The sequence below is a fragment of the Grylomicrobium aquisgranense genome (assembly GCF_033971865.1).
GTDB lineage: Bacteria > Bacillota_I > Bacilli_A > Erysipelotrichales > Erysipelotrichaceae > Bulleidia > Bulleidia massiliensis.
In genome coordinates this window covers 1-57671 of sequence record NZ_JALBUR010000007.1, presented here as the reverse complement: position 1 = coordinate 57671, position 57671 = coordinate 1, and the positions used below count along the sequence as shown (strand labels likewise).

49 protein-coding genes and 1 other annotated feature (1 of these 50 running past the window's edge) are annotated in these 57671 nt (G+C 48.8%); of the genes, 45 read left to right on the top strand and 4 right to left on the bottom strand.

All coding sequences use genetic code 11. The features are described 5' to 3' along the window. From MOZ60_RS04335 to MOZ60_RS04200, 28 genes are all read left to right on the top strand, one after another. Nucleotides 1–1140 carry the 3' portion of an NAD(+) synthase gene (locus MOZ60_RS04335; protein ID WP_370595781.1) on the top strand. The gene continues 810 nt to the left of window position 1, outside the view, so the window shows 1140 of its 1950 coding nt (coding positions 811–1950); its start codon lies beyond the left edge, outside the window; its stop codon occupies nt 1138–1140. 9 nt (nt 1141–1149) lie between these two features. Further along, nucleotides 1150–1566, top strand: a complete 417-nt coding sequence (locus MOZ60_RS04330; RefSeq protein WP_370595780.1) for a hypothetical protein — start codon at nt 1150–1152, stop codon at nt 1564–1566. Nucleotides 1567–1632: 66 nt separating this feature from the next. Beyond that, nucleotides 1633–1833 (top strand): hypothetical protein, encoded by a 201-nt coding sequence (locus tag MOZ60_RS04325; RefSeq protein WP_370595779.1) that lies wholly within the window; start codon nt 1633–1635, stop codon nt 1831–1833. 24 nt (nt 1834–1857) lie between these two features. Next, a complete protein-coding gene (locus tag MOZ60_RS04320; RefSeq protein WP_370595778.1) occupies nt 1858–2058 on the top strand; it encodes a family 1 glycosylhydrolase in 201 nt (66 codons plus the stop codon). A 175-nt stretch (nt 2059–2233) separates the two neighbouring features. Then, nucleotides 2234–3895: a diphosphate--fructose-6-phosphate 1-phosphotransferase gene (locus MOZ60_RS04315; RefSeq protein ID WP_370595777.1), complete on the top strand. Its 1662-nt coding sequence runs from the start codon at nt 2234–2236 to the stop codon at nt 3893–3895. Between the two features lie 90 nt (nt 3896–3985). After that, the gene (locus tag MOZ60_RS04310; RefSeq protein ID WP_370595776.1) at nt 3986–4897 is read left to right on the top strand and encodes a PfkB family carbohydrate kinase; all 912 of its coding nucleotides are present in this window, start codon (nt 3986–3988) and stop codon (nt 4895–4897) included. After that, nucleotides 4894–5256, top strand: a complete 363-nt coding sequence (locus MOZ60_RS04305) for a DUF2200 domain-containing protein (RefSeq protein ID WP_108775836.1) — start codon at nt 4894–4896, stop codon at nt 5254–5256. Before MOZ60_RS04310 ends, MOZ60_RS04305 begins: the two co-directional genes overlap by 4 nt. 5 nt (nt 5257–5261) lie before the next feature. Continuing rightward, nucleotides 5262–5897, top strand: coding sequence for an MBL fold metallo-hydrolase (locus tag MOZ60_RS04300; protein ID WP_370595775.1), 636 nt, complete (start codon nt 5262–5264; stop codon nt 5895–5897). Further along, a complete protein-coding gene (locus MOZ60_RS04295; protein ID WP_277635116.1) occupies nt 5884–6267 on the top strand; it encodes a VOC family protein in 384 nt (127 codons plus the stop codon). Before MOZ60_RS04300 ends, MOZ60_RS04295 begins: the two co-directional genes overlap by 14 nt. Before the next feature lie 17 nt (nt 6268–6284). Further along, nucleotides 6285–7184 (top strand): GNAT family N-acetyltransferase, encoded by a 900-nt coding sequence (locus MOZ60_RS04290; RefSeq protein ID WP_370595774.1) that lies wholly within the window; start codon nt 6285–6287, stop codon nt 7182–7184. Between the two features lie 68 nt (nt 7185–7252). Further along, entirely contained in the window at nt 7253–7708 is a 456-nt protein-coding gene (bcp, locus tag MOZ60_RS04285; protein ID WP_277007331.1) for a thioredoxin-dependent thiol peroxidase, read from the top strand. Continuing rightward, nucleotides 7705–8457 (top strand): peroxide stress protein YaaA, encoded by a 753-nt coding sequence (gene yaaA / locus MOZ60_RS04280; protein WP_370595773.1) that lies wholly within the window; start codon nt 7705–7707, stop codon nt 8455–8457. Before bcp ends, yaaA begins: the two co-directional genes overlap by 4 nt. An 81-nt stretch (nt 8458–8538) precedes the next feature. Further along, nucleotides 8539–12153: a DEAD/DEAH box helicase gene (locus MOZ60_RS04275; protein ID WP_370595772.1), complete on the top strand. Its 3615-nt coding sequence runs from the start codon at nt 8539–8541 to the stop codon at nt 12151–12153. Further along, entirely contained in the window at nt 12150–12830 is a 681-nt protein-coding gene (locus tag MOZ60_RS04270) for a beta/alpha barrel domain-containing protein (protein ID WP_370595771.1), read from the top strand. Before MOZ60_RS04275 ends, MOZ60_RS04270 begins: the two co-directional genes overlap by 4 nt. Beyond that, nucleotides 12827–13456, top strand: a complete 630-nt coding sequence (locus MOZ60_RS04265) for an HAD family hydrolase (RefSeq protein WP_370595770.1) — start codon at nt 12827–12829, stop codon at nt 13454–13456. The genes MOZ60_RS04270 and MOZ60_RS04265 overlap by 4 nt, the downstream gene beginning before the upstream one ends. Beyond that, nucleotides 13456–14583 carry a 23S rRNA (uracil(1939)-C(5))-methyltransferase RlmD gene (gene rlmD, locus MOZ60_RS04260; protein WP_370595769.1) on the top strand — a complete coding sequence of 376 codons (1128 nt, stop codon included), beginning with the start codon at nt 13456–13458 and terminating at the stop codon, nt 14581–14583. The genes MOZ60_RS04265 and rlmD overlap by 1 nt, the downstream gene beginning before the upstream one ends. 221 nt (nt 14584–14804) lie before the next feature. Continuing rightward, a complete protein-coding gene (locus tag MOZ60_RS04255; protein ID WP_370595768.1) occupies nt 14805–15041 on the top strand; it encodes a hypothetical protein in 237 nt (78 codons plus the stop codon). Between the two features lie 44 nt (nt 15042–15085). Next, entirely contained in the window at nt 15086–16570 is a 1485-nt protein-coding gene (locus MOZ60_RS04250; protein ID WP_370595767.1) for a cellulase family glycosylhydrolase, read from the top strand. Nucleotides 16571–16899: 329 nt separating this feature from the next. Further along, nucleotides 16900–18690, top strand: coding sequence for a sensor domain-containing diguanylate cyclase (locus tag MOZ60_RS04245; protein ID WP_370595766.1), 1791 nt, complete (start codon nt 16900–16902; stop codon nt 18688–18690). A gap of 93 nt (nt 18691–18783) precedes the next feature. Then, complete coding sequence (gene eda / locus MOZ60_RS04240) at nt 18784–19755, top strand: bifunctional 4-hydroxy-2-oxoglutarate aldolase/2-dehydro-3-deoxy-phosphogluconate aldolase (RefSeq protein WP_370595765.1); 972 nt, start codon at nt 18784–18786, stop codon at nt 19753–19755. Between the two features lies 1 nt (nt 19756). Then, nucleotides 19757–20785 carry a PfkB family carbohydrate kinase gene (locus MOZ60_RS04235; RefSeq protein WP_370595764.1) on the top strand — a complete coding sequence of 343 codons (1029 nt, stop codon included), beginning with the start codon at nt 19757–19759 and terminating at the stop codon, nt 20783–20785. 117 nt (nt 20786–20902) lie between these two features. Then, on the top strand, nt 20903–22612 hold the full coding sequence (locus MOZ60_RS04230; RefSeq protein ID WP_370595763.1) for a GGDEF domain-containing protein: 1710 nt from the start codon (nt 20903–20905) through the stop codon (nt 22610–22612). Nucleotides 22613–22694: 82 nt separating this feature from the next. Continuing rightward, nucleotides 22695–23903 carry a glycosyltransferase family 2 protein gene (locus tag MOZ60_RS04225; protein ID WP_370595762.1) on the top strand — a complete coding sequence of 403 codons (1209 nt, stop codon included), beginning with the start codon at nt 22695–22697 and terminating at the stop codon, nt 23901–23903. After that, nucleotides 23900–24688 (top strand): TMEM164 family acyltransferase, encoded by a 789-nt coding sequence (locus MOZ60_RS04220; protein ID WP_370595761.1) that lies wholly within the window; start codon nt 23900–23902, stop codon nt 24686–24688. The genes MOZ60_RS04225 and MOZ60_RS04220 overlap by 4 nt, the downstream gene beginning before the upstream one ends. Before the next feature lie 72 nt (nt 24689–24760). Continuing rightward, on the top strand, nt 24761–27436 hold the full coding sequence (mgtA, locus tag MOZ60_RS04215) for a magnesium-translocating P-type ATPase (RefSeq protein WP_370595760.1): 2676 nt from the start codon (nt 24761–24763) through the stop codon (nt 27434–27436). Between the two features lie 31 nt (nt 27437–27467). Further along, nucleotides 27468–28814, top strand: coding sequence for a replication-associated recombination protein A (locus MOZ60_RS04210; RefSeq protein WP_370595759.1), 1347 nt, complete (start codon nt 27468–27470; stop codon nt 28812–28814). Next, nucleotides 28811–29377, top strand: a complete 567-nt coding sequence (locus MOZ60_RS04205) for a nitroreductase family protein (RefSeq protein WP_370595758.1) — start codon at nt 28811–28813, stop codon at nt 29375–29377. Before MOZ60_RS04210 ends, MOZ60_RS04205 begins: the two co-directional genes overlap by 4 nt. Before the next feature lie 212 nt (nt 29378–29589). Further along, entirely contained in the window at nt 29590–30162 is a 573-nt protein-coding gene (locus tag MOZ60_RS04200) for a manganese efflux pump MntP (RefSeq protein ID WP_370595757.1), read from the top strand. A gap of 19 nt (nt 30163–30181) precedes the next feature. Here MOZ60_RS04200 and MOZ60_RS04195 read toward each other — a convergent pair whose 3' ends face one another. Continuing rightward, entirely contained in the window at nt 30182–30826 is a 645-nt protein-coding gene (locus tag MOZ60_RS04195; RefSeq protein ID WP_370595756.1) for a thioredoxin family protein, read from the bottom strand. 204 nt (nt 30827–31030) lie between these two features. Here MOZ60_RS04195 and feoB point away from each other — a divergent pair, with 204 nt between their 5' ends. Then, nucleotides 31031–33376, top strand: coding sequence for a ferrous iron transport protein B (gene feoB, locus MOZ60_RS04190; protein ID WP_370595755.1), 2346 nt, complete (start codon nt 31031–31033; stop codon nt 33374–33376). 19 nt (nt 33377–33395) lie between these two features. On the opposite strand, the gene MOZ60_RS04185 is transcribed toward feoB, so the two are convergent. Beyond that, entirely contained in the window at nt 33396–33785 is a 390-nt protein-coding gene (locus MOZ60_RS04185; RefSeq protein WP_108775813.1) for a hypothetical protein, read from the bottom strand. 164 nt (nt 33786–33949) lie between these two features. Between MOZ60_RS04185 and trmD the strand changes: the two genes are divergently transcribed. The 6 genes from trmD to MOZ60_RS04155 all read left to right on the top strand — a co-directional run bounded on the left by trmD (nt 33950) and on the right by MOZ60_RS04155 (nt 38382). After that, entirely contained in the window at nt 33950–34669 is a 720-nt protein-coding gene (trmD, locus tag MOZ60_RS04180) for a tRNA (guanosine(37)-N1)-methyltransferase TrmD (protein WP_370595754.1), read from the top strand. A gap of 107 nt (nt 34670–34776) precedes the next feature. Continuing rightward, entirely contained in the window at nt 34777–35973 is a 1197-nt protein-coding gene (locus tag MOZ60_RS04175; protein ID WP_370595753.1) for an anaerobic nitric oxide reductase flavorubredoxin, read from the top strand. A gap of 67 nt (nt 35974–36040) precedes the next feature. Beyond that, the gene (locus MOZ60_RS04170; RefSeq protein ID WP_277634729.1) at nt 36041–36487 is read left to right on the top strand and encodes a bis(5'-nucleosyl)-tetraphosphatase; all 447 of its coding nucleotides are present in this window, start codon (nt 36041–36043) and stop codon (nt 36485–36487) included. Next, nucleotides 36472–37338 (top strand): hypothetical protein, encoded by an 867-nt coding sequence (locus MOZ60_RS04165; RefSeq protein ID WP_370595752.1) that lies wholly within the window; start codon nt 36472–36474, stop codon nt 37336–37338. The genes MOZ60_RS04170 and MOZ60_RS04165 overlap by 16 nt, the downstream gene beginning before the upstream one ends. Further along, entirely contained in the window at nt 37335–37610 is a 276-nt protein-coding gene (locus MOZ60_RS04160) for a ParB N-terminal domain-containing protein (protein ID WP_370595751.1), read from the top strand. Before MOZ60_RS04165 ends, MOZ60_RS04160 begins: the two co-directional genes overlap by 4 nt. A 10-nt stretch (nt 37611–37620) precedes the next feature. Beyond that, nucleotides 37621–38382: a pseudouridine synthase gene (locus MOZ60_RS04155; RefSeq protein ID WP_370595750.1), complete on the top strand. Its 762-nt coding sequence runs from the start codon at nt 37621–37623 to the stop codon at nt 38380–38382. Here MOZ60_RS04155 and MOZ60_RS04150 read toward each other — a convergent pair. After that, complete coding sequence (locus MOZ60_RS04150; RefSeq protein WP_370595749.1) at nt 38331–39974, bottom strand: Rqc2 family fibronectin-binding protein; 1644 nt, start codon at nt 39972–39974, stop codon at nt 38331–38333. The genes MOZ60_RS04155 and MOZ60_RS04150 overlap by 52 nt on opposite strands. 82 nt (nt 39975–40056) lie before the next feature. Here MOZ60_RS04150 and gmk point away from each other — a divergent pair, with 82 nt between their 5' ends. The 10 genes from gmk (at nt 40057) to thrS (ending at nt 57323) form a co-directional block, all read left to right on the top strand. After that, a complete protein-coding gene (gmk, locus tag MOZ60_RS04145) occupies nt 40057–40626 on the top strand; it encodes a guanylate kinase (RefSeq protein ID WP_277644808.1) in 570 nt (189 codons plus the stop codon). A gap of 92 nt (nt 40627–40718) precedes the next feature. Further along, nucleotides 40719–41300 carry a TetR/AcrR family transcriptional regulator gene (locus MOZ60_RS04140; protein ID WP_370595748.1) on the top strand — a complete coding sequence of 194 codons (582 nt, stop codon included), beginning with the start codon at nt 40719–40721 and terminating at the stop codon, nt 41298–41300. Further along, nucleotides 41284–43641 carry a glycoside hydrolase family 2 protein gene (locus MOZ60_RS04135; protein WP_370595747.1) on the top strand — a complete coding sequence of 786 codons (2358 nt, stop codon included), beginning with the start codon at nt 41284–41286 and terminating at the stop codon, nt 43639–43641. The genes MOZ60_RS04140 and MOZ60_RS04135 overlap by 17 nt, the downstream gene beginning before the upstream one ends. Nucleotides 43642–43646: 5 nt before the next feature. Continuing rightward, nucleotides 43647–45035: a glycoside-pentoside-hexuronide (GPH):cation symporter gene (locus MOZ60_RS04130; protein WP_370595746.1), complete on the top strand. Its 1389-nt coding sequence runs from the start codon at nt 43647–43649 to the stop codon at nt 45033–45035. After that, nucleotides 45032–46618, top strand: a complete 1587-nt coding sequence (locus tag MOZ60_RS04125) for a glycoside hydrolase family 36 protein (protein ID WP_370595745.1) — start codon at nt 45032–45034, stop codon at nt 46616–46618. The genes MOZ60_RS04130 and MOZ60_RS04125 overlap by 4 nt, the downstream gene beginning before the upstream one ends. 207 nt (nt 46619–46825) lie before the next feature. After that, the gene (locus MOZ60_RS04120; RefSeq protein WP_370595744.1) at nt 46826–48868 is read left to right on the top strand and encodes an ATP-dependent DNA helicase RecG; all 2043 of its coding nucleotides are present in this window, start codon (nt 46826–46828) and stop codon (nt 48866–48868) included. 14 nt (nt 48869–48882) lie between these two features. Then, entirely contained in the window at nt 48883–49557 is a 675-nt protein-coding gene (rnc, locus tag MOZ60_RS04115) for a ribonuclease III (RefSeq protein WP_108775798.1), read from the top strand. Between the two features lie 16 nt (nt 49558–49573). After that, nucleotides 49574–50851 (top strand): galactokinase, encoded by a 1278-nt coding sequence (locus MOZ60_RS04110; protein ID WP_370595743.1) that lies wholly within the window; start codon nt 49574–49576, stop codon nt 50849–50851. Between the two features lie 100 nt (nt 50852–50951). Next, the gene (locus tag MOZ60_RS04105; RefSeq protein WP_370595742.1) at nt 50952–55292 is read left to right on the top strand and encodes a PolC-type DNA polymerase III; all 4341 of its coding nucleotides are present in this window, start codon (nt 50952–50954) and stop codon (nt 55290–55292) included. A gap of 36 nt (nt 55293–55328) precedes the next feature. Continuing rightward, nucleotides 55329–55535: a binding site (T-box leader), on the top strand. 33 nt (nt 55536–55568) lie between these two features. Beyond that, nucleotides 55569–57323, top strand: coding sequence for a threonine--tRNA ligase (gene thrS, locus MOZ60_RS04100; protein WP_108775795.1), 1755 nt, complete (start codon nt 55569–55571; stop codon nt 57321–57323). Between the two features lie 165 nt (nt 57324–57488). On the opposite strand, the gene MOZ60_RS04095 is transcribed toward thrS, so the two are convergent. Continuing rightward, on the bottom strand, nt 57489–57671 hold a 183-nt coding region (locus tag MOZ60_RS04095), incomplete at its 5' end, for a hypothetical protein (protein ID WP_370595741.1).

The window sequence follows — 57671 nt, the reverse complement described above, 5'->3', positions numbered from 1 at the left end:
TATAACAGAAGGCATCAGAATACATTTGGCTTTGTGCAGGATGGATACCGGCATGTCAGGATTGCCTTACAGCCGTTGGCAGCGAAAGCAGAGATCAGTTCTTCAGCACTTGCCCAGGCATTGCACAAGGAGCACTACGGCATCAGCCGCAGTCCCTTTGTACCTTCAGATGCAAAGGAGCGTGGCGAAAGAAGCAGATCGATTCTTGCCATTCAGGCAGCCGGTCTGGCCACAAGAGTCAGAAATACCGGCATTCACAATCTTGTCATCGGTATTTCCGGCGGCCTGGATTCCACGCTGGCACTGCTTGTCTGCCATGAGGCAAAGAAGAAGTGCCCCGACATTCATATCATTGCCTACACACTGCCCAATCATGGCAATACGACCTCACATACTTACAACAATGCCAGAGCACTGATGAAGCTGCTGGCAGATGAAAGCAGGGAAGTTGCCATCAATGCCGGTGTCAAAAGCCATCTCAAGGATATCGGCCATTCTCTGCAATATCAGGGTAATGGCGATACGGCCTATGAAAATGCCCAGGCACGCATGCGCACCTATATCCTGATGGATGCGGCCAACATGGAAAACGGACTTGTGGTAGGCACCGGTGATCTGTCTGAGCTTGCCTTAGGATGGTGCACGTACAATGGCGATCACATGTCCATGTATGCTGTCAATACTTCGGTGCCTAAGACACTGGTGCAGTATATCTGCAGAAGCTATGCAGATACGTGCGGAAACAAGGAACTGGCTGATGTGCTTTACAGCATCTGCGATACGCCGATCACACCGGAATTAACACCAAGTGATAACGGAAAGATTGCCCAGAAGACAGAAGAAAAGATCGGCAAATATGATCTGAATGATTTCTTCCTGTTCTATACACTGCGCTATGGCATGGACCCCCAGAAGTTGATTGCCTTTGCCATGTGTGCGTATCCTGAACTGGATCTTTCGGCGATTCAAACCGCAGCCAAGCGCTTCTATAAGCGCTTCTTCCAGCAGCAGTTCAAGCGCAGCTGCCTGCCAGATGGACCAAAGGTTGGTTCAGTGACATTAAGTCCAAGAGGCGACTGGCGGATGCCATCCGATGCCAGTGCCGCTTTGTGGCTGGCAAGAGTCAGCGAAGCCAGGTGACCAGAAACGATGATCAAAAGTATTCAGATCAAGTCAGAGGAAAGCACATTCCTCATGCCACAGGAAAATCAGGAAATCGAGCAGCATCTGACAGTTTCCTCTTCCGGCAGAGTCTGGCTGAGCAGATTCGGCTTTTCCCTGTCATCCGGCCATATCCTGTTAAAAAGGGAGTATGCAAAGATTGCAGAAGATCGTGTCAGCACTTTGTTTGCTTACCTTGCAGAATACAGCAGACATCCATCAGATCTTTGTGCCTGCGACACAGGGAACTGGACACTGACGATACGCTATGATGATCGGCCAGCACTTACTCTTAATGGTTCGATGATTGATCAGGTCTATGCCGGGGATGTCAATGTCTCCAGGTGGATCCGCAGGCATATCCCGCTGCAGGATCTGATGGCCTTTGGCGATGAGGAAGCATAGCGAAAACTTCTTTACAAAAAGCTCTTTGGAAACAAAGGGCTTTTTATGTAACCGAATATATGCCGCTTGAGAAAGAAGATTTTTCGCGCTGAAAGAGAAAGATACTGCATCAGAGTGACTGCAAGAAGACTGAGTGAGCGCTATCATCTGCCGCTGATCATTACGGAAAATGGCTATGGCCGTCCGGATATACTGAACAGTGATGAACGGTTCATGATGATTACCAGATTGAGCATCTGCAGGATACGATCTATCAGATGGCCGTAGGCATGGAAGAGGGCGCAGAGATCTTTGGATATTGTCCCTGGGCTGCCATTGATCGTGTATCAACCCAGAAAGGTTATTTCCAAACGGTATGGCTTTATCTCGGTCGATCGCGTTGAGGATGATGAAAAACCAGCCCATCCACCCATGAAGAGATACCTGAAAGATTCCTTTTACTGGTATCAAAATGTGATTGCAACCAATGGCGGGTGTGTGCTGGATGCATAGAATGAAAACTGATTAACATTTTCAATACGCATATGCTGCAGATTACAGATAGCTTCTGTGATCTGCTTTTTCTTTCCTGTCTTACGATTCCTTCCATCTTTCTGATACAAAAAAGGTGGAGGCCATGCCGGTTACTGGCTATAATTGAAACGGTAAAGGAGCTGAAAAAGTAAATATGGAAATTTCACCACTTCAGAAAGAAAGACTTCAGTATCAGCCGAAGCTGCCTGGAATGCTGAGAGGCGGTATTGCCAATATCAGTGTTCAGGAAGGTGAGGAGACACAGAGTGTTGCCGATCAGGAAAAGATCAAGTCTCTTTTCCCACTGACCTATGGCAAGAGAGAGATTACGTTTGTCAAGGGACAGAATACTGCCCCGGCAAAGAAGCAGGTTGTCGGTGTCATTCTGTCCGGCGGCCAGGCACCTGGCGGACACAATGTCATCTGCGGTCTGTATGATGCCCTGAAGGCTGCCAACAAGGACAATGTCCTGCTTGGCTTCAAGGGCGGTCCTTCCGGACTGACAGACGATAAGTTTGTTGAACTTGATGATGCTTTCATCAATGCTTACAGAAACACCGGCGGATTTGATATCATCGGATCCGGCCGTACAAAGATTGAAACACCGGAGCAGTTCGCAGCAGCAGAGGCTACGGCAAAGCGCCATGGCCTGACAGCTGTTGTCATCATCGGCGGTGATGATTCCAACACAAACGCAGCTGTGCTGGCTGAATACTTTGCAGCACACAAGAGCGGCGTACAGGTCATCGGCTGCCCGAAGACCATCGATGGCGACCTGAAGAACGATGACATCGAGTGCTCTTTCGGTTTCGATACAGCTACCAAGACATATTCTGAGCTGATCGGCAACATCGAAAGAGATGCCAACTCTGCCAAGAAGTACTGGCACTTCATCAAGGTCATGGGCCGTTCTGCTTCCCATGTTGCTCTGGAGTGCGCTCTGGAAACACAGCCGAACATCTGCCTGATCGGTGAGGAAGTCGCTGCCAAGAAGATGTCCCTGTCCCAGATTGCTGACCAGATTGCTGATTCTGTTGTGGCAAGATCCAAGACAGAAGGCAACTTCGGTGTTGTGATTGTACCGGAAGGCATCGTCGAATTCGTTCCGGAATTCGGCACCCTGATCTCTGAGATCAATGAACTCCTGGCTGGTGAAAAGACAGCTGAGTTCAATGCACTGCCGACCTGGGAAGACAAGAAGGCTTATATCAAGAAGGGCCTGACAGAAGCTTCCTGGAATGTCTTCGACATTCTGCCGGAAAACATCCAGCAGCAGCTCTTCCTGGAAAGAGATCCGCACGGCAATGTACAGGTTTCCCTGATTGAGTCTGAGAAGCTGTTCTCCCAGATGGTTGCCAAGAAGCTGGAAGAAAGACGTGCCAAGGGTGAATACAATGGCAAGTTCTCTGCGCAGCATCATTTCTTCGGCTATGAAGGCAGATGCGCATTCCCGTCCAACTTTGACGCTGACTACTGCTACAGCCTGGGCTACAATGCCTGCATGCTGATTCAGTATGGATACACAGGATATCTGTCCAAGATTTCCAACCTCTCCAAGCCGGCTGATCAGTGGGTTGCCGGTGGTATGCCGATCACCAAGATGATGAACATGGAGAGAAGAAACGGCGAAGACAAGCCGGTTATCCGCAAGGCTCTTGTGGATCTGGATGGCAAGCCGTTCCAGTACTTCGCTGCTCACAGAGCAAAGTGGGCTGTTGAGACAGACTACCTGTATCCGGGTGCGATTCAGTACTACGGACCTTCTGATGTCTGCGATCTGACAACCAGAACACTTGCTCTGGAAAAGGGTGAGTAATCACACGTTCCAACATGACAGCTTCTGCAATGCAGAGGCTGTTTTTGTTTTCTGCTACAATATAGACAGTAAATCGAAAGGATGACACATATGAAAAATCTGCTTGTCATTGGTGCTGCCTGCGCAGATGTCATGCTGCGGCTGGACCATCTGCCCATTACCGGTGAGGACATCAACCTGCAGGCACAAGATATTGCCATGGGCGGCTGCGGCTATAATGCTGCCATGTGTGCCTTTGCCAACGGCATCAATGTCACCTTACTTTCGCCGGTTGGCACAAGCGGCATCTACAGCAGTTTTGTCAAAAACAAACTGAAGGATCTTGGCATGCACGGTCCCTATAAAGCAGAAGGGGAAAACGGCTGCACCTACTGTCTTGTAGAACAAAGCGGTGAGCGCACCTTTCTGTCACTGCATGGAGTGGAATACGGCTTTGATCCCTCTGCCATCAAACAGAAACACTACGATTATGTCTATGTTTCCGGCCTGCAGTTGGAAGAAAAGGACGGAGACAGGATCATCCACTGGCTGCAGAAAGCTGATATCTGGAATGTCATCTATGCGCCAGGACCGCGCATTGCCTCGATTGCACAGGAAAGAACGGAAGCCCTGCTTGCCATGCATGCGATGGTTCACTGCAATGAACATGAGATCGTTTCCTTTCCTGGGTGTCAAGGGTTATCTGTTGCCGAAGCAGCCATACATGTATGGCAGATGAGCCATCAGGCAGTGATTGTTACTATGGGTGAAAAAGGAACGTACTATATCGATCAGACAGGACAGGCAGTGCATGCAGGCACAAACAAGGCTGCTGTTGTGGATACAATTGGAGCAGGGGATGCCCATTGCTCTGCATGGATGACAGCTCTTTGCATGGGGATGGATCTGAAAGATGCTGTATGCATTGCCAATCTGACTGCAAAAGAAGTCTGTGAAACTGCAGGTGCCGTATTGCCGCTGGATCATTACCGTTCCTATTTTCAAAAGGAGAAAGCAAGATGAGTCCACAGGAAAAGCTGTATACAATGAAGCTGTCAAAGATCTATCCTGCGCTTGTTAACAAGGCGCTGCGCAAAGGCAGAACGAAAGCAGAAGTGGATGCTGTGATCTGCTGGCTGCTTGGCTATGATGAAACAGGTCTGCACACAATGCTGGATCATGATCCCGATTACCAAACTTTCTTTCTGCAGGCACCGTGCTATAACAAAAATGCGGAAAGCATTCATGGTCGCATCTGCGGCATCAAAGTAGAAGAAATTCAGGATCCTCTGTACCGGCATATCCGCCAGCTGGATAAACTGGTGGATGAGCTTGCTAAAGGCAAACCACTGGATGCGATCCTGATCACAGAAAAGAAGTGATATGGATGATCATAACACCAATTGTACACAGTGCTTTCCTGGTCGAAACGCAGGACTGTAATCTGCTGTTTGACTGGGCCATGGGCACACTGCCATCTCTTGATTCTGGCAAACCGCTGTACGTCTTTGTCAGCCACAGCCACAGTGATCACTACAATCCCAGAATCTTTTCTCTGCCTGCGAAAAAGTTTATTCTTTCAGATGAAATACAGGAGAAACAAGCACAGCGTGAAGATGTGATTCATATCGCCGCCCATCAAAGCATCGAACTTGATGGGATGCACATCACATCTTTAGCATCTAATGATCTGGGCTGCGCCTTTGTGATTGATACAAAACAGGGTAGTATCTATCATGCCGGTGACTTGAACAACTGGTGGTGGGATGGCGACGCCGAGGATCAGCGGAGTGCGGATTTCTATCACAAAGAATTGTCCCGCATCAAAGGAAAGCACTTTGTGTGTGCGATGATTCCGTATGATCTGCGCATCAAGCAGCCAGGCTTTGGCATCCGTGATTTTCTGGAATACTGCAGCGCAGATCGGATTTATCCAATGCACTGGAATGCATCAAAACAGGAAGTTATGCAGCGGATCAAAACAGATCCCGTCATGAAAGGAGTACGCAATGTTTACATTTAACCACTTTAATTTCAATGTCTCTGATCTTGAGAAAAGCCTGCAGTTTTATCATGATGCCTTAGGACTGCAGGAAATCTCAAGAACGGAAAACGAAGACTTTACGATCGTTTTTCTCGGTGATGGCCATACCGGGTTCCGCCTGGAGCTGACCTGGATGAAGAACCATCCCCAGAAATATGATCTTGGTGAACAGGAATTCCATCTGGCAATGACCGCATCAGACTTTGAAAAAGCCCATGCATATCACAGGAGCCACAACTGGATCTGCTTTGAGAATGAAGCCATGGGCATCTATTTCCTGGAAGATCCGGATGGCTATTGGATTGAGATTGTGCCGGATGGGAAATACATGGAAGCACATACGAAGTAAAAAGGAAGTGAATCGTAATGGAAGTCAGATTAAATGATGTGATTGATGCGATTGAACAGATGCAGGATGAGGATTCTGCCTGGTATGATCCTGCCAATGGACAAATTGTGTGGGACAGTCCGGATGAGCGGGAAATGGAACGCTTCATCCGTCTGCCGGACAAATATGACCGCAATGACTATCTCAATATGAAACGGTTTATTGCCGGACTGGATGATGAGGATGAGAAAGACTGGCTGTACAACGCTATTACCGGCCAGGGGGCATTCCGACGCTTCAAGGCAGCCTGCACAAAGTTTCATATCCTGAATGACTGGTATGATTTTCAGGATGCCTGCCACAGAGATCTTGCCATTGACTGGTGTGAAGCCCATGGCATTGTGTACCGTCTGGATCGTGACAGTGATGAAGATGAAGAAGCCGATGATGTCTCTGATTTCCTGCAGGAGGATTTTTTGCAGCCTGTGGAAGAAGAGGAAGAAGAGCCGGTGCCTTCTGTCCCGTTTCATGTTGTCACCCTGCAGGAAAAGAACCTGCAGAATGCACTGGTTGTCTATGATGATTACCGTCATGAAGTACTGCGTCTGCCTTCTGATCTGCAGGCAGCCGAAGAAGATCTTTACCATATCCTTTCTGCAGGAGAAATGGTGTATGCGGTCAGTGACCATGGCCGCCTGATTGGCATTGCCATCTGTGAGAATACAGTGGATGCCATTGTGCTGCATGATCTGTATGTCATGAAAGACCAGCGCAGAAACGGTGTCGGTCATCTGCTTGTCAGCAAGATAAAGCAGCTTGCCAGGGAAGCAGATAAGCCATGCCTGCTGTATGTTCCTGCCATCAGCCAGGCATGTGCTTCGTTCTTCGTGCATGAAGGCTGGCAGCCAAGCAAACGTATGGAAATGTATCTGGAATAGCATCGGGCATCCGGCTTTCAGCAGCTGTTTGACTCTGCTATCATGATGACAACATAAGGAGAATAACTATGCTTGCAATTGGTACAAAAGCACCGGACTTCACACTCATGGATCAAAATGGAGAAACGCATTCCCTGCATGAATATGCTGGTAAAAAAGTCATTCTGTACTTCTATCCCAAGGACAACACACCTGGCTGCACAAAAGAAGCCTGCAGTTTTGGCGATCTCTATCCTCAGATCACAGAAAAGGGTGCCATTGTGCTTGGCATCAGTAAGGACAGCGTGAAATCACACAAGAACTTTGCAGAGAAGTATCATCTGCCGTTCACACTGCTTTCTGATCCGGATCATACCGTCATTGAAGCCTATGATGTCTGGAAGGAAAAGAAGAACTACGGCCGTACATATATGGGCATTGTGCGCAGCACCTATCTCATTGATGAAAACGGCATGATCATCAAAGCCATGGGCAATGTCAAGCCTGCTGAGAATCCATCACAGATGCTGGAGGCACTTGCTTGATCGTCATTCTTTCACCAGCTATGCGTATGGTCAAGGATGACGGCATGGTACCCTTGTCTGCACCCATCTTTCTTGACAAGTCGAAAGAGATTGATGCAGCGCTGCATCAACAGACACCTGCCCAGCTGGCAGAAGTCTGGCTGTGCTCTGACAAGGCGGTCCAGAAGTATCAAAGAGCATATCTGGAAGGCCCCAAAGACCGGGAGCCAACACCTGCGATCCTGAGTTTTGCGGGCATTGCCTACCAGTACCTTGGACCATCTGCCTTCACGGATGAACAGTTTGCCTGGGTACAGGACCATGTGCGCATCCTCTCCGGGTATTATGGCATTTTGAAACCGATGGATGGCGTTGTGCCATACCGGCTGGAGATGAAATCACCGCTGGCAGTCGGCCAGTCAAAAGACCTATATGCATTCTGGAAAGACAGTCTGTATCAGAACTGCCTGGATGATGACAGAGTGATCCTGAATCTCGCTTCAAAAGAATACAGCAAAGCCATTGAACCATACTGCACAAAGGATGACAGGTTTGTGAATGTCTTCTTTGAAGAGAAAGAGAATGGCCGCTATGCCATCAAAGGCGTCTATGCCAAGATGGCAAGAGGGGACATGACCGCATGGCTGGCGGAAAAGCAGATCCATGATGTGGATCAGGTGAAGCAGTATGACCATATGCACTATCACTTTGATGATGTCAGATCTGATGATACGCATTTCCATTTTGTAAGAGAGAAAGTACAGGCTTGACCTGTGCTTTTTTGTTTCCTAGGGAATCATTTGTTTTCGAATGATGTTTTGACAGATATAATGGGACAATGAGGTGTGACAATGGACTGGAAGACATATTTTAATGAGCGCAGTCTGCATAAGGGCCTTGCTTTATGGAAAGCAAAGTCTGTCATCAGCTGCAATGCGACGGGAGATCTTGTGACCGGCAGAGTCAAAGAATCCGGCAGGGTCTATATGACCTCTGTCAATTTGAGTGAGGGTTTTCATGCGTCCTGCTCCTGCCGCAATGCCGCAATGGGGATGCGCTGTGCCCATATGGCAGCGCTGCTGTATGCCCGCGATGCCCAGTTACATAAGCAGATTGATGTGCATAAACCTCTGTTTGATGCCAGAAAGGATGCCAGGTGCTACTTTGATCTTGCACGTATTTTCAAAGATGTTCGGTTTCCATCCGAGATGGTCCGTCAGGCCCGCATCCTGGTCATGGATAAGACGGTCATTTTTGACGGTGTTCAAACTTCCTACTGGAGTCATTATGGCCTGTGTGACAGCAGTGAGCAGTCGCTGATCATTGACGGCCACATCGGTACTGATGATTATCCCAGAAAAGTTCAGGTCGTTGTGACGCATGATCATTATGTAGGTGGTACATGTGATGAGGATTACATTTATCCAACATATGCCAGCCGTCTATGCGCCCATCAGCTTGCCCTGCTGTTACTGGCGGAGGAAACGATCCAGCATTTCAATCTTGGCGATGCGACCGACTATGGTGCTGATCAGTTTCTGACTGCCTTTGCCGAGAAGCGTACATCACGCCGCCTCAAGGAAATCGGTACAAAGAACAATGTGATCCAGCTTAAGCCAAGACTGACTGTCACAGAAGATGGCAAGCTGGAACTTGGCATGAAGATCGGTACGGGCAAACTGTATCTTGTCAAGGATATGTCGGCACTGCTGGATCAGAAAGACAGCGGCGAGACGGTCAAACTGGGCAAGAACAATGAAGTCAATTTCGGCATGCAGGATTTTGTCAGCGAAGATGAGAAGTATTTCAATTTCATGCGTACCCAGATCCAGGAATCCAGGGCAGAATTTGCCCGTTTTACACGGCGTTACTATGATGCCTATACATATTCACGGCCGGCGTTTCCAGGCATCAAAAACAGAATGGAGCTGTCTGATCATACGCTGGATGTCTTTTTTGATACAGCAGAAGGGGATGTTATTGAATTTGCGGACAAGCGGAAAAACGGCAGTTCTGCCAGCTCATTGCAGCTGAAGGACGGCCAGGCAAAGCTGAAACTATCCATTGAGACAGATATTGATGCCGACCGCAATGTCCAGTCCGTGCAGCTGTATCTGCCAAGAAGCGAGGTCTTCCATGGCTCATGCTATTATTATGCGATCAGCGGCTCCACACTATACCGTCTGCCGGAAAAAGAAGCAGAAATGCTGGATACGATGGGACTTGGCAGCAATGGCGCGGATTCGGTCCGCATCGGCATGCGCCGTCTTTCCGAATTCTATTATCACATCCTGCCGATTCTGCAGCAGTCCGGCTATTTTGATATCCAGGAAGATGACAAAGTGGCAGAGATTGTCCCGCAGGAAGGTACCTATGATTTCTATCTGGACCGCCATGATGATGTGCTGACCCTGTCAGCGCAGGTATCCTTTGGGGATGTCAGCTATCGGATCATCGATGATCATTGGAATGATTATGAAAACTCACCGCTGCGTGATCATACGTATGAGCGTGAGATCCTGGATACCGTACAGCTGTATTATCCTGATTATGACAGAGATCATCATCAGTTTACGGCTGATGCGGATGATGATACGGTCTACAGCATTCTCAGTGAAGGCATCAAGGCACTGATGATGCTTGGTGAAGTACATGTAACAGATGCCTTTGACAAACTGCGCATCCGCAGAACACCAGTTGTCTCCATCGGTGTTCGCACCGAAAACAACCTGCTGGATCTTTCCATTGCCACCCATGACATGAGTGAGGAAGATCTGCTGGCTCTGCTGGACAGCTATAAGCAGAAGAAAAAGTATCACCGGCTAAGCAATGGTGATTTCATTGAACTGGACCAGAATGATTCTCTGGATGTGCTGTCTGCCTTGTTTGATACGATGAACATCTCACTGGATGAATTCACCAATGGCAAGATGCAGCTGCCGCTGTACCGTGCCCTGTATATCAATAAGCTTCTGGAGGAACATGACAGCGTCGCGGCAGACCGTGACCGCACATTCCGCAATCTGATCCGCAACTTTGAAAATGTGCGTAATTCTGACTATGAAGTGCCATCCAGTCTGCAGGATACGATGCGCTCCTATCAGATCTATGGCACCGAGTGGATGCATACCCTTTTGACATGCGGATTTGGCGGCATTCTGGCCGATGACATGGGCCTTGGCAAAACACTGGAAACCATTGCCTTACTGCTGTCACGCAGGGAAGAAGGGATCCAAAAGCCTTCCCTGGTGATCACACCGGCATCTGTTGTCTATAACTGGGTGGAAGAGTTCAGGCGTTTTGCACCGCAAATGAAGGTGCTTCCGGTAGTTGGTACCGCAAAAACAAGAAACCAGCTGCTGAACCAGAAGGCAGATGTGTTTGTGACAAGCTATGATCTGCTCAAGCACGATATCAAGAGCTACCAGCAGTACAGTTTTGATGTGGAAGTGATTGATGAGGCGCAGAATATCAAGAATCCTGGCTCTGCAGCTGCCAAGAGTGTCAAGATCATCCCGAGTGACCACCGCTTTGCTTTGACTGGCACACCGATTGAAAACCGGCTGTCAGAGCTCTGGAGTATCTTTGATTATCTGATGCCAGGCTTCCTGTTTACGTATGATACGTTCAAGTCACGCTTTGAAACACCGATTGCCCGCAATAAGGATGAAGCAGTGACCCAGCATCTGCGCCGAATGGTATCGCCGCTGATCCTGCGGCGTCTGAAGAAAGATGTGCTCAAGGATCTGCCGGATAAGATGGAAGAGACGGTCTTTGCAAAGTTTGATGCGGACCAGCAGAAATTATATGATGCCCAGACGGTGCATATGAAGCATTCTTTGCTGGCATTACAGAATGGTGACAGCAAGAACAAGCTGCAGATTCTTGCCGAGCTGACAAAGCTGCGGGAGATCTGCTGTGATCCAAGACTGATTGCCACGGATTATACCAAGGGCTCTGCCAAGCTTGATACATGCATGGAACTCATTGAAAGTGCGATGGATGGCGGCCACAAGATGCTTGTATTCTCGCAGTTTACAAGCATGCTTGCATTGATTGAGGAAGAGCTGCAGAGCAGACACATTGCCTATGATCTGATCACTGGAGCAACGTCAAAGCTGGAACGGCAGCGTCTGTGCCACAGCTTTAACAATGATGATACGCCGGTCTTCCTGATTTCCTTAAAAGCAGGCGGAACAGGTTTGAATCTGACCGGGGCAGATGTGGTCATCCACTATGATCCATGGTGGAATCTGGCAGCCCAGAATCAGGCAACAGATCGTGCCCACCGGATTGGTCAGGAACATAACGTGACTGTGTATAAGCTGATTGCCCAGGGGACAATTGAAGAGCGTATCATGGAACTGCAGAATACAAAGAAAGATCTGGCAGATGCGATCCTGAATGGTGAGACGGCAAGTCTTGCGTCGCTGTCTGCAGAAGAACTGATGGAGTTAATCGGATGAGTGAAAAGAAAACAACAACACGCCCGGTGATTGAAACAAAGCTGCGGCACAATATTCTCAGTATTCCCGAAGAGGCCCGAAGAGCTTCCGGTATTGTCGTCTTTGGCAGAAGAATCAAGACACTCGTATTTACAACCGATGTGGCGATTATCCGCAACTGTGATGCCGATGCCGTCTTTGCGGTGTATCCTTTTACACCCCAGACTGCCATTGGCGATTCCGTCATCAAGTATTCCTACATTCCGGTTTTCTGCGGGGTAGGCGGCGGTACCACGCATGGTGTCAGAACCATCGGCCTGGCCAGGGATATGGAAAGCAGTGGTGCCATGGGCGTTGTCCTCAACAGTCCGATCACAAACCTGAACCTGGCTGCGGTTGCCAAAGCAGTAGATATTCCGGTTGTGATCACCGTTACCAGTATGGATACAGATATCCAGAAACGCCTGGAGGCCGGTGCATCGATTCTCAATGTGGCCTGTGGGCCAAAGACACCGGAAGTGATCCGGCATATTCGTGAGCATTTTCCGGATGTCCCGATCATTGCCAGCGGCGGCAGTAAGTCGGAAACGATCATTGCAACCGTGGAGGCAGGTGCCAATGCCATTACGTATACACCGCCAAGCACCGCACAGCTGTTTGCGTCCATGATGGACAAATACCGGGGTGATGCACAATGAAGCCGATCCTGTTCTGGGACTTCAACGGCACCATTCTGGATGATGTGCATCTGACATGGCAGATTGAAACAAAGATGCTGCAGGAGCGCCATATGCGCACTTACACACTGGAAGAATACAAAGACATGTTCTGCTTTCCGGTGATTAATTATTACTACAGGATGGGTTATACGTTTGAGAACGAAACCTATGATGATGTTTCCGTGGAATTCAATGATGCCTATGCCAGAGGATTCTCTTCCTGCCGTCTGATGCCGGGATTTCTTACAAAGATTCAGGAAGCAATTCAGAAGGGGTATGAGAATATCATTCTCTCCGCATCGCAGAAAGACAATCTCAAACAGCAGTGCCAGGAGCTTGGCATTGATCAGTACTTTTCCTATCTGCTTGGTACGGATAATCTCTATGGCGGCTCCAAGATCGATATGGCTAAAGCGTTTATGCAGAAACAGAAGATTGATCCTACAAACTGCCGCTTCATTGGTGACACGCTGCATGATCAGGAATGTGCCAATGCAATCGGCATCAATGATGTCGTTCTGGTTGCCCAGGGTCATCAGTCCAGAAGTGTGCTGGAAAGCGGCTGTGACCATGTGGCAGATTCTTTGATGGAGGTAGAGCTGTGATGAAGCGCTGCAAAGTCGATCAAAAGTGCGGCGCATGCCGCTATCTTGCGGTACCTTACAGCCAGCAGCTGATTCAGAAAAGAAATAGGGTGCGGGAATTGTTTCCTGGCGTCAATGTGGAACCTGTGCTGGGCATGGAGGATCCTTACCATTACCGCTGCAAGATTTATTGTGCCTTTGGCTATGACCGCAATGGTCATGTCAAAGCAGGTCTGTATCAGGAACACAGCCATAGGATTGTTTATACAGATGTCTGCCTGATCCAAAACAGCAGGGCAAATGCCATCATTCGTGATCTGTGCGGGATTGCTGATCAGCTGCACATTGAACCCTATGATGAAGATGCCGGCACAGGTGTTCTGCGCTATGGCTATCTCAGAGTTTCTCATCAAAGCGGTGATGTCCTGCTGACCATTGTCATCGGATCTCACTTCCTGCCCAAAGAAAAGGCATTTCTCTCATTGCTGCGCAAAGCACATCCGGAAATCAAGACCGTCATTCTCAACTATAACCATGGTACAGATTCCATGGTGCTGGGACCAAATGAGAAGGTGATCTATGGCCCAGGATCCATCACGGATACCATTGACGGCCTGACCTTCTCCATCTCCTCAAAGTCCTTTTTCCAGGTCAATCCTGTCATGACAGCAGTGCTGTATCAGACAGCTCTGGATCTGGCAGATCTGAAAAAGAATGAAACAGTACTGGATGCCTGCTGCGGCATTGGAACCATTTCACTGTTAGCTGCCAGACAGGCATCTTTTGTCCTGGGCGTGGAGATCAATCCGCAGGCCATCCGTGATGCAAAGAAAAATGCGAAGATCAACCATATCAGCAATGTCGAGTTCATCGCGATGGATGCCGAAGAATTCATCCGCCATCTGGGAGAAAGACCGGATGTTGTCTTTCTGGATCCGGTCAGAGCAGGACTTTCCGAAAACTTCCTGCACACACTGGGCAGTCTGCAGCCAGACAGGATTATCTATGTCTCCTGCAACCCGGAAACACAGGCCAGAGATACAAAGATCCTGCGCAGGTATGGCTACCGGATCCGCACCATGATTCCGGTTGATCAGTTCCCATTTACGCCAAACATTGAAAATGTTGCCTTGATTGTTCGAAAATAACAGCAGATCGTTTATTGCATAACAGACATGCCAGGGAAGAGGGATCCTATGCCACAGGTATTCTGTTTCATATGCTGGTGGAAAGCAAAATCAGTAAATGATGTAAGAAGAAGATTAATATTCTGGATAAATTACTTGCTGTACGTGAACAGGCACAGCAACTTCAAGGCATTGATGTAAGGTATACCCGCATAGATAAGGGAGGCATTGAGAAAGAATCTATGAGGGGGTATAACGAAAATGGAAAACAGGCAGACATGTACAAGTCTGGAATCCGTCAGATTGACCGCACAAGGGCAATTATGATTCTCTGTGCCATCTGTGCTGCATTCATGATTGCTGCATCTGTCTATCAGATCTACTGCAGCAAAAACAGGCAGTTCTCTGTCAAAGCTGGAACGGTCTCATCCATCAGTATCTCAGAGAACGCAGATGTTGACGTTTCTGCTGAACCATAGGCATCATCAGTATGTGCTGATGATCGTGGTGGAGGATTGCATGTATGATCAAAAACCGCATGAATCATATGTTCTGCTGTTTCTCGGCAATGCTTGTTTGCATATCCATTTCTCTATCTTGTGTTCTTGCCGGCTGTGGCAGCCATAAAAATACCAGCAGTCCAACACCATCCGCATCTGCTGTATCACAGAAAAATCAGAAAAACCTTCTGGCAGAAGTCATCAAGACCAATTCCTGGCAGGAGGGAGATCAAAACGCATATCAGTACAGTGTTTCTTTAGAGAATCATGCCAATCAGGCACTGGATACTTGGCAGATCGTGATTGATGCCCGGATGGATGTTACTGTCAAAGACTTCTGGAACTGCACACTGGCTGCGGATGGCACAATGCTCACCGTTACGCCGGCTGAATACAATCAGAAGATTGATGCAGGAAAAAATGTATCGGATCTTGGCTTTATTGTGCTTGCGGATCAGACACTTTCTTTAGAAGGCAAGTATGCTGTGGATCCAGCAGATGGCATGAGCGAAAAGCTAACCCAGGATGACGCTGTTTCCAAAGATGCAGAGAAAACAGAAAGTACGACAATAGAAAATCAGACTGCAGATCCTGCTGGTACGCCGCTTGCGATTCATGGTGCGCTCAGTGTGAAAGGCGCTGATCTTGTTGATGAACATGGCAATCCGTTTCAGCTTAAGGGTGTCAGTACACATGGACTTGCCTGGTATCCACAGTTTGTCAGCAAATCTTCTTTTCAGAAGCTGCGAGATGACTGGGGCGCCAATCTTGTCCGGCTTGCCCTGTATACAGATGAAAACGGCGGCTGGTGTACAGATGGTGATCGAACTTCCCTGGAGAATACCATCGATACAGGTGTGCAGGCCGCAGCGGATCTGGGCATGTATGTCATCATTGACTGGCATGTTCTGCATGATCTGACGCCAATGAAATATCAATCCGATGCTGAGCAGTTCTTTGACAGGATGTCCGCAAAATACGCTGATTATGACAATGTCATCTATGAAATCTGCAATGAACCAAATGGCGGGACATCCTGGCAGGAAGTAAAAAGCTATGCCGAGGATATCATTCCTGTCATACGAAGCCATGATGCTGATGCTTTGATTCTGGTTGGCACACCAAACTGGTCGCAGGACATTCATGCGGCTGGCCAGGATCCCATCCTGGATGGCGGCAACCTGATGTATACCATGCATTTCTATGCAGCAACGCATAAGGATGATCTGCGCCAGCAGATGGTATCAGCGCATCAGAATGGAATGCCCATTTTCATCTCTGAATTCAGTATCGTTGAAGCTTCTGGCAATGGTGCCATCGACAATGATTCTGCTGAGAAATGGAAGGATGCCATCAATGATCTGCATATCAGCTATGCAGCATGGAGCTTATGCAATAAAGATGAGTCATCCGCACTGCTCAAGCCGTCTGCTTCTGCGGACAGCTGGACGGAAGATGATCTTTCGGATACCGGAATCTGGATCCGGAATATGATCCAGGGAAAATAAGCATGTAAGAATACGAATCATATATTCATTAACGTTATGATTGCATGTATTTAACGCAGACAGTTTCTTCCGCAATAGATGACATGATCCATCTTGGCTTAAAGCATTTTCCCTGATGGATCATATGCAGAATAATCAACAACTGTAGTTAATCCGGTATAGGATGGATAGCAAATTTGTGGCAATATTGAAGCCGACAGGCAAAAGCTGGATACTCAGTATTTGCCAGTCTATTTCTTTGCAATGTTTCTGCAGGTGGTAGAATGTGTACCGTATCAGTATGGCTACTGATCGATCAAGTCTAACATCTGGAGAGGAGGAGTGCAGATATGAAACTGTCCAGGTCACAGAAAACCCTTTTGATTGCGGCTGCGGTTCTGCTCGTTTTTATTTCCTGTATTTCCACATATCTGATCCACTCAGATGATATCAGCAACCAGCATGTCCGTGCCTATGATGTAACAGCTGCCTATGCCCAGGAGCTGAAACATGATTTCCAGTCCGGTATCGATAAAAGCAGTCTTCTGGAAGAAGAACTTGTGGCCAATAATGGCAGCCTGGATTATTTTGATCAGGCCGCGAAACTGTTAATGACAGATCATGTTGCAATGATTGAGATTGCCCCAAATGGTGTGATTACAAATACCTATCCTGATTCCGATACACAGATCGGACTGGATCTGAATCAGGATTCTGGTGCTTTAGCAGTCATGCAGTATGCCAAAGAACAGGATGCACCTGTCATGTATGGACCTTTTACCATTGATACAGCGGGAGAGTGTGTCTGTATTACCAATCCTGTCTATCTCAATAATGGCGGGCAGTTCTGGGGGTATGTGATCATTGCCATCAAGGTGCCGGATGCCTATGCCCATACGCTGGATGCTTTGAGCAGTCTTGGCTACAACTACAGTCTGCAGACAACCATGTCGCCGCTGCAGAATCAGAATGTTGAAATTTCTTCCTCATCGCAGAATGGAGAGACCCTGGAAAATCCTGCCACCTTTACTTTCAGCATTGGATATTGTGACTGGACACTGCAAGTTGCACCGGTCAAAGGCTGGAAGTCCAGCCGGGCAGTCCCCTTTGGAATCTTTTCTGCATTGTGCTGTATTGCCTTTGAAGGATTGCTGTATCTGACGCTGCATACAAAGCAGCAGGATAAGCGTCTGAATATCCTTGCGTATCAGGATGCGCTGACAGGACTGCTCAGCAGGGGCGGTTTTATCAAGCAGCTGGATGAGGCGAGCCAGAATCCATTTGTGAATCGATATACACTGGTGTTTCTGGACCTTGATGATTTCAAGGTCATCAATGATGTCCATGGCCATGCGGCTGGTGATAAAGCTTTAGAGCATCTGGCATATTATCTGCGCTCTTCGTTCCCTTCTGACAGCCTGATCGGCAGAACAGGCGGCGATGAATTCTGTGTTGTCATCTGGAACCGTACACCAGATGAATGTGCCAAAATGATTCAGAAGGCGATTGCCAGTGAGCAGGTATTTGAAATCGATGGCAAAACAATCCGCTATACGATCTCTGCAGGTTACGCGGATGCACCGGAGCAGGCCCAGAGCCGTTCTGCTTTGATGATTCTGGCAGATGAAGCACTCTATGCGGCCAAGATTTCCGGCAAGCATGAAGCCAGACATTATGATCCTTCCATGGCAGATATCAAGCGGGAACAGCTTGGCTTCAGCACCAAGGCACTGGCCTCCGGCATCCCGGGCTCTTTCCTGATCTATAAGTCGGATCCTGAAGATGAAGAAATTCTGTTTGCCAATGACTCTTTGGTTCATCTGCTGGGCTGTGACAACTATGATGATTTCTGCGCCTATACCGGCGGCCGGTTTACGAATATCATCGTGCCGGAAGACCGGCAGAGAGTGGAAGATTCCATCTGGGAACAGATCAACCACCAGAAGGAAATTGAAACGACAAAGAGACCATACTATGAAGACTATGTTGAATACAGCATCATTGTCAAAGGCGGCAAAGTGATCCCGGTCATAGATGTTGGCAGACTTGTCGAAGATTCTTCCTATGGCGGTGTGTTCTTTGTATTTATCCATGAAAAGGAAGCAATGAAAGAGGATTTCCTGAAGAAATCGTCTAGATGATCTCTGGTGTATGCCAGAGATTTTCTTTTTCCTGGAAGGATTGACGAAGCTGCCTGTATACGTCTATCGTTTACACAGGAAAGAAGGATTAATATGAATCATCTGGAAATCATGCAGTCGATCCATGATATCGGCTTATTACCCGCGGTTGTGCTGGACGATGCATCTCATGCGGGGCCGCTTGCCAGAGCATTATGCAAAGGATCATTGCCGCTGGCAGAAGTGATGCTGCGCACACCAGCTGCGCTTGCCTGCTTATCGGCAATGCATAAAGCGTGTCCGGAAATGTTATTAGGTGCCGGAACGGTATTCAGCAGCCAGCAGGTCATTGATGCCAGAAATGCCGGTGCATCGTTTATTGTGACTCCGGGACTCAACCCGGATGTGGTCAGATTCTGCCAGCAGGAAAATATGCCGGTCATCCCTGGTATCTCTTCGGCATCAGAGCTGGATCTGGCCAGAAGACTTGGCCTGCATGTCGTAAAATTTTTCCCTGCAGAACCTTTGGGAGGGCTGCGCACCATTCATGCGTTATCTGCGGTCTGGAATGATATGTATTTTCTGCCCAGCGGCGGTATCGATGATCATAACATGCAGGCATATCTTCATGATGAAAGGATCTTTGCAATCAGCGGAACATGGATGGTGAAGAAGGAACTGCTTGAAAGCGGGCAGTATGACAAGATTTCTGAGATGGCACATGATGCCCTCAGAAAGATGCTGCAGATTCATATTGTCCATATTGGCATCAACAGTGATACTGCACATGGCAAAGAGATCGCCACTGCCTTTGCAGACCTGCTGGATGGCAGTGTTCGTGATGCAAAGATCAGTTATTTTGGCTCTGAACTTGTGGAAGTGATGACCACTGCCAGAGCCAGAGGCACCTATGGACATATCGCCATTGGTGTATCTTCTGTTTCCCGTGCTATTGCCTTTTTCCAAAGAAAGGGCTATGACTTTGATGAAAGTTCTATTGTGAAAGATGAAAAGGGCAGAATCAGGCTGATCTACTTCAAAGAGTGCATTGCCGGTTTTGCTATTCATCTTGTACAGGAGGCATAACATGAGCAAAAAGATTGTAACGTTTGGTGAGATCATGATGCGCCTGACGCCATCTGGTGATCATACCCGTTTTCTGCAGGCCGGTCAGTTTGACATCATCTTTGGCGGTGCTGAGGCTAATGTAGCCGTATCTCTTGCCAACTATGGCGATGATGCCTGGTTTGTCACCAAGGTTCCAAGCCATGAAATCGGCCAGGCTGCTGTCAATGCACTGCGCCGCTATGGTGTCCATACTGACAAGATTGCAAGAGGCGGAGACCGCCTTGGCATCTATTATGCTGAAACAGGTGCTTCTGTACGTGGAGGCAAAGTGATCTATGACCGTGCTGGTTCTGCCATTGCCACCGCTGATCCAGCTGACTTTGACTTTGATGCCATTTTTGAAGATGCCATCTGGTTCCATTGGTCCGGCATCACACCAGCCCTGTCTGACAAAGCTGCGAAGCTGACTTTGCTTGCATGTCAGGCCGCAAAGCGCCATGGTGTGACAGTATCCTGCGATCTGAACTATCGCAAAAAACTCTGGACACCAGAGCAGGCCCAGATTGTCATGAAGCCGCTGATGCAGTATGTGGATGTTTGCATTGGCAATGAAGAAGATGCGGCTAAGATGCTTGGCTTTGTGCCGGATTGTGACATTGAAAGCGGCAATACCGATGTTGAGGCATATAAGGCTATCTTCAGGCAGATGGAGGCAGAATACCTTTTCAAGATGATTGCCACAACGCTGCGTGAATCTCACAATGCCTCAGACAATGGCTGGAAGGCACTGCTTTATGATGGAAAACAGTTCTACGTATCCCGCCACTATGAAATTGATCCGATTGTAGACAGGACCGGGGCAGGAGACAGCTTCTCGGCAGGCTTGATTCATGGCATCCTGCATTATGACAGTCTGCAGAAGTCTCTTGATTTTGCGATTGCGGCCAGTGCGCTGAAACATACGCTTCCTGGCGATTTCAACTGTGTTTCAGAGCAGGAGGCTCTCTTTCTTGCACAGGGCACTGGAAATGGCAGGATCGTACGCTGAAAACTGCATTTTGCGTCATATTATTAGGAATATCATTCATAATATTATGAATACTCAATTGTTTTGCTTTTCCGTCTGACAAACATGTGCATAATAGGACAGGCGATGAAAAAAAGTGTGAAACAAAATAAGGCAAGCAGGCTGAGATCGTCTGGACCTCTTTTTCTTGCAGTATGCCTCACTGTCTATGTCGTGATTGTGCTGGCATGTTATGGATGGTCAGGAAGTCTGACTGCATGGAGAGGCGAAGATCTTCCTGATTTTTCCACTGGCTGGAAGATTGTCGGGACAGATGAAGATGTGAACCTGGATGAGCTTGGAAAAGCGGCTGGCAGCGATGGAGAAGTGACGATTTACAATTATCTTCCGGATACGCTGAGCTATGGTGAAAACCTGATCTTTGAAAGTGACAACATCTTCTTTAAAGTGAAGATTGGCGGTGATGAAGTGTATAATTACACAGAGAAACCGTTTGTATTGGCCGGGCGCAGCTATGGCTATACGTTTCATAGCATTGGCTTAGGCAGAAGGCAGGCCGGGGTGCGTGTTGAAATGACCATATATCCTGCCTATCAGGGTGCCGGTGGAATCAGTGAGATCAGTGTCGGCAGCTCCGGTACGTATATGAACTACCTGTTTGTCAGATTTCTGCCGGCTTTTGTGATCAGTATTCTGATCATTACGCTTGGTGTGACAATGCTGTATATCTCTTATGGCAGCAGTAATCTCAAAACGCCACTGGTGGATTCATTCCGCATGTTTTCTCTGACGGCAATCCTTTTTGGTACGTGGAGCCTGGTGGAATCCCGGGTTCCCATTGTCCTGACCTCATGCCCGGATCTATGGCGTTGCTTTACCTTTACGATGCTGATGATTGTGCCTTATCCTGCCGTCAGGGCAGCCAATGCCTGGATGATCAAGCCAAATCCGAAGATTGACCATTTCTTTCTTGCAGTTGTGACCTTTAATGTTGTTGTCTGTACAGGTGCTTATATCCTGTTCCATCTGGATCTCTGGCAGTGCAGGCTGCTGATTCATGCAGCACTGATCCTGTCCATTGCTGTCATGTGCATCATGAGTGTTGATCAGATCGTGCAATATAAGCGCAATCATATTCATAACCCGAGAAGAGAAATACTCTGGGTGATCATTCTGCTTGCCTTTGCATGCATGGTTGTTGACCTTGTCCGCTATGCCGGCTATGGGGCGCCTGAAGATGCCGCCCGCTATTCGCGGATCGGCTTTTTGATGCTCATGCTTGTATTAATCATGGTGTTCAAGAGTGAAATGATCATCCACATGAAGAAATCCCTGGAAGCCGATGTGTATCATATGATGGCATACAAGGATGTCATGACGGGTTTCTACAACCGCTCTGCATTATTGGATGTGCAGGAAAATCTTGATAAGGAAATGGCATCCGGTAAAGTCAGAGATCTGATCATTGTCTATGCAGATTTGAATTTTCTCAAGCGGGTCAATGACCACTATGGCCATCAGGCAGGGGATGATTATATTATCCGCTGTGCACATATGCTGCAGGATTCTTTTGGCCGCTATGGCAGACTGTTCCGTCTGGGTGGTGATGAGTTCATGGCGGTGCTGGATGGAGAGGATGTCTTTGCGGATTATGATCAGGGTGAACTGGCACTGCTGGATCTGCTGGCAAAGCAGACACCTGATGCCAAAAAGCCGCCTGTCTCTCTTTCCTGGGGCTTTGCCATCTCCAGAAAGGAAAAGCCTGTCACGATGGAAAAGCTGGAGAGTATGGCTGATGCCAGAATGTATGAGATGAAGGTACAGATGAAGGCGGAACGTCTGGACTGATGATGAATCACGACAGATTCTGAAATATGTAAATCCCCGATCGTGAAAAAACACGTATCATTAATGCGAAAGGTGGTTCGTGATGGGGAATGCTTTTCTGACTGTCCTGAGATGGGTCCTGCTTGTTTTTGCCGGTTTATATACAATGCATTTTGCTTTGATTGCATTCGGCGGCTTAATCAAGCCTTTTGCCCTGTATCATGATACAGAGAAAAAACATCATTTTGCCATTTTGATTCCGGTCCGCAATGAAGAACATGTGATTGGCAGTCTGCTGGACAGCATTGGCAAAACCGATTATCCCCATGACCTTCTGGATGTGTATGTGCTTGTCAATAACACAACCGATCATACGCCGGATATTGCCCGTTCCTATGGTGCGCATGTGATCGATTATGGCAATACGGTCCACAGCAAAGGCGATGTGCTTGGCCGTGCGTTTGCTGAGCTGACAAAGCACAGGGAACTGGATGCCTTTGCCATTTTTGATGCCGACAATCTTGTCGATGCCGGCTTTTTTACGGCTATGAACAGTGCTTTGCAGCACGGCGTGCAGGTGGCACAGGGCAGGCGGATCGGCAAGAATACGTATGATACGTTTCTCTGTGGCTTTTACGAAGTGTTCTACCAGATGCAGAACGTGCTCTTTAACAATGGTGCCCAGCATAACAGCCGCTCGGCTGTGCTCAACGGCACCGGCTGGGTAATCAGATCTTCCATACTGCAGGCGCATCCTTTTGATACGGTCACAATCACGGAAGATCTTGAACTCAGTGCCCAGTGCGCCCTGTGGGGTGTTTCGATCACCTATGTACATGATGCCAGATGTTATGACGAGTATCCGATGACTGCAAAGATGTCACTGCGCCAGTTATTCCGGTGGATCTTTGGCCAGGTGCAGTGCATGCGTGTCTATACAGGAAAACTTTTGAAGAAGTGGGGTGCTGCACACAGTGCAGCGGCACAGGATCTGGCGATGGTATTTGCCATGCCCGCGGCAGTCATGATCGGTGGAATCGGCCTGGTGCTGTCCTTTGCAACGATGCCGCTCCATAAAGCACTGCTTTTAATGCTTGTGCTGATTCTGCTTTTATACATCTGCTTTGATGCTTTGCTGCAGGGATGCCTCTATAAGGCAGAGATTGCACACTGCACTGTGCAGGGCTTTTTATTTCCGATCTTCATGTGCATCTGGATACCTCTGATGATCGTGTGTCTGTTTAAAAAGAATGTGGCCTGGAAGCCCATTGAACATAACCGTAATGTCAGGATCGAGGATATGAAGAAATGAAGCAGTTTGGCAGGAAATTCATGCATTATTTCTTTGCAGACCCTGGTGAGTACAAGCCAGCTGGTATTTTAAGCCCGGGACATTTTCTGCTGGCAGGTATGGCAGTATTTGGCATCTATGAAGGCCTGACGCATACACTGCTGTTGCCAGAAGCGGCCCTGCGCAGTCTGATTCGCAAAATCATCATTGTGCTCTGGGTGCTGGAATGCATCAAGATCCATTTCCGCATCCGGACTGGTTCAGAAGCAGACTATGACACATGGGTGCCGCTGTATTTCTGCTCCATCACCTTATATGCCGGCATTGCCAGCGGCTTTGGCAGGGGCATCCTCCAGCATATCGGCGATGTATTTCTTGCTTCCGGCGGACTGATTGCCGGCATCTGCTTCATGCTGTATCCATCCAGCTCACTGCTGATCTATCCCACATTCCATTTTCTTTCCGTGCACAGCTTCATCTACCACGGTACCATGACGTATCTTGGCATTCTGATGAACCGCACAGGCCTGGTTGATCTGACATGGCATGATCTATGGTATTATGCGCTGTATGTCCTGATGTTCTGCATCATTGCGCTGATCATCAACCACCGCCGCGGCTGTAATCTGATGTTTATCTCGGCACCGTTTCATGGCACCTTCCTCGATACGGTGTACAATATTCTTGGTAAATCGTATACAGTTGTGCTGTGTCTTGTGCAGATGATTGTGCCATATGTTGTCATCATGATGTTTAAAACATGGACGCCTTTATTGACGAGGCCGCTATGGTATCCGCATCTCTGAATTTCTTCAGATTTTGATGCGGATTTTTCTTTTTGAAACTATACTAGTGAGTTAGAAACGGGAGATGCAGTGATGGAGAAAAAGATTACCAAAGCAAAGGTGCAGTCCCTGGAAGAAGAATATCAGGCTTATGCACGCCGGCAGGCATCGGATGTGCTGCAGGAATTGAAAGCAGATGAAAATGGCATCAGCCAGGATGCACGTGAAGAACGCCTGGATACCTATGGATCCAATGACCTGCATGCCTCGACAAAGATGCACTGGTGGAACTTTCTGCTGCAGTCATTTACGGATGCGTTTATTATCGTCCTTTTGCTTCTTGGCACGGTAACCGTGATCGTCGAACATGATGCACTTTCAGCCGGCATCATCTATCTGCTTGCTTGCATGAGTGCGGGGATCCGCTTTGTGCAGGACTATCGTTCTTATCTCGATGTTGAGAAGCTGAGGAATATGGAACATGATACCGTCCGTGTACGCGTACCGGATGGCTCCAGCTGGAAGGAAACCGAAATGCCGGTTGAAGAACTGGTACCGGGTGATATTGAAATGATCGGCTCTGGCGACATTGTCTCTGGCGATCTGTATCTTCTGGCAAGCAAGGACCTCTTTTTATCAGAGGCTGCTTTTACCGGAGAAGCAGTGCCGGTAGAAAAGAAAGCAGGCACAGATGCACGGAACGTCAATGCAGCCCAGCTTGACAATATCTGTCTTTCCGGCAGTACCGTAGCTTCCGGCACCGGCTTTGGCGTCATCATCAAAACCGGCCGCAATTCCTACCTTGGCCACATCTCTGCCACCGTGGATACCAGCAAACAGATGACCGAGTTTGACCGCTCTTTGCAGAAGATCACGAAGATTCTGATCACATATATGGTGGTTGTTGTCATCTTTGTCCTGTTTGTCAACGGCATGATCAAACATAACTGGCTGGAGGCATTCCTGTTTGCCATCTCAGTTGCAGTTGGCATCACACCGAATATGCTGCCGATGATCGTCAATGGCACACTTGCCAAAGGTGCCCAGTTCCTGGCAAAGAAGAAAACAATTGTCAAGAATATGTCGGCGATCCAGAACTTTGGTGCCATGGATACGCTGTGTACCGATAAAACCGGTACACTGACAGCAGATCATATCGTGCTGCAGCGGTATCTGGATATCAACGGCAAAAACAGCCATCTTGTACTGAACTATGCCTGGATGAATTCCTATTATTCCACCGGTGTCAAAAACCTGATTGACCGGGCCATTCTGGAATATGGCAAGAGTCATGATGTGCCTGAGTTTGCCGGCGGCTATGAGAAGATTGACGAGATTCCGTATGATTTTGAGCGCCGCAGAATGTCTGTGCTTGTCTATAATCCGGGCGGATCCCAGGTATCGCGTGGTGATGAGGGTGTGCTGCCCCATCATGGTGAGCGTGTATTGATTACCAAAGGGGCATTGGAATCGGTGCTGGCATGCTGTGACAAGGTGCGCATTGACAAGCAGTATATCGACATTGATGATGTGGATATTGAAAAGATCAAGCAGCAGGCCGAAGAGCTGAACAAAGACGGTCTGCATATCATTGCTGTTGCGGCAAGAAAATCGGTGCCGGGCGTCACGGATGATAATCAGTTTACCGCTGAAGATGAACATAACATGACGTTCCTTGGCACGGTAGCGTTCCTGGATCCGCCCAAGCCAGACGCAAAGGATGCTATTGAAGGACTGTATGAAGCCGGTGTGGATGTCAAGGTCATCTCCGGTGATGCACCGGTGGTTGTCCAGCATATCTGTCATGAGGTCGGTCTCAAGGAAGAGGGGAATGTCATTGACGGCACCATGCTGGATGGCATGGATGATGCAGCTCTTTCCAAAGCCGTGGAGAATACGAATATCTTTGCCCGTCTTTCTCCGATGCAGAAGAAGCGGGTTGTCGATATGCTGCGGAAAAACGGGCACGTGGTCGGCTACATGGGAGATGGCGTCAATGATGCCCCGAGCCTGCACAGTGCTGATGTTGGCATTTCCGTGGATAATGCCACCGATGTTGCCAAGGCCAGCAGCGATATCATCCTGCTGGAAAAGAGTCTGGATGTCATCCTGGACGGCGTCAAGGAAGGCAGAAGAATTTCCGGCAACATCATCAAATACATCAAGATGGCACTGTCCTCCAACTTCGGCAATGTCTTCTCGGTGCTGATTGCTTCTTTGTTCCTGCCATTTCTGCCAATGATGCCATTGCAGATCCTGATTCAGAATCTTGTTTATGATTTCACCCAGATTGCCATTCCATGGGATAACGTAGATCCGGAATTCCTGAAACAGCCCCATCAGTGGACCATGCGCTCTTTGACTTCGTTCATGAATGTCATGGGCGGTGTTTCATCCTGCTTTGATGTGCTGACATTCCTGTGCCTGTGGTTTGTGCTTGGCTTCAATTCCATCTCCATGCAGTCTTACTTCCAGACCGGCTGGTTTGTGGAAGGTCTGATTTCACAGATCATGATCGTGCAGTTTATCCGTACTGCCAGGCGGCCGATCATTGACTCCCATTGCGACGTGCGGCTTGCCTTTGCCAGCATTCTTGGCATCATTGCCGCGATTCTGATTCCATACATGTTCTGTTCGCTTCCGAATTCCGTCTTTGTCGCACTGCCATATCAGTACTATATCTATCTGGTGATCATTCTCATTCTTTACAGTGCCACGATTGAAGTTGTCAAAAAATTCTATATCAGGAAGTTTGGCAGCTGGTTATAACATTGTAAAATAATACGCAGGAGGTGATGGCATGGACCTGTTTGAAGCAGCTGGCAGCGATGATGCCAGAACGCAGGAGCCGCTGGCAGCCAGAATGCGTCCTGAAAAACTGGAGGAAGTTGTCGGCCAGCAGCACATCATTGGCAAAGGCCGTATCCTGTACCGTGCCATCCAGGCTGACAGGCTCAGTTCTTTGATTTTCTATGGGCCGCCAGGCACTGGCAAGACAACCCTGGCAGAAGTCATTGCCAATACAACCAGTGCGTACTTTGCCCAGGTCAATGCAACCACAGCCGGCAAGAAGGATCTGGAAGCTGTTGTCCAGGAAGCCCAGTACCGGCTGAACGCAGAACATAAGAAGACAATCCTGTTTATCGATGAGATTCACCGTTTTAACAAGGCACAACAGGATTATCTGCTGCCTTTTGTGGAAAGCGGCACTGTCATCTTGATTGGTGCCACAACGGAGAATCCTTACTTTGAGGTCAACAGTGCGCTGTTATCACGCTCAACCGTACTGGAGCTCAAGCCGCTGTCAAAAAATGATCTTCTTGTCCTGATTCACCGGGCCCTGCAGGATCCTTTCAAAGGTGTTGCTGCCGACATGGTGCAGATGGATGAGGATGCCTGTGACTTTCTGGCCGAGGCAGCGGACGGGGATGCCCGGGCAGCATTGAATGGACTGGAGATTGCGGTATTAACAACCGAGCGCAGTGATGATGGGTATCTTCATATCACGCTGCCCATCATGCAGGAATGCATCCAGAAGAAATCCATCCGCTATGACAAAGATGGCGATAATCATTACGATACGATCTCTGCTTTCATCAAATCGATGCGGGGGTCTGATCCTGATGCCGCATTGTACTATCTTGCCCGCATGCTGGAAGCAGGGGAGGATGTGCGCTTTATTGCCAGACGCATCATGATCTGTGCTGCTGAGGACGTCGGTCTTGCCGATCCAAGAGCTATTGAGATTGCGACTGACTGTGCATTGGCTGTTGAAAGAGTCGGCATGCCGGAGGGACAGATCATTCTGGCCGAGGCAGCTGTCTATATTGCCACAGCACCCAAGAGCAATGCGGCAAGCCAGGCCATCTTCAAGGCGATGGATGTTGTGAAGAAAACCGGCAATCTTAAGATTCCGCCCTATCTACAGGATGCCCATTACAAATCTGCTTCAAAGCTGGAGAGAGGCATTGGCTACAAGTATGCCCATGATTATCCACGCCATTATGTTGACCAGCAGTATCTGCCGGATGGCGTGAAAAACGAAGGATTCTATTATGTGTCAGATATCGGCTATGAAAGCCGTCTGCGCAAGTGGTTTGCCTATATTGGCAGACATTTCCATGCTGAGGAGGATAAAAACAAATGAATATGCATGCATTGATGCGCAAGGACCGCTCGATCCGCAAGTTTCAGCAGAAAGCGATTCCGGATGATGATCTGAATGAGATTCTGGAAAATGTGCGTCTTGCCCATTGCGGCAATAACAAGCAGCGGCTGCGGTATGTCCTGGTTACCAGCCGTGATCTGTGTGATCAGGTTGCTGCGCAGCTGCACTATGCGGCTTTACTCAAGGGCGCAGGACAGCCAAAGAAGGATGAAGAGCCAATGGCGTATATTGTCATTCTTGTACCGATTGAAAATGCCGCCACAGCTGATATTGATGCCGGCATTGCTGCGGAAGTGATCACCGCAAGTGCGGCGGAAAAGGGCATTGGTGCCTGTATTCTGATGAATTTCAGGCGTGATGCAATGAATGCGCTGCTTGGTGTGGACCCTTCCTTAAGTGCACGGCTGGTTGTTTCACTTGGGTATCCGCTTCTTGAAAGCACAGTGGAAGAGGCTGGTGAGGATCTTGCATACTGGGTGGATGCCCAGGGGAACTACCATGTGCCGAAGCTGTCTGTTGATACGCTTGTGACACGGAAATAGCCTTGACTAACAAAGAAGTGATGTGTGACAATCGCAGAGCCGTAAGGGAGTAGCGAGCGCATATGCGCAGCCTGCCAACATACTGGCAATTTGCCTGGCCTGCTTTAATACGCGAGACTTACGCACTGGCTTTTTGCTGTGCGTAATGTCATACATGACACAAATATGCTGCAGCAATCGCCTGCAGCTTTTTTGTTTGGGAGGACACACTTATGCACTTTATCCTGGATAACATCCTGCTTGGCATCGGCCTGGCCATGGATGCCTTTTCTGTCTCACTTGCCAATGGGCTCAAAGAGCCGCATATGCAGAAGAAAAAGATGCTGAAGATTGCCGGCACATTCGGCGCGTTCCAGTTTGTCATGCCAATGATCGGCTGGATCTGTGTCCATACCATCGTACAATTATTTTCTTCCTTCCAGGTCATGGTGCCATGGATCGGCTTTATTCTGCTGATGTACATCGGCGGCGGAATGCTGAAAGAAGGGTTCTCAAAAAAGGAAGAAACAGATGCGGAAAAGGAAGTATCTTCCGGCAAACTGATGGTGCAGGGGCTTGCCACATCGATTGATGCCCTGTCCGTCGGCTTTACGATTGCCTCCTATGGCATCGGATCTGCACTGTCTGCCAGTACTTTGATTGGGATCGTGACATTCGCGATCTGTGCAGCCGGCGTTCAGCTGGGCAAGAAGTTTGGCCTCAGGCTGGCCGACAAGGCAACCATCTTCGGAGGTTTCCTGCTGATTGCGATTGGTCTGAAGATTCTGCTTTCCAGCATCTTATAAAAAAACCGGTATCCACCGGCTATTGAATCTCCTTGAACAAGTCAAGATAAATATTTTTCAGCTCTTTCACCTGGTCATCGGTAACCTGATATTCCGAAAGGTTATTGGTATCCAGCGTAAAATCATCCACAACGCCAAGATGATGGCCGACAATCTTTCCATCCTTGACAGCAACAACCTCCGGTACCTCCATGACCGGTTTTTCTTCGCCTGTTTCAGAATCTTTTTCCTTTTTCAGAATCGGATCCAGACATGTATAGAGTGACTGAATGATGTCACTCTTTTCTGTATCTGACTTTGACATGAAATCATCCGAGTAGATATTGACATAGAAGACAGTAATGCCGGCTTCCTTGGCTGCTTCATCCAGCACCGGAATCACACGGTTGCACCAGGGACATGTCTCATAACTGTAGAAGACGATGCCGGTGCCATTTTCAAACAGCTTCAGGCTTTCTTCCGTTGAGATTTCAAGGAAGGCAGGATCATCATCCTTCAGAAACACATAGGCTGAAAGATCTGGCTTGGATGCATTCAGGTTGATGGCACCTGCGTTGTTGCCAGAGGCGGATGCAGAGGCAGGTGCCTGTATGGTTTTACTCTGGCCGCAGCCTGTCAGCACAAGAGATGCCAGCAGCGCACAGCCAATGATTGTTTTCTTCATTTGTTACCTCCTGATGGCTGTTATTATACTCAGAATTACATGGAGAGTATGTGAGGAAAACTTTCACATCCTAACATGTCATGAATAACATGTCATTTTTTGCCCTGAAACCGCTGTCATCGTGACACATGGTTTAAATTGTACTGTGATCGCAACAAATCCTATCTGGCAGCAGGTATAATGGAGCCGGATTGAGGGATTATCATGAAACTGAATGAGTTGAAGCCGGGACAGACAGGACAGATTGAGGTTGTCGGAGGCAGTGGTGAACTGCGCCAGCATTTCCTGGATATGGGCCTGATTCCAGGCGCTGAGATTACACTGGAGAAGTTTGCACCAATGGGGGATCCCATTGATTTTGTGATTCATGGCTATCAGCTGACTCTGCGTGTCGCGGATGCTGCCAACATTACATGCCATACGGTCAAACATGTGGCGCCTGAGAAGCAGAACATTGAACGGGATGATGATGAGCTGGTTGACCATCCGGGTCTTGGTGAAGGCGGCCGATATCACGATAAAAGCACAGAACATCCGCTGCCGGAAGGCACCACACTGACCTTTGCTCTTGCTGGCAATCAGAACTGCGGCAAGACGACCTTGTTTAATGCCCTGACAGGTTCCAACCAGCATGTCGGCAACTTCCCGGGTGTCACAGTGGAAGGTAAAACCGGTAAGATCAAGGGACATCCGGAGACGGAGGTAACAGATCTGCCTGGTATTTATTCATTGTCTCCCTACAGCTCTGAGGAGATTGTGTCCCGCCAGTTTATTCTGGAAGCCAAGCCGCGTGCGATCATCAATATCGTGGATGCGACCAATATTGAGCGCAATCTGTATCTGACCCTGCAGCTGATGGAGCTGGGCAGGCCGATGGTGCTTGCGTTGAACATGATGGATGAAATGCGCAATAACGGCGGCTCCATCCGCATCAATGAAATGGAGAAGATGCTTGGCATTCCGGTAGTCGCCATCTCCGCTGCCAAGGGTGAAGGCATTCAGGAACTGATCGATCATGCCATCCATGTGGCACGCTATCAGGAAACACCAATGGTACAGGACTTCTGCCGTCCCCAGGATCATAATGGTGCTGTACACAGAGCACTGCATGGCATCATGCATCTGATTGAAGACCATGCGGCCAAGGCAGGCATCCCGCTGCGTTTTGCGGCCACCAAAGTGGTAGAAGGAGATCCCCACGTTCTTGACGCATTGAAGCTGGAAGAGAATGAGAAGGAGATGCTTGGCCACATCATCAAACAGATGGAAGAGGAGCGCGGCCTTGACCATGCCGCAGCCATTGCCGATATGCGCTACAGCTTCATCCAGCGCGTCTGTGATGCCACTGTCATCAAGCCAAAACAATCCAAAGAATCGATGCGCTCAAACAAGATTGACCGCTTCTTAACAGGCAAATATACCGGTATTCCGGCCTTCATTGTCATCATGGGCCTGGTTTTCTATCTGACCTTCAATGTCATCGGCGCGTTCCTGCAGGATCTTTTGCAGAAGGGAATTGATGCCTTGACGGTTGTTGTCTCCAATGGCCTTGTGGCAGCTAATGTCAACCCGGTCATCCGCTCACTTGTCATTGATGGCATCTTCACCGGTGTCGGTTCGGTATTGAGCTTTGTGCCGATCATTGTCACACTGTTCTTCTTCCTGTCACTGCTGGAAGATTCCGGCTATATGGCAAGAGTTGCCTTTGTCATGGATAAGCTTCTCAGAAGGATCGGCTTATCCGGACGCAGTATTGTCCCCATGCTGATAGGCTTTGGCTGCACAGTGCCTGCTGTCATGTCCAGCCGTACACTGCCATCTGAGCGTGACCGCCGCATGACTGTGATCCTGCTGCCGTTTATGTCATGCTCCGCAAAACTGCCGATCTATGGCTATTTCTGCAATGCCTTTTTCCCGAAACAGGCTGGCTTGATCATGGTTGCTCTGTACGTCATTGATATTGCCATTGGCATTCTGGCCGCATTGGTATTCAAGAATACTTTGTTCAAAGGGGAAGCTGTTCCGTTTGTCATGGAACTGCCGAACTACCGCATGCCGGCCATGAAAAACGTACTGCAGCTGATGTGGGACAAGGCAAAAGACTTCCTGCAGAGAGCATTCTCCATCATTCTGATTGCGACCATCATTGTCTGGTTCCTTCGCTCCTTTGATTTCTCGTTCAATCTTGTCGAAGAGGAAAATTCCATGCTGGCAGCGATCGGCGGTCTGATTGCCCCGATCTTCAAGCCGTGCGGCTTTGGCGACTGGCGTGTCGCAACGGCATTGATTGTCGGCTTCATGGCAAAGGAGAGTGTTGCCGCAACACTGTCCGTCCTGTTTGGCTCTACCGCAGCCATTACCTCCATCCTTACACCAGGCAATGCTTTTGCACTGCTGATCTTCTGCCTGCTGTATACACCATGCATTGCCGCCATTACATCCGTGCGCAAGGAGCTAGGCATGAAATGGGCACTGGCGATGGTAGGAGGTACCTGTGCCATTGCCTGGGCGGCAAGCTTCATTACCCATCTCATCACACTTGCCATCTAGCAGAAGAAAAACGGGAAAATCACTTCCCGTCTCTGCCTGAATTATCAATCACTTTGCCATTTGGCAGCCGTACTTCCAATGTATCGGACAGACTCTTGTCAAGGAGCTCATCCAGCCGGTCATTGAAGGCAGCTGCCTTTTTCTTTTTATTCGTGCGGCTGACAAGATCACTGGATTCCTGCACAATCGGAATCTGGGTTGTATCTTCACGCACTGCTTCACAGATATCAATGATGCGTGAAATCGGCACCTGCGAATTCTGCAGGCCGTTAACCAGCACCATATTGATCGAATCATCCAGTGTTTTGAAGTCATTCGGATTGGAAATATACCCGGAGACTTCAGAAAAATCATCCAGTGTGACAGTCACAAATTTTGTCAGGTATGGTATCAGTTCTTCTGCTCTCATCAGAAATCCCCCGGGTAAATATCTGCTTTTATTATAGCAGTTTCTGCAGGCAGAGAAATACAGTACATGTTTATGAACAAAGAATTTTATATTTCAGCCATACCGAAAATCTGAAAAAGTGTATACTTTTACACATTGCCACAATGAACAAAAGAGGATAAAAGATGAAAAAGATTACCGTACTGACAATGTTTCCGGAATATTTTGACAGTTTTCTCAATGGCGTGCTTGTTCAGCGGGCCAGGACCAAGGGCATCTGCCAGATCAGGGTGGTTGATATCCGTGACTATGCAGAGGGCAGCTACCGTCATCTGGATGATTCCCCATGCGGCGGAGGACCGGGCATGATCATGAAGTGTGAGCCGGTCATTGCGGCACTGCGGGCAAACAAAACAGAACAGACAAGAAGCTATATCATGGATCCGGGCGGACAGACGCTGAGCCAGAAACTTGTCCATGATCTTTCTAAAGAGGATGATCTTTTACTGCTGGCCGGACACTATGAGGGACTGGATGAGCGCATCTATGAAGAATGTGACGGCTGTCTCTCAATTGGTGACTATATTCTTTCCGGCGGTGAACTGGCTGCCCAGGTCATCATTGACAGCATCATCCGCCTGCAGGAAGGGGTGCTTGCCAATGACAGTACAGTTGAGGAATCTTTTGAAACAGACCGGCTGGAATATCCGCAGTACACCCGGCCGGTTGACTTTGAAGGCAGAAAGGTACCGGATGTGCTGCTGAGCGGCAATCATGCGATGATCGAAAACTGGCGGCTTGCCAAAGCTTATCTGCGCACGGAACAGATGCGGCCGGATCTGATCGCAAAAAAGCCTATGACGAAAGCGGAAGAAAAAGCATTGCGGCTTTTTGACAAAAAATGAGAAAAACTGAACAAGTTCTTCTTTGCGTGGTCAAAATTGGTGTGTCTGAGTTGACATGACGGCATATTATGCAAAAATATCACATGGAAAAAGGAGATATCTCAAGCATGGGCAAGAAGATTTCTGAACGGGTCGACTGGGTTGGCAAAGTCGACTGGCAGCTGAAGACATTTCACGGCGATGAGCTTTCCACATTCGATGGCTCTTCCTATAACAGCTATCTGATCAGAGATGAGAAGACAGTATTGATTGATACGGTATGGCAGCCGTATGACAAGGAATTTGTAGCGAGACTGAAGCAGGAGATTGATCTGCATGACATTGATTACATTGTCATGAATCATAACGAAATCGATCATTCCGGTGCACTGCCGGAACTGATGCGTGAAATTCCGGATACACCGATTTACTGCACGGTGGCAGGCGAGAAGATCCTGCGCGGACACTATCATCAGAACTGGAACTTTGTCAATGTGAAAACAGGTGATACCCTGAACATCGGCAAGTCCACCCTGACGTTCATTCAGGCCCCGTTCCTGCATTGGCCGGATACGATGTTCACATATCTGGATACAGATCACATTCTGTTCTCCAACGATGCCTTTGGCCAGCATTATGCGACCGAGTCATTGTTCAATGACAAAAACTGCGAAAAGGCAATCTTTGATGAGGCAATCAAGTACTATGCCAATATCATTGTGCCTTACAGCACATTCGTGACCAAGAAGATCAAGGATCTGGCTGCGATGAACCTGGATATCCGCATGATTGCACCGAGCCATGGCGTCATCTGGCGTGAACATCCTGAAAAGATCGTGGAGACATACGCAAAGTGGGCCGCTGACTATCAGGAAAACCGTATTTCCATCATCTATGACACCATGTGGGATTCTACCCGCAAGATGGCCGAGGCACTGGCAGCCGGCATCCGTGATCATGATCTGGAAACCGAGGTTGTTCTGCTGAATGCCTCCAAGCGTGACAAGAGTGACATTATCACCGATGTATTCCGCTCCAAGGCAATTCTGGTTGGTTCACCGACCTATAACCATGGCGTGCTGTATTCCATCGGCGGTATCCTTGAGCTGATCAAGGGTTCTGGCTTCAAGAACAAGAAGGCAGCCGGCTTTGGCAGCTATGGCTGGAGCGGTGAAGCACCGAAGAAGATCGGTGAAGAACTGAAGGCTTCCGGCTTTGATGTTGTGGATGAGGCTGGCCTCAAGCAGATCTGGATCCCGGATGAAGATGCTTTGAAACAGGCAGAAGACTGGGGCAGACAGTTCGCTGAAAAAGTAGACGCATGAGAAACCGGATTCTCCGGTTTTTCTTTTCGCTGGTATAATCTACATCTGGATGGAGGATATGAACATCATGACCGAAACCAGAAAAGAAATATCATGCGGTGCTGTGATCATCCGAGTCAATCATGGGAAGCTGCAGGTGCTTGTGATCCGTCAGAAGCAGGGACACTGGTGCTTTCCAAAGGGACATGTGGAAGGCAGTGAGACAGAACATGAAACTGCCGCCCGTGAGATCAAGGAGGAAACCGGGCTGGATGTGCGCTTTCTGGATGGCTTCCGGGAATGCACGTATTATTCCCCGGAACCAGGTGTTGAAAAGAAGGTTGTCTACTTCCTTGCTGAGATGAGTGGCGGCAGAGAAAAGATCCAGGAAGAAGAACTGCTGGAGATGCACTGGGCATCGGTGATTGATACCGAGGCACTGCTTTCCTATCCAAATGATGCGGAACTGTTTCACAAGGCCATTGCCTTTTTGCATAAAGAAGATCCGGATGGCGTAAGATGGCCTCTGAACTGATTCTGAAAATTGTGCCAATTGATGGCTTTGCCAGCAGCAGAGCCATTTTATTTCATGGCAGGACAGTGGGACATTTTGCCTGGAACAGGGAAAAGAACAAAGCAGAGATGATGCTGGAATTGAATCCCATGCCGCTGCCGCAGGCGATTTGTCTGACAGCCTATGCTGTGCACTGTATCATTTCCCTCAACAGCCCTGCCTATATTGAAGTAAAACGTGTTAACAGGCTGGAAAGAAAGGCATTGGCTGCCAACCTGTTCTTTCCCAAAGGACAGGGCATGCAGTGGATGATGGAAGACTGGCGGCGTGCATGTGCCAGCAGTATCTTTGATCCGTACGGCTTTATTATCAGCCAGGGACGCATGCAGGATCTGCCCTTTGGCAATTATCCAACAAGTGAGAAAGGCTGCGGCTGGATCGCGGCGTACAACCTGTGCAAAGCCTGCGGCAAAGAGCAGTTCATGCAGGAAACGGCCGATACCCTTGCCAGTGCCAATCTGTTTCATGAGCGCTATGGTGAAAATCTGTTTGCACTGCAAAGCTTTCTGAAAAGCAAAAAGATTCCTGCCAGATGGTGTCCTGGTACAACGGGTATGATCCAAAACAGAATGGCTGGTAGCGGTGCCGGTATCGTCCTGTATGCCCATCAGGCAGGCACCCATTATGCGTTCTATATTGCCCTTGGCAATGGGCAGTATCACTTTTACAATGATATCTATGGCAGAAGGAATGATATCACTGCTGCCGATGCATTCTTCAGGCGGGCCAGCATCCTGCCTCTTGCGGCACTGCTGTATGTCAGCAGGAAGGATGTGCCTTATGCACAGTTTTTGATGGAAAGCAGAAAATGATTAATACGATTGTGAATCTGGATGAAATCCAGTATGAATATCAGGATCCCGGAAATCTGACAGAGAGTATCCGAACGCATGGGATGGCCATTGCCGTGCAGGTCAATGTGACAGAACACGGCTATGTATGTGTGGATGGCAGAAGACGCTTAAGTGCTTGTGAGATTCTGGCAAAGCAGGATCCAAAGTTCAGCCGGATTCCGGTTGTGCTGATGAACGATTATTCCAGAGCTGGCAGCAGTTTCTGGGGAAATACACAGAATCTACATTGAGGAAAAGAATATGGAAAGATTGCAGAAAGTAATTGCGGCAGCCGGGGTGGCTTCCCGCCGCAAGGCAGAACAGCTGATTGCGGATGGCCATGTCAAGGTCAATGGCAAAGTCGTTACGGAAATGGGTGTGCAGGTAGGACCGCAGGATGAAGTCAGTGTGGATGGCGTGATCCTGAATCAGGAAGAGAAGGTGTATTTCCTGCTGAATAAGCCAAAGCAGGTGATTTGTGCCGTATCAGATGACCGTGGCAGACAGACAGTCGTGGACTGTCTGCCGGATGTAAAGGAACGCATTTTTCCGGTTGGACGGCTGGACTATGAATCCACAGGTCTTTTGATCATGACCAATGATGGGGAATTTGCCAACTGTCTCATGCATCCAAGATATCATCTGCCCAAGACCTATGAGGTTGCCATCAATGGGATCTTAACGGATCAGATGATACATATGCTGGAAAAGGGGATCAAGCTGGATGACGGCATGACCCTGCCTGCCCAGGTGCAATTGCTTTCCAGGTTGGAAGGAAAGAAAAAGACCGTGTTTTTGATCACGATCTTTGAGGGCAGAAACAGAGAAATCCGCCGCATGATGGAGTACTTCCACTGTGAGGTGACAAGGCTGAACCGGATTGGCTATGGTTTTCTTGACCTTGGCTCATTGCGCCAGGGGCAGTACCGGCGTCTGCGCCGCTATGAGGTGCGCAAACTGATGCACATGGCTCAAAGTGGAATGCCGGCAGAAGACAGTACATCCGGATCTGGATCAATGTAAATCGTACGGTAGCTGCCAAGCTGCACCATACCAGGCTTTGCGCCTGGTATTTTTTTGAGGTTTTTGACTGGACACCAGTTGACCGGCACAGAGGAAGACTGCCTCCCTCCGGAGAAATATGCCGCAATCATCGCAGCCAGCCGAATCGTCTCTTCATCCGGGCTGTCTGCATGGATGATCACATGGGCACCATGATAATCCTTGGCGTGCAGCCAGATCTCATTCTTTCTGGCCATATGCCATGTCAAAGCATCATTCTGCAGGTTGTTGCGGCCATAGGAAATGGAGATGCCGGAAGGAGAGACAATCGTCGATACTTTGGGTGTATCATCCTGTTTCTTCTTTTTCCGGACATTCTTTTTTTCTTTCATATAGCCAAGCTTGATCAGTTCTTTCTTGATCTCGCCAGCTGTCTCAAAATCTGCCTGATCCAGCTGTTCCAGCAGTCCTTCAAAGTAGCTGATCTCATTTTCACAGATGGCAATCTGTTCCTGCAGATATACCTGTCCTTTCTTCAGCTTGCTGTACTTGTTAAAGCAGCGGCGGGCATTGCCGCGGCCATCCAGCTTTTCATCCAGCGGCACCGTAATGACATCATCCGATTCATAATCCTGCAGCTGAATCTGCTTTTTGCCCTTGGTATCACTGATATTCCATGTATACAGCAGATCGCCCCATTTCTTCCACTTATCACAATCCAGAGCCTGATCATATTCATTTAACAGGCGGGGAAGCTTTGTCTTCTGATGTTTCAGCTCACGGCGCACAAAATGATACAAATCACCGGTAATCTGTTTGATCCGTTCTTTTTCTTCACGGTGATAATAGAGCACATCAAAGCCGTCAAACAGCGGATACTTCCGGCAATCTGACAGATGGGTGAGGGCTATACAGTGGAATTCGGGATTGTCGCCATTGCTGGCAATGTAAAGATCATTGCTGGCGGCTACTTCCTTCATGATGGCAGAAAAGGACTGGCCGTGGGCCATACGGTATTCAACTTCTTTGCTTAAAAAAGGAGAGAAGCCGGCAAACTGCTTTGTTAAGGGAATATCGGGATCGACGCATTCTGTGACAAAAGGATCTTTTTTGTCCTGGGGCGGCATCGGGGTAAAGGGGGCAGATGCCATGATGATGCGCTTGCTGTTTTCAAAAGGCGGAATGCGCTTGAGAGCATCAATGATGCGGCCATCAGACCCAACCAGGATCAGATTGGCATACTTGCCCATCAGTTCAATGACAAGCCTGACACTTTCCAGGTCACCAAGATTGTTGCGCCGCTTGATCATCAGTGTGCACCAGCGGTCAAGGCCGGCCTGTGCAATGCTTTCCATGGAAGCACCTTCAAGGTACTTGCGCAGCACCATGACAAAATTATCCGGCTCGGATGGGGTCGGATAGCTGCGCTTTGTGATCAGCAGCCGATTGTAGACAGAATGGCAGCTGACAAGCAGCTGCTGTTTGCCGCTTTTCCCATGAATCTGAAACAGAACTTCGGTATTGGAAATCTGGTAGATTTTCTGAATGCGTGCGGGCAGGACGGGTGCGATCTGACTGACAATCCTGCTTAAGAGAATGCCATCTAATGCCATAACATAATTCCTTTCGCAAGCGATTATATCACATTGACGAAACCATCTTTTTTGAGTACCTTTATGGCTAAGGAGACTTGAAATGAAAAAGGGATTGCTGATTGTTCTGAGCGGACCTTCCGGGGTAGGCAAAGGAACAGTACTGAAAGAGTTCATCAATGATCCGGATCTGAAGCTTTCTTACAGTGTTTCCCTGACCACACGCAAGATGCGGCCGGGTGAAAAGGACGGCGTCAATTACCACTTTGTGAGCAAGGAAGAATTCCTGAAGGTGCGTGATGCCGGCGGTCTGCTGGAAAGTGCTGAATTTGTAGGAAATTATTATGGAACGCCGGTTGCCGGTGTGGAAGAGCTGCGCAATAAGGGCAGAAATGTCTTGCTGGAGATTGAAGTGCAGGGTGCACGGCAGGTCCGGCAGAAGTGTCCGGATGCTTTAACGATCTTCATTGTACCGCCCAGCATGGAAGAGCTGGAAAGAAGAATCCGGGGCAGAGGCACGGAACCGGAGGAGATTGTCCAGCAGCGTCTGGCCAAGGCCAGCCGTGAGATGGATATGATCGGTGAGTACAAGTATGTTGTGTGCAACGATGATCCACGTCTGGCTGCAGATATTATTCGTGTCATTATCAAACGTCATATGGAACAGGAATGAGACTGAAGAGTCTCATTTTTTTTGGACCTGGCACTTGTGCAAACGCTTTCATGAACCTATAATGGAAACCATAAAGAAAGGAGCAGTTTCTTATGGAAGATCATTTACAGGACCGCATTCTGCAGGCTGCCATTGTTCAGTTCTCCAGAAAAGGACTGCATTTTACGATGCAGGATATTGCGGATACGATGCATATTGCGAAAAAGACAATCTATAAGAGTTACGATGGCAAGGAAGCACTTCTGATTGCCTTGATTGATGCCGGATTTGAGAAGATTCATGCGCATAAGCAGGAGATTATAGCCAATGAAAATCTGACGATTCCTGAAAAGCTGCAGCAGGAAATGGTTGCACTGCCATCTGATTTTCTTGGTGTTGACTGGTCACAGCTGGATGGCCTGGATGCGATGTATCCCAGGGTTGCCCAGCATCTGAAGGAACATCTGGAGAAAAACTGGGAGCCAACGATCGATCTGATTGAAGAAGGAATTTCTGACGGGGTGATCCGTCCCATCAATATATCTATTCTCAAAAATATCGTGACAGCATCCATTGAATCTTTCTTATCCAATGATTATCTCAGCAAGAATCAGATCGCGTATGATGATGCACTGGCAGAAATGATGGATATTCTGATGAAAGGAATGCAGGTACAAGATGATGGAACGCATTGACAATGACTGGCTGTTTTTGAACTCGTGGCAGGATGATGAAGATGCTTTTGAACGGGATGGCATCAAGGTACGCCTGCCGCACTGTCCAAAACAGATTCCGCTGCATGATGCCAGTCCGGATGACTATGAAGGCATCTATGGCTATCAGAAAATATTTATGGCAGAAGAAAGCTGGCAGAGGCAGCGTGTCTTTGTACAGTTTGACGGGGCTGCCCATATTGCGGATGTGTACTGCAATGGCAAACCCGTCGGCCATCATGCCTGCGGCTATACTGCCTTCCGCATTGAACTGACAGATGTTCTGCACTATGGCAGCGAGAATACACTGACGGTAAAGCTGGATGCCACAGAAAATCCATCTGTGCCGCCGTTTGGTTTTGTCATTGATTATCTGACTTATGGCGGTATCTATCGTGATGTGTGGCTGGATGTGCGTGCAAAGACATATCTCAAGGATATCTATTGCGCCACACCGGATCTGACAAGCATGGATGCACTGGTACAGATTGATGGCAATACGCAGGATATGGAGCTGTCTTTGTCTTTGCGCAATGACAAAGATGAAGAAGTCTTTGCAAAGAAAGCACCGGCAGGAAATGGACATTTCCGCTATGAAGATCTGCCGGTAAAGCCATGGGATTTAGACCATCCCAATCTGTATACAGCTGTATTCTCTTTGATCAAAGGGGAAGATATCATTGATACCAAATGCATCTCAGTTGGTTTCCGCACCGTACATTTTGATTCTGAAAGCTTCTATCTCAATGGCGAAAAAGTCTTCCTGCGCGGATTGAACCGTCACCAGTGCTGGCCGTATCTTGGCTATGCCGGTACAGCTTCCCTGCAGAAGGAAGATGTCAGAATTCTGAAAGAAGAGCTTGGCTGCAATGCCGTGCGTACTTCGCATTATCCCCAGAGTCAGGATTTCGTGGATGCCTGTGACCGGCTTGGCCTGTTGGTGTTTACGGAAATACCGGGCTGGCAGCACATTGGTGATGAGAAGTGGAAGCAGCAGGCCATCACCAATACAGAAGACATGGTTGTGCAGTACCGCAATCATCCGTCGATTTTCCTGTGGGGTGTGCGCATCAATGAATCCCAGGATGATGATGACTTCTATCAGCGCACCAATGCGGCTGCCCATGCGATGGATCCTTACCGGCCGACATCCGGTGTGCGCTATCTGCAGAACAGCTCGCTGTTAGAAGATGTGTATGCATTCAATGATTTCTCACATGATGGCAGTGATGCCGGCTGCCGTAAGAAGAAGGACGTTACCAAGCATGCAGATCATGCCTTGCTTATTTCTGAGGCCAATGGCCACATGTTTTCAACTAAGGCCTTTGATCCTCAAAGCAAGCGGGAAGAGCAGGCCCTGCGCCATGCGCGGGTATTGAATGATGCCAAGGCAGATCACCAGCATGCCGGTGTGTTCCAGTGGTGCATGTTTGACTATGCGACCCATAAAGACTTTGGCTCAGGAGACCGCATCTGCTATCACGGTGTGATGGATGCCTTCCGCAATCCTAAGACAGCTGCCTGGCTGTATGCTTCACAACAGGATGACCATCCAGTGCTGGCACTGTCTTCTTCCATGGATATCGGTGACTATCCGGCTGGCCGCATCGATCATGTCTATGCCTTTACCAACTGTGACAGTGTGCGTCTGTACCAGAATGATGTGTTTGTGAAAGAATTCAAACCGACAGAGTATGAAGCACTGGAACATCCGCCGATCCGCATGGATGACTTTATCGGTGATCTTTTAAAGCAGGAACATTTTGCACCAAAGCAGGAGGAACTGATTCATGACTGTCTGCTGGCAGCGCAGCATGATGGGTATGACCATCTTCCAGCGCATATCAAAGCAAAGCTTGTCTGGGTGATGATGCGCTATCACATGAGCTTTCAGGATGGCGTGAAGCTGTTCTCTAAGTACGTTGGCGGCTGGGGCGGCAGTACGGTTGTCTGGCGGGCAGATGGCATCAAGGATGGCAAAGCCGTGATCCGTGTGAAGCGTGCACCGGGAACAAAGCTGCACCTGCATACAACCGTCTCTGCCAATACATTGTATGAAGGTGACGTGTATGATATGGCTTCTGTACGCATTCAGCTGATGGATGCCTGTGATGACATCGCTTCTTATATCCAGCTGCCCATTGCACTATCCACAGAAGGACCGCTGGAAATTGTGGGACCGCACCTTGCCACCCTGGAAGGCGGCATGAGCGGCACCTATGTCAAGACAACCGGTCAAACAGGAAATGCAAAGCTGCGCATTGTATGTGAGCAGTGTGAACCGGTGGAAATCAATTTTACAATTTGTGAAAAGGGGAACTGAAACACATGAAACAATTTGAGAAGAAGCAGGCTGCTGCCTATGGCTTTGGTGCCATCGGCAAGGACATGGTATATGCCCTGAGTTCCAGCTACGTGATGTATTACTATCAGGATGTACTTGGTCTATCGGCATCCTTTGTCGGTTTGATCCTGCTGATTGCCAGAGTGTTTGACGCTGCCAATGATCCGTTCATGGGTGTCATTGTCGCCAAGACCAACAGCCGCTGGGGCAGATTCCGTCCCTGGATCTTTAGCGGCAGCGTACTGAATGCCTTTGTCCTGTATGCACTGTTTGCGGCACCATCATTATCCAAAGCAGGCCTGATGGTTTACTTCCCGATCATCTATATCCTCTGGGGTGTAACCTATACCATGATGGATATTCCATTCTGGAGTATGATCCCGGCTGTCACCACCCAGCCAAAAGACAGAGAAAAGCTGTCTGTCATCGGCAGAACCTGCTCGGGTATCGGCAGTGCGATCATCACCGTCTTTACCGTCAAGGCTGTTTCTATGCTGGGCCATGGCGTGGAAAGAACAGGCTTTGCTATCATTGCGCTGATTGTTGCCGTATTGTTTGCCATCAATGAAATCCTGTTATGCGTGGCATTAAAGGAAACACGCACCAAGCAGGAGATGAAGACAAGCTCCGTTAAAGAGATGTTCAAGGCATTGTTTAACAATGATCAGGCAATGATTACCGTGCTTGTCATTGTGCTTGTCAACTTTGCCTTGTATATCACGTCCAATCTGATCATCTACTTCTTCAAGTATGATCTTGGCGGTGCTTCCTGGCAGAACAGCTATACGATCTTTACGATGGTAGGCGGCGTTGCCCAGATTCTTGGCATGATGGTGCTGTATCCATTGCTGCGCAAGAAGATGACAAACACCGGCATCTTCCGGACATGTCTTGTCATGGCAATCACCGGTTATGTCTTACTGCTGGCTGTATGCATGGCCAATATAGCCCATAACATGATTCTGCTGTGTGCAATCGGCTTACTGGTATTCTGTGCCAATGGCATGATGACCGTGCTGACAACTGTCTTCCTGGCCAACTCGGTGGACTATGGTGAAGTCAAGAGCGGTCTGCGCCAGGAATCGGTGATCTTCTCCATGCAGACATTTGTCTATAAGCTGGCCAGCGGCCTGGCTGTATTTGTAACTGGCGTTGGTCTGGATCTGATTCATCTCAAGGGAAATTCCGATGCCGCAGTACCGGCTGTGCAGTCTGCTTCTACCATTACGGGTCTGCGTCTGTTGATGACCATCATGCCGATGGCAGGACTGATCGTTGCCTTGATTCTGTTTGCCAGAAAGTTTATTCTGACAGATGAGAAGGTCGCTGAAATTGCGGCTGTTCTTGCTGCGAAGAAAGAAGAGACAAAATGAAAATTAACTGGTATTTGAAAACAGATCAGAATACGTATCAGGGTGAAGTTGAAGCGCAGGAAAAGACTGAGATTGCCGTCAATTTAAGCCATGAGACCATTGCGTCATGCGTCTGCCGTGTGAACTTTCCGCTGCAGACAGGTGAGAAGATTTTTGTCAATGGCTTTCAGTCATGGACGTACTGTCCTGAGCATGATCCCCATGACTTAGACCGCAGTATGCAGGGTGTACCATCCTTTGTTATCCGCAAGTATGGACTGGACAAGTCCGGTGATGAAGCATTTACACACTATGGCCATAAGCGCGGTATCTTTACGGGTTACAGCTGGGCATATTTCCGGCTGAACAATATCTACCATCTGTTCGGCTCACTGGATGAGGATCCTGGCTATACAAGATTCATCTATGATGCCAACAAGCAGGTTTTGACCATGGAGCGGGATGTCAGCGGTGTCACGATGGATGGCCGCTATCATGTGCTGGATCTTTTCCAGGCATCCGGCAGTGAGAAGGAAGTGTTTGACGGCTGGTTCAAGGAGCTTGGCATTACCAGCCGGGCAGCAGCAAAGCTGTATGGCTACTCCTCCTGGTACAACCGCTATCAGGAGATCAATGCGGATGCAATCCAGGATGATCTTGCCGGCTGCAATACGATTTTGAAACAGGGCGATCTGTTTCAGATTGATGATGGCTGGGAGCCGTATGTTGGGGACTGGCTGGAAGCAGATCAGAACAAATTTCCAGGCGGCATGAAGGACCAGGCTGACCGGATTCATAAAGATGGCTATCTTGCCGGTCTGTGGCTGGCGCCATATGTGGCTGAGACCAAATCCAGCCTGTATCAGAACCATCCTGACTGGTTCCTGCAGGAAGACGGCTATCCGCTGTCTGCCGGCAGCAACTGGTCGGGCTACTATGCCCTGGATTTTGACAACCAGGAAGTCAGAGCCTATCTGAAACAGGTCTTTGACAGGATCTTCAATGAATGGGGCTTTGATCTTGTTAAGCTGGATTTCCTGTTTGCGGCCGCAATGAAGCCGACAGCCAATGAAACAAGAGCTGCCCGCATGCACAGGGCCATGATCTATCTGCGCTCTTTATGTAAAGATCATCTGATCCTTGGCTGCGGCGTACCGCTGTTTCCTGCCTTCGGACTTGTTGACTACTGCCGGATCGGCCCGGATATGTCTTTGTCATGGGATGATGTGTGGTACATGAAGCCGCTGCACAAGGAAAGAATTTCCTCAGCACATACCATTATCAATACGGTGGTACGCCATGGCATTGACGGCAGAGCATGGCGCAATGATCCAGATGTCTTCCTGTTAAGAAAAGACAACATCAAAATGAATGAAAAACAGAAGATGGACCTGGCAAGGATCAATGCCATCTATGGCGGCGTCTTCCTCACCAGTGACAATCCATCTTCTTACACACCGGAAATGCAGCAGCAGTATCAGCAGCTGCGCCAGCTCAGTGAGGCAAAGATCATCTCCCTTGCCACAGGCAAAGATGAAATCACAGCCAATCTGCTCGTGGATGGCAGCCCAACCGTCATGAATGTCTCATTAAAGGGAAGATAAATTATTTATATTCAGCAAAACGGGAAGCGGCTTTTGTAATTGAGCCAGTTCATACAAATGGCGCACACATGTGCAGTATATGTATAGACTCAATAAGGCAAATAAGGCAGTGCAGCAATGTACTGCCTTTTCGTTTGATATATCCTGATATGCGTGAATTTGCGAAAAAAATCATTGCTTCTAAGAAAAAGTACAAAGGCTGTGTACGTGTATCGTATCTGCATTCAATGGTATAATTTCTTTGTTATGGACCTGCATGATCACAGCCTCCGGCTGAGTAAAAAACAGATTGAATTATGTGAGACACTGGGACTGGATGATACCGATGCGGTGCTTTCCTATTATCCGATCCGCTATGATTCTTTTCAGGAAACACCCTTTACTTCCTGGGCCATCAAGGAACATGTGACTTTTGAGGCACGAGTTGCTTCTTTGCCGCGTTCCTGGCGTCATGGCCGTCTTGTCACGACAAACTTTCAGGTGATGATGGGGGAACAGTTGTTAAAGATTACGATCTTCAACCGGCCCTGGGCATCCAGCCTTGCTTTGGAACAGGTATTGACCATTCAGGGCATCTATATGGGAAGCGGCAAGGTAACTGCGATGAGCTATGATACAAAGCCATTGTCTGCCCATCCTGCTCTTGTGCCGGTTTATGCGCTGCATGCAGGCATCCAGCAGAGAAGTGTGCGCACGCTTGTGCGCCATGTGTTTGAGGCTGTGGAGAATGAGATCCAGGATGATGTGCCCCAGCAGTTTATGACGCGCTATCGTCTGCTGCGGCGCTATGATGCTCTGGAGCGCATTCATTTTCCAGAAAGCATGCATGATGTACAAAGTGCGGTGCGCACTTTGAAGTACGAAGAATTCCTGAAGTATCTGACAGCTGTGGCCATGCTGCATAACAAAAATGCAAACGGTGTATTCAAGCAGCCTCGGTTCTATGATGAAAAGAAACTGAAGCAGGTGATTTCACGTCTGCCATATGCTTTGACACCGGATCAGGATAAAGTATTCCATGAGATCCTGGAAGATCTCTCCAGTGATCACCTGATGTACCGGCTGGTGCAGGGAGATGTAGGTTGCGGCAAGACCGCAGTGGCAGCCCTTGGTATGTATGCATGTGTGACAAGCGGCTATCAGGCAGCATTGCTTGCCCCGACGGAAATCCTTGCCCGCCAGCATCTTTCTTCCATTGGGGAACTGCTACAAGGAACAGGCACCCGCATTGCTGTCATCTACAGCGGCATGGAGCCAAAGGAAAAGCAGCAGGTGCTGGAAGATACAGCGGATGGAAAGATCGATATCCTGATCGGCACCCATGCCATTCTGCAGGAAAATGTATCGTTCCATCGTCTTGGCATGGTCGTGGCGGATGAACAGCAGCGCTTTGGGGTGCGGCAGCGGCGGGCTTTGTTTGAAAAGGGAGACAAGTGTGATTTCCTGTTGATGAGTGCCACACCGATCCCGCGCACACTTGCCGCAACGCTGTTTGGTGATATGTCGATCTCTACGATTGAAACGATGCCGGCCGGCCGCAAGATTCCAAAGACGGTATACATCCAGGAAAACAGTTTCCGTTCTGTGCTGCCGCAGATTATGTCACTTTTAAAGAGCGGCCATCAGCTGTATGTCATCTGTGCAGCCGTGGAAAAGACAGATGGCTATGATGCCCGCAATGTGATGGATGTGGCAAAGAATCTCACAAAGTTATTCAAAGACTATCAGGTTGGTATCCTGCATGGCCGCATGTCTTCACAGGAAAAGCAGGATGTGATGCATGATTTTGCCAGCAACAAGATCCAGGTGCTTGTTTCTACGACGGTGGTGGAGGTTGGCATGAATGTGGTCAATGCGACCGGCATGATTGTGTATGATGCCGACCGCTTCGGCCTGTCGCAATTGCATCAGCTGCGCGGCCGTGTGCAGCGGGGCTCATCACAGGGCTATTTCTATCTGCTGTCAGGATCAAAGGATCCGGAAGTGGCGAAACGGCTCAATGTCCTTGTTCATTCCAACAACGGCTTTGAGATCTCCTGGGAAGATTTACGGCTGCGCGGACCAGGTGATATACTTGGAACAAGACAGAGCGGCGTACCGGATTTCATTCTTGGCAATCCGGTTACCGATCAGGCGGTGATTGAAACAGCACGCAAAGATGCAGCCTATGTCATGGAACATCAGGATGATCCTGACTTTGCAAGGCTGCTGGCATATGCAGAAAATCAGAATTCATCTGTTGCGGATTAGGAGGGGTTACACACATGGATATTATTGACTGGCTGAAAAACAGAGGCATTACCGTGAAGAATACAGAGATGATTCATCAGGCGTTTATGCATTCTTCCTATGCCCATGAACATCGCAGTCATCATGATAATGAGCGTCTGGAATTCATGGGTGATGCGGTACTGCAGCTTTGGAGTTCCAATGCTATCTGGCCATTGAATATTTCCGAAGGGCAGATGACACGGCTGCGTGCCCAGCTTGTATGTGAGAAGGCGCTGGCAATCTATGCAAGACAATTGCATCTGAATGATTTCCTGCTGCTGGGCAGTGGTGAAGAGAAGAGCGGCGGCCGTGACAAGGATGCGATTATTGCCGATATGATGGAAGCATTTCTTGGTGCTTTGTTTCTGGATCAGGGCATGCCTGCTGTAGACAATATTCTCAATGAAGTGATTACGCCGCGCCTTGCCCATCCGGAAGATGTCGGCGTGATTCATGACTATAAGACAAAGCTGCAGGAATATGTGCAGGCTGACAGCAGCCGGCAGGTGCACTATGTGCTGGTGCATGAAAGCGGCACACCGAATAATCCTGTGTTTGAAATGAACTGTATGGTCGATGATCTAGTCATGGGGACAGGAAAAGGATCAAGCAAAAAGCAGGCGGAGCAGAATGCTGCCCGCAATGCATTTGAAAAACTGAGCAGATAAATAATTGGAGGAAAAGATGAAAGCAATCAGTGAGCTCAAACAAGATGTAATCAATGGCGTATTTGATGAAAGCTTTGCAAAGCTGTATGGCACCGAAGGAATCATGTATGCAAGAAACCGGTACAGCCATCTGTGCGATGAAGGCAAAGCCCGCTTCGGTGACAAAGAAGCTGTATTTTTCTCGGCACCGGGCAGAACCGAAGTCGGCGGCAACCATACCGACCACCAGCTTGGCCGTGTACTGGCAGCCAGCCTGAACCTCGATATTGCGGCTGTTGTTGTACCGAGTCATGACAATGTTGTCACGTATACTGCTGATGAATTCAAGGCCAAGCCGGTTGATATCTCAGATCTTGCCATTCATCCGGAAGAAAAGAACACAACCGAGTCTTTGATCCGCGGCATTGCGGCTGCCTTTGTCAATCATGGCCACAAGGTATCCGGCTTTGGCTGCTATGCCGAAAGTGATGTCCTGCCAGGATCCGGCATGTCATCCTCGGCTGCCTTTGAAGTGCTGATCGGCACCATTTTCTCCGACCTGTTCAATGACGGAACCATCGGCTCCACAGATGTTGCCAAGTATGGTCAGTATGCGGAAAATACATATTTTATGAAAGCTAGCGGTCTGATGGACCAGATGGCATGTGCAACCGGCGGTTTTGTTGCGATTGACTTCTATGACAGAGAAAATCCGGTCATTGAACATCTAGACCTGGATCTGGATGTCATGGGATATGATCTTGTCATCACAGACTGCAAGGCATCCCATGCCGATCTTTCCGATGAGTATTCTTTGATCCCGACTGAGATGAAGGAAGCTGCTGCCGTCATGGGACAGGAAGTGCTCAGCCGTGTCAGTATGGCAGATCTTTTGTCTCATGCTGTTGAAATCCGTGAAAAGTGCGGTGACCGTGCCTTCCTGCGTGCGTATCACTTCCTGAATGAAACTGCGCGTGCCAAAGAAGAAAAGGAAGCACTGCAGGCAAAGGATGTGCAGAGATTCCTGGATCTTGTCAATGAATCCGGCCGTTCCAGTTTCATGTATCTGCAGAATGTCAAAGTCAACGGCGATGCAAAGCATCAGGCACTGGCTGTCGGTCTTGCTTTAAGTGAGGAAGTACTGGGGAAGGAAGGTGCCTTCCGTGTCCATGGCGGCGGTTTTGCCGGTACGATTCAGGCCTTTGTGCCAAAGCATCTGACAGGTAAGTATCTGGAAACACTGGATGGTGTGTTTGGTAAAGGCAGTGCCCATGTATTGCGCATCCGCAGCATCGGCGGCTGTCAGATTGGCTGAGTGAGTAAGGATCATTGTTTTGAAAAGCACTTCCAGATGGGAAGTGTTTTTCTTTGCAGCGTGAGTATGTGCTATCATAATGGGCGCAAAGGAAATACGAATGTCAGAAAAGCTGAATGAAATCGATCACGGCTTCCTGGTACAGGATGATCCTGTACTGGCGGATGCCGGTGTTACCAATGTACGTTTTTACCGGGCTGAAAACAGGGTGGAAGTTGTCCTGCATACGAGTGAAATTTTGAAAGAAGAGTCTTATGACCGGCTGATTCACCAGCTGCAAGAGCTGACCGGATCCGCCATTACACTTACCATCCATGCGGACAGCCATGAAGCCGACCGCAGCTGTGTGAGCAGCTATATCGACTGGTACTGCCAGCACTGCAGTGCAGTCATATCTTTGTCCAACATGACGTATGACAAAGACGCAGGCAGAGTGTCGTTTTTGTGTGCAAGCGAAAATGAAAGAAAACTGGTGTCTTCCTATCTGACACCTCTGCATGACTTTCTGGAAACATGCGGACTGCCGTCTCTGGATCTGTCCTGTGATGTGCATCATGCCGAGGCCGAAGAGATCAAAAAGGTGGACCTGGACATCATTCCGGAAGCGCCTAAGCCGGCTTTCGTGCCAAAGAAGAAGTATTACCATGTCAAGCCGGAAAACTATGATCACATTGCACTGAAGGATGTGGAAGGGCCGATGCAGGATATCCAGTTTGATGCGGATATCTTCTCTCTGGAAGAAATTGAGACCAAGACCAAGAAACTGATCCAGACAATGAAGGTGTATGACGGCACAGATGCGATTCTGGTCAAGCGGTTTGAGGGCCGCGGCCTGGACCGTGATGAGATGCATGAAATAGCCAATGGCGACCGGGTGCGCATCTATGGCCGCATCGAAATGGATAACTTTGCCAGAGATCTTTGTGTGATGGCATCCAATATCACCAAGCTTGAAAAGCCGAAGATGGCCGTGGATGATGCCCCGAAGAAGAGAATCGAATGGCATATGCATACCAACATGTCCGAAATGGATGGTGTCTGTGATCCCAAGTCCATCGTCAAATATGTGTTTGACATCGGCCAGGATGGTATTGTCATCACTGACCATGCGGACTGCCAGTCTTTCAAGAAGGCATATGATCAGGTGCTGGACAACCGCAAGAAGGATCCTGAACGCAATTTCCGCATCGGCTTTGGCTGTGAGTTCAACATGGCAGCGGACCGGCTGACCATTGTGCGCAATGCCATTGATGCCCCGATCGATGATGTCGAATATGTCTCCTTTGACCTAGAGACAACAGGTCTTTCCTGCTACTATGATTCGATCATTGAATTTGGCGCGGTCAAGCTGAAAAACAGTACGGTTGTGGACCGCCTGCAGATGTTTGTCAAGCCGCCGCATCCGATTCCTGCCTATATCACGGCGAAAACCAACATCACCAATGGCATGGTCGCTGATGCACTGCCATTTAAAGAATGCTGGAAGAAGATCATTGACTGGATCGGTGATGATGTGATGGTTGCCCATAATGCGACTTTCGACTACTATTTCCTGAATGAAGAACTGCGCCGCATCGGCCAGCCGCCGCTAATGAATCCGGTCATTGATACTTTGGATATGGCCCGTGCCATCCTGCGTGAAAGAAGAGCCTATAAGCTTGGCAATATTTCACGTTACTATCACGTGGAATACGATGAAGAAGTGGCCCACCGCGCGGACTATGATGCCGAGGCACTGGCTGGTGTCTTCATGTGTCTGATGACCGATGCCCGTGAAAAGCATGGCTGTGCCACAATCCGTGACCTGCAGGACAAACTTGCCGGACCCGAGGATTTCAAGAAGGTGCGCCGCAGCCACATCTGTGTTGTTGCCAAAAATCATGCCGGCATCAAGGATCTGTACAAGCTGATTACCGAATCCAACATCAAGACGCTTGCTGTGATGGGCAAGGGCGGTAAGGAAGGCGGCGGCGATGTCGCTGCCGAGCCGCGCATTCTGCGCTCTTCTCTTGAAAAACGCCACAAGAATCTGCTGTTTGGCACCGCCTGCTACAACAGCGATGTCTTTGAGCTTGCCTGCAATGGCGATGACAAGCGATTGGAAGAAGCAATGTCCTTCTATGACTATGTGGAAGTACAGCCGCTTTCCAACTTCTCGGTATTTCTTGCCATGGGCAATGTGCCCAGCAAAGACCGTCTCAAGGATGTCATCCGCCGTATCATCAAAATGGCAAAAAAGCTTGGCAAACCGGTCATTGCGGACAGTGATGCCCACTACTGCACAAAGGACCAGAAGATCTTCCGGGATGTGTATATCATGGCCCAGGGAGTCGGCGGTGTCGCCCATCCGCTGTATATCCGTGATGATGCGCTGCGCAGAAGAACGCCCAATCCTGAGCAGCATATCCGCATGACCCAGGAGATGAAGGATGAATTTGCATGGCTCGAAGATCCAGAGCTGATCGATGAGATCGTCGTGCAGAATCCAAACAAACTGTTTGATACACTGGAAGACTTCCGGCCGGTGCCGGATGGCACGTTCCCGCCAAGCATTGAGGGATCCGATGAGAAACTGCGTCAGATCTGCCATGCCACGGCAAAGAAGATGTATGAATATGATGGCAAGATTCCCAAAATTGTCACAGACCGGCTGGATGGTGAGCTGGACAATATCATCCGCAATGGTTTCGGCGTGCACTATTACATCGCCCATCTGCTTGTTAAAAAGAGCAATGAGGACGGATATGTCGTAGGATCCCGTGGTTCCGTTGGTTCTTCCTTTACAGCGACCATGGCCGGCATCACCGAAGTCAATGCCCTGGAGCCCCATTACCTGTGCCCGCACTGCCACTATTCCGAGTGGATCGATGATCCGGAAGTCAAATCCGGCTTTGATCTGCCGGACAAGACATGTCCAAAGTGCGGCCACATGATGAAGGGCAATGGCCATAACATTCCGTTCCAGACCTTCCTTGGCTTCAATGCCGACAAGGTCCCTGATATCGATCTGAACTTCTCGAACGAGTACCAGTGGCGTGCCCATGCCTTTATCCGTGAAATCTTTGGTGAAGACCATGCCTTCCGTGCCGGTACGATTGGCACCGTGGCGGAAAAGACAGCCTTTGGCTATGTGTCAGGCTATTGTGAGAAGATGAATATCACGATGCGCCGGCCGATGAAGGAATATCTGGCGGCGCACTGTCAGAACGTTAAGCGCACCACCGGCCAGCATCCAGGCGGCATCATCATCATTCCGGAAGACCATGAAGCCGAAGACTTCACACCGGTCCAGTATCCGGCCAATGATCCAAACTCTTCCTGGATGACGACCCACTACGACTTCCATGATATTCATGATAACGTACTGAAATTTGATATTCTCGGCCACGTCGATCCGACTGCCATGAGACTGCTGCAGACAATTGCCGACCGCAAGCCATTGACGCTGCCGATGAATGATCCGGAAACACTGTCACTGTTTTCTTCTGACAAAGCTTTAAAAGCAGACCCGCGTATCTATACGCGTGAAACCGGTGCATTGGGCCTGCCGGAGTTTGGTACCCGGACAACCCGAAAAGTACTGGAAGAGACACGTCCCAAGAAGTTCTCTGATCTGGTCATCATCTCCGGTCTGTCCCATGGTACCGATGTCTGGGCGGGCAATGCCCAGGATCTTGTCCGGGCTGGCCATCCGCTGTCTGAAGTCATTGGATGCCGTGATGATATCATGACGTATCTGCTGGAGAAGAATCTCAAGCCGATCGATGCATTCAAGACGATGGAGGATGTGCGTAAAGGGCGCGGGCTGCGGCCAGATCAGGAAGAGAATATGAAGGCACATAATGTGCCGCAGTGGTATATCGATTCCTGCAAGAAGATCAAGTACATGTTCCCGAAGGCACATGCGGTTGCCTACGTTATGATGGCACTTCGCATAGCCTGGTATAAGGTCCATGAGCCATGGTCGTTCTATATCCAGTATCTCTCACTGCGCTGCGATGCCTATGAGATTGAAACAATGACGAAAGGCTTTGAGGCGATTCAGGCCAGAATGAAAGATATCATGGACCGCTCCAATGACAAGTTTGCGGATCCGCCGGTTTCCAACAAGGAGAAGGCACTGTATTCCACGCTGGAAGTATGTGAAGAGATGTATGCGCGCGGGTATCGTATTTCCAATGTCGATATCAATAAGTCACAGGCAACGCACTTCAGTGTGCAGCCGGAAGACAAGCATACGATCATTCCGCCGTTTACCGTCGTGGATGGCCTTGGTGCCAACGTTGCCAAAAGTATTGTGGAAGCCAGGGAAGAAAATCCATTTTTGTCCAAGGAAGATATTCTCAAGCGCACCCAGCTGTCAGCGACCATGCTGAAGAAGCTGGAACAGCTCGGGGCCGTCGGAGATCTCTCTGAGTCCAATCAGATGTCCTTGTTCTAAGCTTGACAAACAAACAGGTGCGGCCGATAATAGTCGCGAAATGTGATGACCAGGACATGGTCGCATCAAACGTTCTGCCAAAGAGAGCTGCCATCTGGTGCAAGGCAGTGCAGAGCTGGTGTGATTACTACCTGCAAGCAGCACCCGAAAGGGGAGGCCGTACAGCGGCGTTAACGCTATACAAAGAGTCCGTGTACAACACGGGAAGTTAGGTGGTACCGCGCAGATCACAGCGTCCTTTCATTGGGATGCTGTTTTTTTATGCAGGAGGAGAATATGATCAATTTCAAGGAAAATGAAGAGCTGAACACATTGAACCATTCCTGTGCCCATGTGATGGCACAGGCTGTCAAGCACCTGTATCCGCAGGCCAAGTTCTGGGTAGGACCGGTTGTGGAAGAGGGCTTCTACTATGATATGGATCTGGGCAATGATGTCATCCGTGATGAGGATCTGCCTAAGATCGAAAAGGAAATGAAGAAGTGCTGCAAGGCTGACAAGCTCATTGTGCGTCATGAGATCACAAGAGAAGAAGCTCTGGAGCAGTTCAAGGATGATCCGTACAAGATCGATCTGATCAAGCGTATGCCACAGGGTACCAACATCTCCATGTATACCCAGGGTGACTATACGGATCTGTGCCGTGGGCCGCATGTCAAGAGCACCAAGCAGTGCCGCTATTTCAAGCTGATCAAGCACAGCGGTGCCTATTGGAAGGGCGATAAGAACAACAAGGTTCTGCAGCGTATCTATGGTGTCTGCTTCCCGACGCAGGAAGAGCTGGATGACTATCTGGCCCAGCTGGAAGATGCCAAGCAGCGTGATCACAGAAAGCTTGGCAAGGAACTGCAGATGTTCATGTTCTCCGAGACTGTTGGTGCCGGCATGCCGATGTGGCTGCCAAATGGCTTCACGGTCAGAAGAACGCTGTCTGACTACATCATGGACAAGGAGCTCGCTCAGGGTTATATCCATGTCAAGACGCCGTCTGTTGCCAGCACGAAGCTGTATAAGATTTCCGGCCATCTGGCACACTACAAGGATGATATGTTCCCGATCATGTCCAGAGATGGTGATGAGTATGTGCTGCGTCCGATGAACTGCCCGGAGCACATGATCATCTATAAGAGCACCCTGCATTCCTATCGTGAGCTGCCGGTCAGAATTGCTGAGATTGCGGATGATTTCCGCTATGAGGCCTCCGGTGCTCTGACAGGTATTGAAAGAGCAAGATCCTTCACCCAGAATGACTCCCATATCTTCTGCCGTCCGGATCAGATCGCTGATGAAATCAAGAACATCACCCACCTGATTCTGGATGTATACAAGGACTTCGGCTTTGATGACTATTCCTTCCGTCTGTCCCTGCGCGATGTCAATAACAAGGATAAGTACTTCGGCAATGACGAGCTCTGGGAGAAGAGTGAAGCCCAGCTGAGAGAAGTACTGAAGGAAATGGGCGTCAAGTACTATGAAGCCATTGGCGAGGCTGCCTTCTATGGACCGAAGATTGATGTCCAGGTTCACAGTGCCATCGGCCATGAGGTCACGCTTTCTACGATTCAGCTGGACTACCAGCTGCCGGAGCGCTTTGAGCTGGAGTATGTCGATAAGGACGGCTCCAGAAAGAGACCGGTTGTCATCCACCGTGCCATCCTTGGTTCCTTGGATCGTTTCATTGCCTTCCTGCTGGAAGAGACAAAGGGCAACCTGCCTCTGTGGCTGGCACCAAGACAGGTTGTTGTGATCCCGGTATCTCCGGAGGCACATGGCGACTATGCTGCAGAGATTGTCAAGACACTGCGCAGCCATGGCATCCATGCAGAGCTGGATGACCGCAATGAGAAGCTTGGCTATCGTATCCGTGAAGCACAGACAAGCCGCATTCCGGTGGAAGTTGTTGTCGGTGATGGTGAGATCAAGGATCATGGTGTCACCGTCAGACGCTATGGCTCCAAGGAAGAAGTCAAGAAGTCTCTGGATCAGTTCATTGCGGATCTGGATGAAGAGATCAAGACAAAGAAGCACTGAGTATCAGACATGCATTCGAAAGAGTGCATGTTTTTTTGACTTGCATAGTAATTGCACAATCATCCGTATCTGGTAAAAAAGCAGTCTCAAATGCTGCGATGCTGGAAGCAGAAAGGATTGCAAAAGATGCAAGTGTGAAAGGCTGTCATGATCTGAATAAACTTTTTACGGATCTGACCAAATGAAAAAGCCTGATACATCATCAATAACACTGCTTAACATGTTACGCCTCTCACGAAATGACCATTCGCAGATCAGATTGATTGTCACTGATCTGCTTTTTATAATGTCACCAGTTAGAAAGGAAAAAACCTCAGAGTCTTTTGTTATCTTGCGGATAATACTCTC

Excerpts from the sequence above, each read along its gene's own strand:
- MOZ60_RS04330 (WP_370595780.1), top strand. The coding sequence starts at position 1,150 with ATGATCAAAAGTATTCAGATCAAGTCAGAGGAAAGCACATTCCTCATG.
- MOZ60_RS04315 (WP_370595777.1), top strand. The coding sequence starts at position 2,234 with ATGGAAATTTCACCACTTCAGAAAGAAAGACTTCAGTATCAGCCGAAG.
- MOZ60_RS04310 (WP_370595776.1), top strand. The coding sequence starts at position 3,986 with ATGAAAAATCTGCTTGTCATTGGTGCTGCCTGCGCAGATGTCATGCTG.
- MOZ60_RS04305 (WP_108775836.1), top strand. The coding sequence starts at position 4,894 with ATGAGTCCACAGGAAAAGCTGTATACAATGAAGCTGTCAAAGATCTAT.
- MOZ60_RS04300 (WP_370595775.1), top strand. The coding sequence starts at position 5,262 with ATGATCATAACACCAATTGTACACAGTGCTTTCCTGGTCGAAACGCAG.
- MOZ60_RS04295 (WP_277635116.1), top strand. The coding sequence starts at position 5,884 with ATGTTTACATTTAACCACTTTAATTTCAATGTCTCTGATCTTGAGAAA.
- MOZ60_RS04290 (WP_370595774.1), top strand. The coding sequence starts at position 6,285 with ATGGAAGTCAGATTAAATGATGTGATTGATGCGATTGAACAGATGCAG.
- bcp (WP_277007331.1), top strand. The coding sequence starts at position 7,253 with ATGCTTGCAATTGGTACAAAAGCACCGGACTTCACACTCATGGATCAA.
- MOZ60_RS04275 (WP_370595772.1), top strand. The coding sequence starts at position 8,539 with ATGGACTGGAAGACATATTTTAATGAGCGCAGTCTGCATAAGGGCCTT.
- MOZ60_RS04270 (WP_370595771.1), top strand. The coding sequence starts at position 12,150 with ATGAGTGAAAAGAAAACAACAACACGCCCGGTGATTGAAACAAAGCTG.
- MOZ60_RS04265 (WP_370595770.1), top strand. The coding sequence starts at position 12,827 with ATGAAGCCGATCCTGTTCTGGGACTTCAACGGCACCATTCTGGATGAT.
- rlmD (WP_370595769.1), top strand. The coding sequence starts at position 13,456 with ATGAAGCGCTGCAAAGTCGATCAAAAGTGCGGCGCATGCCGCTATCTT.
- MOZ60_RS04255 (WP_370595768.1), top strand. The coding sequence starts at position 14,805 with ATGAGGGGGTATAACGAAAATGGAAAACAGGCAGACATGTACAAGTCT.
- MOZ60_RS04250 (WP_370595767.1), top strand. The coding sequence starts at position 15,086 with ATGATCAAAAACCGCATGAATCATATGTTCTGCTGTTTCTCGGCAATG.
- MOZ60_RS04245 (WP_370595766.1), top strand. The coding sequence starts at position 16,900 with ATGAAACTGTCCAGGTCACAGAAAACCCTTTTGATTGCGGCTGCGGTT.
- eda (WP_370595765.1), top strand. The coding sequence starts at position 18,784 with ATGAATCATCTGGAAATCATGCAGTCGATCCATGATATCGGCTTATTA.
- MOZ60_RS04235 (WP_370595764.1), top strand. The coding sequence starts at position 19,757 with ATGAGCAAAAAGATTGTAACGTTTGGTGAGATCATGATGCGCCTGACG.
- MOZ60_RS04225 (WP_370595762.1), top strand. The coding sequence starts at position 22,695 with ATGGGGAATGCTTTTCTGACTGTCCTGAGATGGGTCCTGCTTGTTTTT.
- MOZ60_RS04220 (WP_370595761.1), top strand. The coding sequence starts at position 23,900 with ATGAAGCAGTTTGGCAGGAAATTCATGCATTATTTCTTTGCAGACCCT.
- mgtA (WP_370595760.1), top strand. The coding sequence starts at position 24,761 with ATGGAGAAAAAGATTACCAAAGCAAAGGTGCAGTCCCTGGAAGAAGAA.
- MOZ60_RS04210 (WP_370595759.1), top strand. The coding sequence starts at position 27,468 with ATGGACCTGTTTGAAGCAGCTGGCAGCGATGATGCCAGAACGCAGGAG.
- MOZ60_RS04205 (WP_370595758.1), top strand. The coding sequence starts at position 28,811 with ATGAATATGCATGCATTGATGCGCAAGGACCGCTCGATCCGCAAGTTT.
- MOZ60_RS04200 (WP_370595757.1), top strand. The coding sequence starts at position 29,590 with ATGCACTTTATCCTGGATAACATCCTGCTTGGCATCGGCCTGGCCATG.
- MOZ60_RS04195 (WP_370595756.1), bottom strand. The coding sequence starts at position 30,826 with ATGAAGAAAACAATCATTGGCTGTGCGCTGCTGGCATCTCTTGTGCTG.
- feoB (WP_370595755.1), top strand. The coding sequence starts at position 31,031 with ATGAAACTGAATGAGTTGAAGCCGGGACAGACAGGACAGATTGAGGTT.
- MOZ60_RS04185 (WP_108775813.1), bottom strand. The coding sequence starts at position 33,785 with ATGAGAGCAGAAGAACTGATACCATACCTGACAAAATTTGTGACTGTC.
- trmD (WP_370595754.1), top strand. The coding sequence starts at position 33,950 with ATGAAAAAGATTACCGTACTGACAATGTTTCCGGAATATTTTGACAGT.
- MOZ60_RS04175 (WP_370595753.1), top strand. The coding sequence starts at position 34,777 with ATGGGCAAGAAGATTTCTGAACGGGTCGACTGGGTTGGCAAAGTCGAC.
- MOZ60_RS04170 (WP_277634729.1), top strand. The coding sequence starts at position 36,041 with ATGACCGAAACCAGAAAAGAAATATCATGCGGTGCTGTGATCATCCGA.
- MOZ60_RS04165 (WP_370595752.1), top strand. The coding sequence starts at position 36,472 with ATGGCCTCTGAACTGATTCTGAAAATTGTGCCAATTGATGGCTTTGCC.
- MOZ60_RS04160 (WP_370595751.1), top strand. The coding sequence starts at position 37,335 with ATGATTAATACGATTGTGAATCTGGATGAAATCCAGTATGAATATCAG.
- MOZ60_RS04155 (WP_370595750.1), top strand. The coding sequence starts at position 37,621 with ATGGAAAGATTGCAGAAAGTAATTGCGGCAGCCGGGGTGGCTTCCCGC.
- MOZ60_RS04150 (WP_370595749.1), bottom strand. The coding sequence starts at position 39,974 with ATGGCATTAGATGGCATTCTCTTAAGCAGGATTGTCAGTCAGATCGCA.
- gmk (WP_277644808.1), top strand. The coding sequence starts at position 40,057 with ATGAAAAAGGGATTGCTGATTGTTCTGAGCGGACCTTCCGGGGTAGGC.
- MOZ60_RS04140 (WP_370595748.1), top strand. The coding sequence starts at position 40,719 with ATGGAAGATCATTTACAGGACCGCATTCTGCAGGCTGCCATTGTTCAG.
- MOZ60_RS04135 (WP_370595747.1), top strand. The coding sequence starts at position 41,284 with ATGATGGAACGCATTGACAATGACTGGCTGTTTTTGAACTCGTGGCAG.
- MOZ60_RS04130 (WP_370595746.1), top strand. The coding sequence starts at position 43,647 with ATGAAACAATTTGAGAAGAAGCAGGCTGCTGCCTATGGCTTTGGTGCC.
- MOZ60_RS04125 (WP_370595745.1), top strand. The coding sequence starts at position 45,032 with ATGAAAATTAACTGGTATTTGAAAACAGATCAGAATACGTATCAGGGT.
- rnc (WP_108775798.1), top strand. The coding sequence starts at position 48,883 with ATGGATATTATTGACTGGCTGAAAAACAGAGGCATTACCGTGAAGAAT.
- MOZ60_RS04110 (WP_370595743.1), top strand. The coding sequence starts at position 49,574 with ATGAAAGCAATCAGTGAGCTCAAACAAGATGTAATCAATGGCGTATTT.
- MOZ60_RS04105 (WP_370595742.1), top strand. The coding sequence starts at position 50,952 with ATGTCAGAAAAGCTGAATGAAATCGATCACGGCTTCCTGGTACAGGAT.
- thrS (WP_108775795.1), top strand. The coding sequence starts at position 55,569 with ATGATCAATTTCAAGGAAAATGAAGAGCTGAACACATTGAACCATTCC.